Annotated in this window: 38 protein-coding genes and 1 pseudogene (2 of these 39 running past the window's edge); 19 read left to right on the top strand and 20 right to left on the bottom strand. The window is 67.0% G+C overall.

What is annotated here, in order from left to right:
• The 5 genes from FA89_RS05605 to FA89_RS05585 form a co-directional block, all read right to left on the bottom strand.
• Positions 1-698: the 5' portion of a histidine-type phosphatase gene (locus tag FA89_RS05605; protein WP_051938564.1), read on the bottom strand. Its footprint begins 538 nt before the window's first position; 698 of the gene's 1,236 nt are visible here — the first part of the coding sequence; it begins with the start codon at positions 696-698; its stop codon lies off the left edge, out of view.
• Positions 699-709: 11 nt separating this feature from the next.
• The gene (locus FA89_RS05600) at positions 710-3,196 is read right to left on the bottom strand and encodes a TonB-dependent receptor domain-containing protein (RefSeq protein WP_036139030.1); all 2,487 of its coding nucleotides are present in this window, start codon (positions 3,194-3,196) and stop codon (positions 710-712) included.
• A 100-nt stretch (positions 3,197-3,296) separates the two neighbouring features.
• Positions 3,297-4,406: a FecR family protein gene (locus FA89_RS05595; RefSeq protein WP_051938563.1), complete on the bottom strand. Its 1,110-nt coding sequence runs from the start codon at positions 4,404-4,406 to the stop codon at positions 3,297-3,299.
• Positions 4,399-4,905 (bottom strand): RNA polymerase sigma factor, encoded by a 507-nt coding sequence (locus FA89_RS05590; protein ID WP_036139028.1) that lies wholly within the window; start codon positions 4,903-4,905, stop codon positions 4,399-4,401. Before FA89_RS05590 ends, FA89_RS05595 begins: the two co-directional genes overlap by 8 nt.
• Before the next feature lie 107 nt (positions 4,906-5,012).
• Entirely contained in the window at positions 5,013-5,507 is a 495-nt protein-coding gene (locus FA89_RS05585) for a hypothetical protein (protein WP_185754247.1), read from the bottom strand.
• A 248-nt stretch (positions 5,508-5,755) separates the two neighbouring features.
• Between FA89_RS05585 and radC the strand changes: the two genes are divergently transcribed.
• From radC to FA89_RS05570, 3 genes are all read left to right on the top strand, one after another.
• On the top strand, positions 5,756-6,427 hold the full coding sequence (radC, locus tag FA89_RS05580; protein WP_036143748.1) for a RadC family protein: 672 nt from the start codon (positions 5,756-5,758) through the stop codon (positions 6,425-6,427).
• Positions 6,428-6,895: 468 nt separating this feature from the next.
• Positions 6,896-8,584 (top strand): arginine--tRNA ligase, encoded by a 1,689-nt coding sequence (argS, locus tag FA89_RS05575; RefSeq protein WP_036139023.1) that lies wholly within the window; start codon positions 6,896-6,898, stop codon positions 8,582-8,584.
• Positions 8,584-9,333 carry an SPOR domain-containing protein gene (locus FA89_RS05570; RefSeq protein WP_036139021.1) on the top strand — a complete coding sequence of 250 codons (750 nt, stop codon included), beginning with the start codon at positions 8,584-8,586 and terminating at the stop codon, positions 9,331-9,333. Before argS ends, FA89_RS05570 begins: the two co-directional genes overlap by 1 nt.
• Positions 9,334-9,362: 29 nt before the next feature.
• Here the strand turns inward: FA89_RS05570 and speA are convergent, their stop codons facing one another.
• On the bottom strand, positions 9,363-11,264 hold the full coding sequence (gene speA, locus FA89_RS05565; protein ID WP_036143746.1) for an arginine decarboxylase: 1,902 nt from the start codon (positions 11,262-11,264) through the stop codon (positions 9,363-9,365).
• A gap of 296 nt (positions 11,265-11,560) precedes the next feature.
• Between speA and speE the strand changes: the two genes are divergently transcribed.
• Complete coding sequence (gene speE, locus FA89_RS05560) at positions 11,561-12,418, top strand: polyamine aminopropyltransferase (RefSeq protein WP_036139019.1); 858 nt, start codon at positions 11,561-11,563, stop codon at positions 12,416-12,418.
• Between the two features lie 234 nt (positions 12,419-12,652).
• On the opposite strand, the gene FA89_RS05555 is transcribed toward speE, so the two are convergent.
• A complete protein-coding gene (locus tag FA89_RS05555; protein ID WP_185754246.1) occupies positions 12,653-13,696 on the bottom strand; it encodes a hypothetical protein in 1,044 nt (347 codons plus the stop codon).
• A 175-nt stretch (positions 13,697-13,871) separates the two neighbouring features.
• Between FA89_RS05555 and FA89_RS05550 the strand changes: the two genes are divergently transcribed.
• From FA89_RS05550 to FA89_RS05530, 5 genes are all read left to right on the top strand, one after another.
• Complete coding sequence (locus FA89_RS05550) at positions 13,872-14,069, top strand: hypothetical protein (RefSeq protein WP_036139016.1); 198 nt, start codon at positions 13,872-13,874, stop codon at positions 14,067-14,069.
• Positions 14,070-14,132: 63 nt separating this feature from the next.
• A complete protein-coding gene (locus FA89_RS05545; RefSeq protein WP_036139014.1) occupies positions 14,133-14,765 on the top strand; it encodes a ParA family protein in 633 nt (210 codons plus the stop codon).
• Between the two features lie 57 nt (positions 14,766-14,822).
• Positions 14,823-15,290, top strand: a complete 468-nt coding sequence (locus FA89_RS05540) for a SixA phosphatase family protein (RefSeq protein ID WP_036139012.1) — start codon at positions 14,823-14,825, stop codon at positions 15,288-15,290.
• A gap of 9 nt (positions 15,291-15,299) precedes the next feature.
• Positions 15,300-15,854, top strand: a complete 555-nt coding sequence (locus tag FA89_RS05535) for a YceI family protein (protein WP_036139009.1) — start codon at positions 15,300-15,302, stop codon at positions 15,852-15,854.
• Between the two features lie 45 nt (positions 15,855-15,899).
• Positions 15,900-17,843, top strand: a complete 1,944-nt coding sequence (locus FA89_RS05530) for a phospholipase D family protein (protein WP_081916831.1) — start codon at positions 15,900-15,902, stop codon at positions 17,841-17,843.
• Positions 17,844-17,860: 17 nt separating this feature from the next.
• On the opposite strand, the gene FA89_RS19110 is transcribed toward FA89_RS05530, so the two are convergent.
• Positions 17,861-18,424 (bottom strand): energy transducer TonB, encoded by a 564-nt coding sequence (locus FA89_RS19110; RefSeq protein ID WP_051938562.1) that lies wholly within the window; start codon positions 18,422-18,424, stop codon positions 17,861-17,863.
• 22 nt (positions 18,425-18,446) lie between these two features.
• Positions 18,447-19,733 (bottom strand): acetyl-CoA C-acetyltransferase, encoded by a 1,287-nt coding sequence (locus tag FA89_RS05520; RefSeq protein ID WP_036139004.1) that lies wholly within the window; start codon positions 19,731-19,733, stop codon positions 18,447-18,449.
• A gap of 157 nt (positions 19,734-19,890) precedes the next feature.
• On the opposite strand from FA89_RS05520, the gene FA89_RS05515 reads away from it, so the two are divergent.
• Both FA89_RS05515 and FA89_RS05510 read left to right on the top strand, forming a co-directional pair.
• Complete coding sequence (locus FA89_RS05515) at positions 19,891-21,018, top strand: hypothetical protein (RefSeq protein ID WP_036139002.1); 1,128 nt, start codon at positions 19,891-19,893, stop codon at positions 21,016-21,018.
• A 75-nt stretch (positions 21,019-21,093) separates the two neighbouring features.
• Positions 21,094-23,559, top strand: coding sequence for a sensor domain-containing protein (locus tag FA89_RS05510; RefSeq protein WP_051938561.1), 2,466 nt, complete (start codon positions 21,094-21,096; stop codon positions 23,557-23,559).
• On the opposite strand, the gene FA89_RS05505 is transcribed toward FA89_RS05510, so the two are convergent.
• From FA89_RS05505 to FA89_RS05490, 4 genes are read right to left on the bottom strand one after another with little or no spacing between them, the layout of a single operon-like run.
• Positions 23,560-24,015, bottom strand: coding sequence for a GNAT family N-acetyltransferase (locus FA89_RS05505; protein ID WP_036139000.1), 456 nt, complete (start codon positions 24,013-24,015; stop codon positions 23,560-23,562).
• Positions 24,012-25,406, bottom strand: a complete 1,395-nt coding sequence (gene ntrC / locus FA89_RS05500; RefSeq protein WP_036138998.1) for a nitrogen regulation protein NR(I) — start codon at positions 25,404-25,406, stop codon at positions 24,012-24,014. The genes FA89_RS05505 and ntrC overlap by 4 nt, the downstream gene beginning before the upstream one ends.
• Complete coding sequence (locus FA89_RS05495) at positions 25,399-26,418, bottom strand: two-component system sensor histidine kinase NtrB (protein WP_051938560.1); 1,020 nt, start codon at positions 26,416-26,418, stop codon at positions 25,399-25,401. The genes ntrC and FA89_RS05495 overlap by 8 nt, the downstream gene beginning before the upstream one ends.
• Before the next feature lie 50 nt (positions 26,419-26,468).
• The gene (locus FA89_RS05490) at positions 26,469-27,323 is read right to left on the bottom strand and encodes a PA4780 family RIO1-like protein kinase (protein ID WP_036138997.1); all 855 of its coding nucleotides are present in this window, start codon (positions 27,321-27,323) and stop codon (positions 26,469-26,471) included.
• A 577-nt stretch (positions 27,324-27,900) separates the two neighbouring features.
• Here FA89_RS05490 and copC point away from each other — a divergent pair.
• The 6 genes from copC (at position 27,901) to FA89_RS05460 (ending at position 32,822) form a co-directional block, all read left to right on the top strand.
• Positions 27,901-28,284: a copper homeostasis periplasmic binding protein CopC gene (copC, locus tag FA89_RS05485; protein ID WP_036138996.1), complete on the top strand. Its 384-nt coding sequence runs from the start codon at positions 27,901-27,903 to the stop codon at positions 28,282-28,284.
• 4 nt (positions 28,285-28,288) lie between these two features.
• On the top strand, positions 28,289-29,215 hold the full coding sequence (gene copD / locus FA89_RS05480) for a copper homeostasis membrane protein CopD (RefSeq protein ID WP_051938559.1): 927 nt from the start codon (positions 28,289-28,291) through the stop codon (positions 29,213-29,215).
• Between the two features lie 227 nt (positions 29,216-29,442).
• Complete coding sequence (locus FA89_RS05475) at positions 29,443-30,471, top strand: zinc-binding alcohol dehydrogenase family protein (RefSeq protein WP_036138995.1); 1,029 nt, start codon at positions 29,443-29,445, stop codon at positions 30,469-30,471.
• Positions 30,472-30,599: 128 nt separating this feature from the next.
• Positions 30,600-31,208, top strand: a complete 609-nt coding sequence (locus tag FA89_RS05470) for a TetR/AcrR family transcriptional regulator (RefSeq protein WP_036138991.1) — start codon at positions 30,600-30,602, stop codon at positions 31,206-31,208.
• A 100-nt stretch (positions 31,209-31,308) separates the two neighbouring features.
• Entirely contained in the window at positions 31,309-31,989 is a 681-nt protein-coding gene (locus FA89_RS05465; protein ID WP_036138988.1) for a type 1 glutamine amidotransferase domain-containing protein, read from the top strand.
• 65 nt (positions 31,990-32,054) lie between these two features.
• The gene (locus FA89_RS05460) at positions 32,055-32,822 is read left to right on the top strand and encodes an alpha/beta fold hydrolase (RefSeq protein WP_036138985.1); all 768 of its coding nucleotides are present in this window, start codon (positions 32,055-32,057) and stop codon (positions 32,820-32,822) included.
• A gap of 58 nt (positions 32,823-32,880) precedes the next feature.
• Here FA89_RS05460 and FA89_RS05455 read toward each other — a convergent pair.
• A pseudogene (locus FA89_RS05455) lies at positions 32,881-33,756 on the bottom strand (SDR family oxidoreductase).
• Positions 33,757-33,878: 122 nt separating this feature from the next.
• On the opposite strand from FA89_RS05455, the gene FA89_RS05450 reads away from it, so the two are divergent.
• Together FA89_RS05450 and FA89_RS05445 are read left to right on the top strand one after the other, a co-directional pair.
• The gene (locus FA89_RS05450) at positions 33,879-34,760 is read left to right on the top strand and encodes a LysR family transcriptional regulator (protein ID WP_036138982.1); all 882 of its coding nucleotides are present in this window, start codon (positions 33,879-33,881) and stop codon (positions 34,758-34,760) included.
• Between the two features lie 228 nt (positions 34,761-34,988).
• On the top strand, positions 34,989-37,334 hold the full coding sequence (locus FA89_RS05445) for a hypothetical protein (protein ID WP_185754245.1): 2,346 nt from the start codon (positions 34,989-34,991) through the stop codon (positions 37,332-37,334).
• Between the two features lie 56 nt (positions 37,335-37,390).
• Here FA89_RS05445 and FA89_RS05440 read toward each other — a convergent pair whose 3' ends face one another.
• From FA89_RS05440 to FA89_RS05425, 6 genes are all read right to left on the bottom strand, one after another.
• Complete coding sequence (locus FA89_RS05440; protein ID WP_036138976.1) at positions 37,391-38,038, bottom strand: TetR/AcrR family transcriptional regulator; 648 nt, start codon at positions 38,036-38,038, stop codon at positions 37,391-37,393.
• 76 nt (positions 38,039-38,114) lie between these two features.
• Positions 38,115-38,270 carry a hypothetical protein gene (locus tag FA89_RS20085; protein ID WP_185754244.1) on the bottom strand — a complete coding sequence of 52 codons (156 nt, stop codon included), beginning with the start codon at positions 38,268-38,270 and terminating at the stop codon, positions 38,115-38,117.
• A 16-nt stretch (positions 38,271-38,286) separates the two neighbouring features.
• A complete protein-coding gene (locus tag FA89_RS20780; RefSeq protein WP_255349632.1) occupies positions 38,287-38,421 on the bottom strand; it encodes a hypothetical protein in 135 nt (44 codons plus the stop codon).
• A 93-nt stretch (positions 38,422-38,514) separates the two neighbouring features.
• A complete protein-coding gene (locus tag FA89_RS05435) occupies positions 38,515-40,884 on the bottom strand; it encodes a DNA polymerase II (protein WP_036138973.1) in 2,370 nt (789 codons plus the stop codon).
• Positions 40,885-40,913: 29 nt separating this feature from the next.
• Entirely contained in the window at positions 40,914-42,524 is a 1,611-nt protein-coding gene (locus FA89_RS05430) for a ShlB/FhaC/HecB family hemolysin secretion/activation protein (RefSeq protein ID WP_185754243.1), read from the bottom strand.
• 20 nt (positions 42,525-42,544) lie between these two features.
• A protein-coding gene (locus FA89_RS05425) for a leukotoxin LktA family filamentous adhesin (protein WP_036138968.1) crosses the window boundary here: on the bottom strand, positions 42,545-57,671 show its 3' portion. It continues 3,572 nt past the right edge of the window; the window shows 15,127 of its 18,699 coding nt (coding positions 3,573-18,699); its start codon lies beyond the right edge, outside the window; the stop codon is at positions 42,545-42,547.

Genomic DNA, 57,671 nt, shown 5'->3' with positions numbered 1-57,671 from the left:
AGTCGACCCCAGCCGTACTGCGCCGCGGGCATGCCTTCCGCGTAGCCGAGCATGATGTTCTCGGACAGCGAGCCCGCCGTCTTCAGGGCCTTCGCCGCGTCACCCCCCAGCAGCACCTGCTTGCCCCCGGCCTTCGCCCGGGCGATGCAGGCGTCGTCGTGGCAATCCAGCAGCACCTGCTGCAAGACGGCCAGGGTCTGAAGGATCTGCGTGTCGATGGCCGCGGCCTGGATGCCACCGCCATCGTCGTCATCGCCGGCGGCCGCGCCGCGGAACAGCGGATCGTCCTGACCCACGGGAAACGCCTGGTAGACGGGCGCGCAACCGGGGGAGAGGCCCGCCAGCAGCGCCACGGCACTGGCCTGGTTACGTGCGGTGCTGTCCGCGATTACCCGCACTTCGCCCTTGCAGCTGTCGTGAGGCAGCCCCGCGTCACGGAGGTCCTGGCTCAGGCGTCCACCGAGCGAGCGCAAGGTGTCGCGGCCATGGTCCGTAAGTTGCCCAGGCGGCACCGGCCACGAGGGCCAGGGATCGCTGGCATACCGAGCCAGGTCCGCCGGTGCCTTGGTCGGCGAGCGGATGCCATGGCGCATCAGGATCACCCGCTCCAGCACGCGCGGCGACGTGCCGGCGTCCACGGCCCCGGCCGTCGGTGCGGCAAGGCCCAGCATCGCGACCGCGGCCAGCAGGCGCCACACGGTCGGCGCCCTCACAGCTTCAACGACAGGTCGAGGAAGACGCCGCGCCCGGGCAGGCCCCAGTAGAGGGCGTCGCCGCTGACGCTCTGCGTACCCGCGTAGCCGATGAACTTGTGGACGTTGAACAGGTTGTTGACGTCCATGCTGACGGACCAGCCCTTGCCGGTGGGACCACCGTCGGCACTGCGATAGCCCAGGGCGGCGTCGGTGGAAACGTACGCGGCCAGGCGGTGGTCGTCGACGAACACCGTATTGCCGCTACCGTCCGTCGCGTTGTCGCTGCCGTACTGGGCACCGATGAACTTGGCCATCACCGAACCGTAGTAGCCGAGCGGACTGCTGTACAGCAGACCCAGCGCGGCGGTGAGCTTGGGCGTACCGGCCACGCGCGTGTCGGTGTGCTTGTAGGTCGCCTCGTTGTAGGTCGCATTGCCGTAGAGGCTGAGCGTCGGCGTCAACGCGAAGGTGCCCTCCACTTCGGCGCCCTTGTAGATCGCGCCGCCCGCATTCAGGTAGGTCGGCTGCTGACCCACATCCGTGTTGACGAGCGTGGAAGCCAGATAGTTACGGAAGTCGATGTAATAGACATCGGCCCCGAACGTCACCCCGCGATCGGCGTACGCCGTGCCGATCTGGTAGTTCGTGGTGGTTTCCGGATCCAGCTTGCGCGAGCCCGACAGTTCGATCACGTCGATGGGCGGCGCGAGGAACCCCTTCGCCACCTGTGCATAGCCGGCCCACCGGTCGCTGAAGCTGTCGTGCAGGCTGAGCGACGGCAACAGGGCGTTGTAGTTGGCGGAGTCGTACTGCGATACCCGTGCATTCTGCTTGCTGACGGGCGCGCTCATCTGCCGCGTGACGGTGCTGTAGCGCGCACCCGGGCTCAGGGTGAGGGCATCGGTGATCGACCAGTCGTACTGCACATAGGGTTGGAACGTGTCGGTGCGGTCGCGCAAGAGATAGTTATACGTCGAGCCGTACTTGGTGCCCGTCGCCACGCCGGTGGTCAGGTCGAGCGGGTACTGGTAGCGGGCGTCCTGGCTGCGTTCCAGCCACGCGCCGGTCTGCAGCTGCCCGGGACCGAGTTCCCGTTCGAACCGGAGCACGTCGCCAAATGAGTGAAAGCCGGAGTCGGACAGCTTGCCGGGCACGTCGTGCTTCAGCGTGGAAACCTTCTTGCCCGCCGCGTTGTACACGGTCACCCCGTTATCCGCCGGATTGTCGTCGGTCGCGTCGGTGGTCTTGCGGGCCCAGTGATCGAACGTATTGAGATAGGCCTTGTTGTCCATGGTCCACGCACCAAGCTGCGTCACGAGACCCACGTAGGTGAAGCTGGAGTAGTACGCGGCGTTGTTGTAGCCCTTGTAGCTTTGCAGCGACGGATCGTCGGTCAGGCCGCGCCGCCAGCCGAACTGGTCGATCTGCTGCTTCGTCGCGCCCTGCACCGTGTTCTGGTGTTCGCGGTTGTAGCTGCTGACGAAGGTAAGCGTGGTGCCCGGCGACAGCGTGGTGAGGGTTTTGATGAACGCATGCTCGCGCTCGTCTTCCACCCCCTTCAGGTAGGTATCGCTCTTTTCCTTCGAGATGTCGGCAAAGATGCGCGTGTTGCCGATCGTCTCGTCGGCGCTCACGCCGCCGGCCAGCGTGTTCCAGCTGCCCGCGGTGGTGTAGAGCGTCACCCCGTCGACCTTGGCGGGATCGCGCGAGCGCAGGCCCACCGTGCCGCCGAAGGTGGCGTTGCCGAGGGTGGCGCCACCGCCCGGACCGCGATCGATCTCTGCCTGGCCCAGCACGTGATTGTTGAAGTAGGCCGAGGTGGTGTGATGCAGGTCGCTCGCGTCACCGAAGGGAATGCCGTCGAAGGTGATGTTGAACTGGCCGTCCTGGAAGCCGCGGATGCTGATGCCTTCGTTCTTGCCCATCCCCGGGCCTTCCGGCGAGGTAACGGTGACACTGGGCGAATACTTGATGATGTCGTCGAAGTTGGCGTTGAAGCGCAGGCCGTCGCGAATGAAGCGTTCGTCGATCACCGACGTGGGCTGCGTGGCTTCCAGCGGCGGCGCGCTGGGCGCGAGCGTATCGACGGTGTTGGCCTGCACGCTTACCGGAGCGAGATCGCGCGGTGTGCCTTCGGCCCCATCGATCGGGGGGAGCGTGTCGGCGCGGCGAGCGGCCGCGACGCTTTTGTCGGGATGGCCTGCCGGCACCAGCGTGACCGTGGAGGCGGTGACGAAGCGATAGTCCAGCCCCGTTCCCTCCAGCAGCGCATGCAGTTGCCCCCGTGGTTCCAGGCCGGCGGAAACCGCCGAGCTGCGCAGGGCGTGCACGGCATCCGGCGTGTACACCACCTGCAGGCCGGTCTGGCGCGCGAACGTGTCCAAAGCCTGATCGAGCGGCAGCGCGGCGATCGGCGCCTCGTTGGCGACCTGCGCCGCAAGGACCGACAGCGGCAGCGTACCGAGCAGCACGGCAAGGGAGAAGGCGAGTGTGTTTCGCATGCGGGAGAACTCGTGAAGGGAGACAGGGCGCAACGTGGCGCATGTCACATACGAGTCAGGGGGAACCAGGTCGGGTACCGTTTTCTTCGTGAATCTTTTCTTACAGCCGCGCCGCGGCGCCGCCATGCCCGCGGCGGGCAATGTGGATACCCTCGCCGTCACGGTGCACCTCCACCCCCGGAAGCGTCTGCAGATAGGCGATGAAACCGGACGGGTCACGCGCGTGGAAGCGCCCGCTGATCCGCGTGCCGGCCACCTGCGCATCGTCGATCAGCAGGGGCGGCTGGCCGTAGTGGTTGAAGCGCCGGGCGACGTCCGCCACGGGCGCATCGTGGAAATCGATCTCCGCGGGCAACCAGGCGAGGTCGGTCGACAGGTCAGCGTGCGGCTCCAGATGGGTGAGGCTGCCGTCGCTGGCCAGGGTGGCGTGTTCGCCGGCTTTCAGATGGGCGACGACCTGGGGTGCGCTGTTCGCCGTCCACGACCATGGTCGGTCTTCGTGCGGCGCCATCACGTCGACCTGCCCGCTCAGCACGATGACCTCGCCCGCACGGGGTGTGGCCGAGACCTGGAAAACGGTGCCGATGTCGCGTAGCGTGGTACGCCCCAAGGTCACCGTGAGCGGCGCGTCGGAACGGTGGCCCACGTCGAGCAGCATTGTTCCGTCGAGGACGGCGATGTCGCGGCGGGTGGCGTCCAGGTTCACGCGGATACGGCTGCCGCGATCGAGCTGGACACGGCTGCCGTCGGCCAGGTCGATGCTGCGCACGGCATCGATCGGCGCGGTGTAGACGATGCCGGGCGGCGCGTCCTGCCGGGGCCATGCGGTAACCACGACCCACGCGACAGCGGCGGTCGCGGCTACCGCGCCAGCGATCCACGGCCAGCGCCGGGCGCGCTTCGCGTCGCGGCGTGGCGGCGCGCGGCGGACAGGCTCCACGGCACCCGGACGCAGCGCGACCACCGCGGGTTCGCAGGCCGCCTGCGCGACGAGGACCGACGCGGCGACCGGATCGCGGGCGGCGGCCTCCTTCATGTCCTGGTCGAGCTGCACCGCGGCCATGTATTCGGCGACATGCGCCGGCGAGTGGCGCAGCCAGTTCACGAAGGCGACGCGCGAGGCTTCGTCCAGCCCCTCGCGACTGGCAAGCAGCCAGTGGCCGGCTTCCTCGGCGATACGCCGTGCCGCGAGCGTGGTCGGATCATGCATAACGCGCCATCCCTTGCCGGCACGCGGCCAGTCCCTTGACGATGTACTTCTTCACCATGTGCACCGACAGATCGAGCTGGTCGGCGATGTCGCGGTAACTCAGGTCGTCGCGGTAATGCAGCAGCATCACCGCCCGGCACTTCGGGGACAGCCTTTCCATCAGCGCCAGCAGTCGCTTGCTGCGCACATCGCGGTCCACGTCGGCTTCGGCATGGCACGGCGTCGCCAGGCGCTCCAGCAGGTCGTCGCGGCCGCCCTCCTCCCGCGCGCCCGGCTGCCGACCGCCCGCCCGCTGGCGGAGCAGATTGGTGGCCACGGTGAACAGGTAGGCCTCCGGGTTGCGGATGCTCTCCGGGTCGGCGGATAGCAGGCGCAGGTAGGTCTCCTGGACCAGGTCCTGCGCATCCCAGGCATGGCCGGTACGGCTGCGGACGTAGCGATGCAGCGGCCCGTCCTGTTCGAGCAGGACGTGGGCCAGGCCGTTGGGGGAATCGGACATCGGACTCACAGGGACGGAGCGGCACGTGAGGCGGTTACGCCTCGGCAGAGCCTGGGAGGCTGAGCGTAGGTAGGGTTGGTTACCGGGGTATGACGTTGGAGCGGACGCTACGGCACCTGCGGAAATGAGGTCTTCGCGTAGATGCCCGGCAGCATGGAAGCGAGGTCGTCACCATCGACACAAAGCTTCAGGCCGGACGATTCCCCGTAGACCAAGTTGAAATAGGGCTGGTGCGAAGACTGCTGCGCGCACACAGCCAGAAACGACTCGTCGTGAACGGCAGCGTCTGCCAGGCGGAATGCATCGGCCAGCTCGCTGGCTGCGCCAGCCTCTTCAACAGGGGCGTCCGACAGGCCACAGACGTGAACCGCCTCGGCAAGAAGCGCAGGCAAGCTCGATGCGTCGCACCGAAATAGCGGGGATTCATCGGCACGCCCATGCACCACGACCGTATATCTGCGTGACGCATCGCGATAGCCGTCGATCTTTATAAGCACGGGGTTGCCCAACCGTGCCATGCCGCACAGTAACGGCACGAGCCGAGCGACCTCCTGCCATTCGGCGGCCGTCATGGTCCGCCGGTGTTCATAGGTAAGGCTCATGAAGCCATCCCTCATGCATGCCCGGGGCGAAGCCCACAGGGTACTCGTCGCACCCGCCTTGCATGCACCGCGATTGCCCCCTCTTTTTCAGAATCGTTCTATCGCCACCGGCACCCGGCACGCCTACCGTGGAGATCACGCCAGCCGTCGGCCGGCCTACGGAAACCAAGCCCATGAAGCAGGGCCATCACCCTCACTCGGCGGTGCGCGACGGTGCACCGGCTTTTGTTACGCGGGCGCCGCCCGCCCTGACCATCCGGCAGTGGCCGGTGGGCGATCGGCCGCGCGAGCGCCTGCATGCCCACGGCGCGGCGGCGCTGTCCGACGCAGAGCTGCTGGCGGTCGTGCTGGGCAACGGCGTGCCCGGGCGCGATGCCGTCGCCACCGGCCGGGCGTTGCTGGCGCAGGCGGGCAGCCTGGGGCGACTGCTGGCGGACCCGGATCACCTGCCCAGGCTGGCCGGTGTCGGGCCGGCCAAGCGCGCACGGCTGGTTGCCACGATCGAACTGGCACGCCGGTCGCTACGCGAGAAGCTGGCCGACCTCCCGGCCATCACCTCACCCGAGGACAGCGCGGACTACCTCACGGCGCGGCTGAGGCACCTTCCCTACGAGGTGTTCGCCTGCCTGTTCCTGGACAGTCGTCATCGAGTGCTCGGGTACGAGGAACTGTTCCGTGGGACGCTGGACGGCGCCAGCGTCTACCCGCGCGAGGTGGTGCGTGCCTGCCTGCGCCACCACGCCGGTGCCGTGATCCTTGCGCATAATCACCCCTCGGGCGCCGCCGAGCCCAGCCGGGCGGACTGCGAGATCACCCGCGTGCTGGTGGACGCCCTGGCGCTGATGGATATCCGGGTGCTGGATCACCTGGTCATCGGCCAGGGGGCACCGGTCTCGATGGCCGCAGTCGGGCTGTTGTAGGCCGGACGGCAGGCAAAAAAAACGGCGCGAGTGCCGCTCGCGCCGTTGGGGGTCACCACTTCGAGGGAGGGGCGCGGTGAGCCCGTGTGCCCTTGGGCCGGGGAGACGCCGGGGCACGGAAAGAAGTGTGGCCAATGGCGATGACAACGACATGACGACCGGCCATACGGTCCGTGACGACGCGCCGGGGCACTTGCGCGATTCGACTTATGCACATTCCGAAGAATTGCCACTTGGACGTCACACTTGCTGTCCTGGCACAGGAGATTGACTCAACCAATTGTTTTGGATGGTGTTTTCTTGTTACGCAAACGTGTCAGACGGCCGTCGTGGCCTTATGGCATGTCGGCAGCACTTATTGCCCACAGACTTATCCACAGGCTGGCGCAGGCCAATGGCGATCCCCGCGACCGGGTTTCGTGCCCCTTCTGATAGGATTGCCGGTTCCATATCCGCGTCGCCCATCCCGTGAAAGCACAGCTTAAACAACTCGTCCTACAGGCCATCGGGGCCATGCGGGAGTCCGGCAAGCTGCCGTCCGACTTCGTCGCGCCGACGTTCGTGATCGAACGCACGCGCAGCCGCGAGCACGGCGATTTTGCGACCAATGTCGCGATGATGATGGCGAAGGCCGCCGGCCGTAAGCCCCGCGACCTGGCAACCGACCTGGTCGAGTCGCTGCCGGCATCCCCGCTGGTCGGCAAGGTGGAGATCGCCGGTCCCGGGTTCGTCAACTTCTTCCTGGCCCCGGCGGCCTTCCATGCCGAGATCGACAGGGCGCTGGCCGAAGGCGACCGCTACGGCCACAACCGCGATGGTGGCGGCCGCACGGCCGGCGTGGAGTTCGTCTCGGCCAATCCGACCGGCCCCCTGCATGTCGGCCACGGCCGCGCGGCGGCCATCGGCGACAGCCTCAGCCGTTTGCTGGCCGCCAGCGGCTGGAAGGTGTTCCGCGAGTTCTATTACAACGACGCGGGCGTGCAGATCGCCAACCTGGCGCTGTCCACGCAGGCGCGCGCCAGGGGCATCGCACCGGATGAGGCCGGCTGGCCGGAGTCCGGCTACCGCGGCGACTACATCGCCGAAGTGGCGCGGGCCTTCCTGGCCCGGGAGTCGGTCGACGCCGATGGCGAGACCGTCACCGCCAGTGGCGATGCGGACAGCCTGGACGATATCCGCCGTTTCGCCGTGGCCTACCTGCGCCATGAGCAGGACCTGGACCTGAAGGCGTTCGGCGTCGGCTTCGACGTCTATTTCCTGGAGTCGTCGCTCTACAGCGAGGGCAAGGTCGACGAGACCGTGAAGGAACTGGTCGCCCACGGCCATACCTACGAGGAAGGCGGCGCGCTCTGGCTGCGCTCGACGGATTTCGGTGACGACAAGGACCGCGTCATGCGCAAGTCCGATGGCACGTTCACTTACTTCCTCCCGGACGTGGCTTATCACCGCACCAAGTGGCAGCGCGGCTACGAGCGCGCCATCACCGAGCTGGGCTCCGATCACCATGGTTCGCTGGCCCGCGTGAAGGCCGGCCTGCAGGCGCTGGACACGGGCATCCCCAAGCACTGGCCCGAGTACGTGCTGCACCAGATGGTGACGGTGATGCGCGGCGGCGAGGAGGTGAAGATCTCCAAGCGCGCCGGCTCCTACGTCACCCTGCGCGACCTCATCGACGAGGCCGGGCGCGACGCCACGCGTTACTTCCTGATCGCCCGCAAGGCCGACTCGCAGCTGGTTTTCGATATCGACCTGGCGCGCTCGCAGAGCAACGACAACCCGGTCTATTACATCCAGTACGCGCATGCCCGCGCCTGCCGCGTCTTCCGCGAACTGGCCGATCGTGGCCTGTCGACGGATCGGGGCAACGGGCTGGCGAAGCTCGACCTGCTCGCTACCGAGCACGAGTCCGCACTGATGGTCGAACTGTCGCGGTACCCGGAGATGGTCGAGTCCGCGGCGGCCAACCTGGAACCGCACCTGATCGCGCAATACCTGCGCGAGCTTGCCGGCGCGCTGCACAGCTACTATCACGAGCACAAGTGGATCGTGGACGACGCCGACCTGCGCGACGCCCGCCTCGCCCTGGTGGCGGCAACGCAGCAGGTGCTGCGTAACGGCCTGGATCTGCTGGGCATTTCCGCCCCGGAGAGCATGTAATGGCGACACGCAAGAAGGCGACGAAGGGCCGTCAGGCCGTACGCAACGGTTCCAGCGGCATGCCCGGCTGGGGCTGGGCGCTGATCGGCATCCTGGCCGGCGCACTGCTGATGGCCTTCGCGATGCGCGGCACGTTGATCCCCATGATGCAGAAGCAGCAGGGGCCGGCGCCGAATCCCGAGGCCACCGCCCAAAAGGGCAGCGATCCGGGCGTGGTCGAGCAGACCGCGCCGGAGAAGCCCAAGAAGCCGTCGTACGACTTCTACTCGGTGCTGTCGGAGAAGGAAGTCCGCATTCCGGATGCCGAGATCCGCGCCCAGGCCAGCGCCGAGGCGCAGCAGCAGAAACAACAGCAGCAGCTGCAGGCCACGCAGCAGGCGCAGGCCCAGCAGGCGGCCGCCGCGCAACAGCAGCAGGCACAGGCCCAGCAGGCCGCGGCCAACCTGCCGAAGGCCGCGACGCAGACCGTCACCGCCGTGCCGGCCCAGCCGGCCGCTCCCGCCGCGACGGGCGGTTCAGGCTACCTGTTGCAGGTGGGTGCGTTCCCGAGCGCGGCCGACGCCGAAGCCCTGAAGGCCAAGCTGGCCCTGCAGGGCTTTGTCGCCAACGTGCAGTCGGTGAAGGTGGGTGCGCAGACCTACAACCGCGTACGCCTGGGGCCGTTCAAGTCGGCGACCGACCTGGAAGGCACCAAGCAGCGGTTGCAGTCGGCGGGGATCAGCGCCATCGCCTTGAAGGAAGGCAGCTGACCCCCGCAACCCGTAACCGGTAACGCCCCTTACTTCGGGGCGTCCTTACCGACGGTCTCCGCCAGATAGGTGTAGCCGGTCAGGCCCTTGTCCAGCGATGCCGACAACACCTCCGCTTCCTCGCCGGTAATGCCGGCGGCGGCAAGGCGATCGGCGTAGGACTGGCGCAGCTGTTTCACGTCGTAGCCGACGTAATCGAGCATGAGATCAGTGGTATCGCCATGGCGGATGTGGGCGAACTCGTACCCGCTGGCCGTGGCACGGACATTCACCGCGTCGGTGTCGCCGAACAGGTTGTGGATGTCGCCCAGGGTCTCCTGGTATGCGCCCACCATGAAGATACCTAGGCGATAGGACTGGTCGTCCCGCAGCGCATGCAGCGGCAGGCTGACGTCCACGCCTTCGGCATCCACGTAGTGGTCGATGCGACCATCCGAATCGCACGTCAGGTCGGCGATCACGCCGCGCCGCGTGGGCTCCTCGTCCAGCCGCGAGATCGGCACGATCGGGAAGATCTGGTCGATCGCCCAGATATCCGGCACCGACTCGAACACCGAGAAATTGACGAAGTACTTGTCGACCAGCTTCTCGTCCAGGTCGTCCAGCGCCTGGCGATGGGCACGCTCCGCCGGCAGCAGGCGCGGGCGCACGGCATTGGCGATGGCGTAGAACAGGTCGTCCAGCTTTGCGCGGTCACGCAGGTCCAGCTGGCCCAGTGCATACAGCGCCTGGCCTTCGGCGAAATGGTGCTGCGCCTCGTGGAACAGCTCCAGCGGCGGGCGGGTATCCAGTTCGGCATGGGTCTCGCGCAGGTGGCGCAGCACCGTGGGCTCGTCCGCGCGCGGTGCGGGTATGGCGCCCTCGGGCACGGGCTCCACTTCCGACACGTTGACCACCATCACGGCGTGATGGGCGGTCATGGCGCGACCGGACTCGGTGAAGATGGTAGGCGCCGGCATGCCGTGCTCGGCCACGGCCTCGGCCAGCGGCTGGACGATACTGGCGGCGTACTGGCCCAGGCTGTAGTTGATCGAGTTGTAGCTGCGCGAGCGCGTGCCCTCGTAGTCCACGCCCAGGCCACCGCCGACATCGACCACGTCGATGGGCACGCCCAGTCGGTGCAGTTCGACGAAGTAACGCACCGCTTCGCGCATGCCGGCCGCGATATCGCGAACGTTGGAGATCTGCGAGCCCATGTGGAAATGCTGCAGCTTCAGCGTGTGCTTGAGGCCCGCGGCCTCCAGGCGCTCGATCAGCTCCAGCACCTGGCCGGGGCTGAGGCCGAACTTGCCCTTGTCGCCACCGGTGTTCTGCCACTTGCCGGCGCCGATCGAGGCCAGGCGCACGCGCACGCCGAGCAGCGGCTCGACATCCAGTGCCTTCGCCTCGGCGAACACGTGGTCGAGCTCCGACAGCTTCTCGATCACGATGTGCACGCGCAGGCCCAGCTTGCGGCCGATCAGGGCGAGGCGGACGTATTCGCGGTCCTTGTAGCCATTGCAGACCACCATGCTGCCGGGGCGGGCGTAGGCCAGCACCGCCATCAGCTCGGGCTTGGAACCGGCCTCGAGGCCGAAACCCTCTTCGCCCGCCGCGACCAGCTCGCTGACCACGCCACGCTGCTGGTTCACCTTGATCGGGTAGATCGCCGTGTAGGAACCCGCGTAATCCACGTCGTCGATCGCCTTGGCGAAGGCTTCCTGCAAGCGGGCGAGGCGGTCGGCGAGGATGTCCGGGAAACGGACGAGCAGCGGCAGCCGCAGGCCTTCAGCCGTGGCCTGTTCGACGATGGCGGGCAGGTCGAGGGTCGGGCCCTCGTCGCCGCGCGGGCGCATCTGCAGGTGTCCGTTGGCCGCGACATCGACATAGCCATTGCTCCAGTGCGGGATGGCGTAGGTCAGCTTCGCGCGTTCGGTGGTCCAGTTCGTCATGGTGGCGACGATCTCCAAGTGATTGTGTCGTGTCCCCGTGGGGGGCGCGGAACAGTCGCAGCGGCGAACCTTGACCTGAAGCGGGTCTGGCGACCGGGAGCCTCGCACGCCGCGGGGCCGACCAGACTGGGCCCGCCCCGCCGGTTAGGGCGGGACAGACCTCCTAGTGTAACGGCGCCGGATGACATCCGTGTATCGCGCCTACCGGCCAGGCAGGGCGGCGACTTGGCCGATTTCGGGCCGGGAGCCGGTACAATCCCTGGTTTGGCCCCCTACCTCCTTTCAGGATTCGAGTCATGTCGCAACAGCAGCTCACCTGGTTCACCGAAGCCCATCAGGCATCGGGCTCTTCCATCGGTTTCCGCGTCGAGCGCCTGCTGCACGCCGAAAAGACCGAATTCCAGACCATCGAGATCTACCAGACGACCGACTGGGGCAACCTGATGGTGATCGACGGCTGCGTCATGCTGACCAGCCGCGACAACTTCCTGTACCACGAGATGATGACCCACCCGGCGCTGTTCACGCATGCGCGGGCCAAGCGCGTGGTGATCATCGGCGGCGGTGACTGCGGCACGCTGCGCGAGGTGCTCAAGCACGAGGAAGTGGAGAAGGCCACGCAGGTGGAGATCGACGAGCGCGTCACCCGCCTCGCCGAGGAATACTTTCCCGAACTGTGCGAGTCCAACGGCGATCCGCGCGCCGAGCTGCTCTTCATCGACGGCATCAAGTACATGGCCGAGGCGGACCCGGAATCCATCGACCTGATCATCGTCGACTCCACCGATCCGGTCGGCCCCGCCGAAGGCCTGTTCAACGCCGCCTTCTACACCAGCTGCTACAAGGCACTGCGTCACGGCGGCATTCTGGTGCAGCAGTCGGAGTCGCCGCTGGCGCACATCGAACTGATCAAGGCCATGCGTTCGGCCATGCGTACGTCGGGCTTCAAGGCCGTGCGCACCCTGCCCTTCCCGCAGCCGTGCTACCCCACCGGCTGGTGGAGCTGCACCATGGCGCGCAAGGACGGCGACCTGTCCGGTTTCCGCGAGCGCGGCGCCATCAGCAAGGGCTTCCCGACGAAGTACTACAACGCCGACATCCACAAGGGCGCCCTGGCCCAGCCCGAGTTCATGCGCGAGCAGCTGGGCGACTGAACGTCGCCGTACGATTAACGGACTAGATGTCGATGTAGGAGCGCACGATGTGCGCGACATGTTTTCGCGAAACCTTGGAGCTGGCGCGCCAGCTCCGGGGTTTGGCCTTAAAACATGTCGCGCACATCGTGCGCTCCTACAGCGTTTCGGGCGTTCGGACGTTTCGGACGTATCGAACGTTGCCGTTGTTGCCATCGTTGCGAACGTTTCTGGACGTTGCCGTCCGATACAGGATTACTGCTCGACCTTGGCCGGCTCCCAGCCGGCCGGTGCTTCCGCCGGCATGCCGTACGTGCGCAGCGCGGCCAGCACCACGCTCATTTCCGTGCCGCCGCTGCGGGCCAGCGAGAGCAGCTTCTGTGCCGTGGCCTTGTCGCCCTGGGCCTGGATATTGAGCTGGGCGAAACGCTGCATCTGCCAGATCAGGTTCATACGCGCGGTTTTCGCGGACTGCTGGTCGGCGGTATCCGTCGACAGGGTCTCGCGCAGGTGCAGGCCCAGCGAGCGGCCCAGCGGGCTGCTACCCCATTCCAGCACCTTGGCCAGTTTCAGGCAGTCGCCCACGACGCCGGCGTCGGCTTTGTTGTCTTCGCAATACTTGGCCGTGACCTGGAAACCGGGTAACGGCTGCGAGCTGGCCAGCCCGTAGACGATGACCATCTGCACGCCGGCCGCACCGGCGCCCTGCAACGGGTTGAACGTATCCGCGGGAGGCGGCAGCTGGCTGACCGAGTTGGCCAGCGCCTTGAGGCTGGAGCCGAGGTAGTCGTCGTAGAGCTTGGCATTGGCGGCGCGGGTGAGGTCCCCGCGCACGTCCTTGCTCGCGCCGTTGTGCTCGTCCACGCCGAGCTTGAGCAACCACACGGCGGCGTTGTCCGGCGCCTGCTTCTGCAGGGTGGCCAGGGCTTCCGTGTTCGGGCAGGCGCCGGCCTTCGCATCGCAGTCGGCCAGCAGGGCCCAGGTGACGGCCGGGCCGGCGTCCGCGTTACGCGACGCGCGCTCCAGCAGAGCGTGATAGCTGAGCACGGCAGGCGGGTTGGTCAGCGGACGCGCCAGCAGGGCCGCGCCCAGCAGGGGCTCGGCTTCGGTACGCAGCGCCAGCACGCTGGCCAGGTCTTTCTGGAACTGCAGCAAGGCCTTGGTCTGGTCTTTCTGCACCGCGGCCCCCTTGACGGGACCTTGCGCGGGGCCCTGGGCACCCGCCCATGGCGTTGCCGCGAAAGCCGGCAGCGAGAGCAGGCCCGCAAGGGCCAGGGTCAGCACGCGACATCCGCGCATCAGCCATCTCCATGAAATAAAACGACAAGAATACGGTTCGACCATGAACGCAGCCTGCGCCGTTTCGGCCCGGTGGACGACGGACATTGCTACCATCGGCCTCCGATGCGGGGGGACCGCCGATCTCATGCCAGCATGACCGCTGCACAATCCTGCGATAGAACAGGAGTTTACGATGGACCAATTCGCACTCTTCGCCAGCGAACGCGCTGGCTTCTTTGTCGGCTGGGGCACACTTTCCCTTATCAACGCCGGCCTGGCCCAGGGCAAGAACCGCGGTGGCCTGGCCTGGTGGCTGCTGTCGCTGTTCCTCGGACCGATCGCCACGCTGATCCTCGTGGTCATGCCCAAGGTCCGCAATAAACTGTTCTGATCGCCCTTGCCTGTGGCCCACGGGTGTGTAGGCTAGGGGCCAGCCCAAAGCAGGTGCGCGCAAATGCTTACGACGCTCGTGGCAAGCAGCAAGGGGGGTTGCGGCAAGACGACACTGGTCACCCAGCTCGCCACCCATTGGGCCCAGTCCGGCAAGCAGACCGCCATCATCGATGCGGACCGGCAACATTCCAGCCTGCGCTGGGCCGCCCGGCGGCCGGAAAACGCACCGGCCGTCACCGCCCTGGAAGGCAGCCGCAAGGCCTTCGATCGCCTGCCCGAGACCATCCAGCGGGTGATCGTCGACACCCCCGCCGGGGTGGACGAGAAGGACCTCGAACCCTACCTGGACAAGGCCGACGTCATCCTGGTGCCGGTGCTGCCCTCGCATTTCGACCTCGATGCCACCCTGGACTTCCTGGCCGTGCTTCGCGCCATCCCGCGGGTGAAGCGCGGCAAGCTGCCGGTGGGCCTGGTGGGCAATCGCCTCAAGCCGTGGACCAACGCCAGCCAGGCCGCCATCGTCGAACTGGGCGAACGCGCGCCGTTTCCCGTCGTGGCGGAACTTCGCGACTCGCAGGCGTACGTCTTGCTCACGGCGCTCGGTAAGGGCATCTTCGATTACCACTCGGAAAACGTACGCGGACACCAGGACGACTGGGGAAAACTGCTTCGCTGGATCAAGCGGAACACCTGAGCCGGCTGGGACGCGTCATGACCTGCCACACACGTGGCCTAGCGGAGGACGGTACCCATGCACGAACTCATCCTGTTGCGCCATGCCGAGGCGGAGCCCGGCACCGACGGCAAGGACGATCGCGAGCGAAAACTGACCGAGCACGGCCGTAACGAAGCGCGCGCCGCAGGCGAATGGCTGGCCAGCCACGGCGTGAAGTACGACCGCATCCTCTGCTCCCCCGCGGAGCGCACCAGGGAAACCGCCGCCCTGGCGCTCGGCCAGGTCGAGCCCTCCTACGAGTCAGGCATCTACGACGCGACACCGGGCGACCTCTACGACCTGCTGGACCAGCAAGCCGACGTGGAGCGCGTGGTCCTGGTCGGGCACAACCCCGGCATTGAACAACTGGTCGCCTTTCTTGTCGAAGGCAGGTCAGAGGATTATCGCGGCATGCCGCCGGGTGGCATGGCCCGACTGGTATTCAGTGGTGGACTGGAACCGGGCAAGGCCAAACTCGAGACCTTCTGGTCCCCTCCCAACTGAGTCCCATGAATGCGCCACCTGCTCTGGGCGATCGCCTTGCTGCTGTCGACGATGCCGGTGTCGGCCGCCGACCTGCGGATCGACCCGACCCGTTCGCGGGCCGAGTTCAGCGTTCGCCTGCTGTGGGTAAGCACGGTCGCCGGCAGCTTCGAAAACATCCGGGGTGAGCTGGCCATCGACCATGAGGCGCGCACGGCCATCGTGCGCGCCGACCTGGCCACCGAAAGCATCACCATGGAATCGGCCCGCCTGCGGCGCTGGGTGCTGGCGCCGGAATTCTTCGACGCGGTGCATTACCCACAGATCCAGTTCGTGTCCGAGCCGCTTCCGCTGGACCTCATCAGCCAGGGTGGCGACGTGAAGGGCCAGCTGACCATGCGCGGCATCACCCGCCCCGTAACCTTCCACCTCCAGGCCAACCGCTGCCCGTCGGACGCGCTGGCCGGTTGCGTGCTCCAGCTGCAAGGCATGATCGACCGCACCGACTTCGAGATGCGTGGGCGCCGGGGTGCGCTGTCCGACCGGGTGAACCTCGGCATGGCGATCGTCCTCAGCCCGCCCTGACAGACACTCACGTCGCGTTGTGACGGGTCACCTATGATCCCCGCCATGCGACGCCACCACTTCCTCTTTCTCATCATCGCCGTCCTGGCGGTTTCGGGCTGTTCGCTGTCCGCACAGCGCATCCGGAAGGCCGACGCCGTGGTCGCGCTGACGGTGGACCGGCAGAGCAGTTGCGCCCAGGAGGCTGAGCACTGCGCCGCGCCGTCTACCCTGGTGGACGCGGCCCGGGAAGCGGACGCGGCGTCCACCGACACGCGGCCGGTGCACGTGGCCACGCTGCTGGAAGACGGCGAGACCGCCATGGCCGCGCGCATCAACCTGATCCGCGCGGCGACGCAGACCATCGACGTGCAGACCTACATCTGGGAACAGGACGACGCGGGCAAGCTGGTCCTCGACGAACTGGTGCGGGCGGCCCGCCGTGGCGTCCGCGTGCGCATCCTGGCCGACCAGCTGTTCTCCTTCCGCGATGCCGGCCTGCTGGCCGGGCTGGCGCGCGCCAGCGACCACCTCGAGATCCGCCTCTACAACCCCACCTTCCACAGCGCTCACACCACACCGATGGCCTTCGCGGCGGGCATCGTGTGCTGCTTCTTCAAGTTCAACCAGCGCATGCACAACAAGCTGATCGTGGTGGACGACGTCATCGGCATCACCGGCGGCCGCAACTACGAGGATCGCTATTTCGACTGGGACGGCACGTTCGACTACGTGGACCGCGACGTCATGATCGGCGGCCCGGCCGCCCGGGCCATGGGTGCCAGCTTCGCCCAGTTCTGGAACCACAAGCGCGCCGTGCAGCTCACGCACCTGCGCGACGTCAACAAGGAACTGGTGCGCGACACCGACGACCCACGCCATTGGGTCACGCCCACCTACGAGCATCCCGAGCGCGTGGTCGACATCGTCGCCGATGCGGAAGACCCCGAGTGGATCGCCGACCGTATCCAACGCGACACGTTGCGCATGAACCGCGTCGAATACCTGTCCGACCTGCCCGGCAAGACCGACGAGCCGAAACGGCGCGAGGCGCGTGCGCTCACCCGCCACATCATGGGCCTGGTGCGTAACGCGCACAGCGAGGTGATCCTGCAGACGCCGTACCTGGTGATGAGCAAGCCGGCGAAGAAGATCTTCAGCACGCTGCAACGCAAGCCGTCACCGCCGCGCGTGGTGGTCTCGACCAATTCCCTGGCCTCCACCGATGCGTTCGCGGTGTATGCCATGTCATACAAGCATCGCAAGCGTTACCTGATCGACTACGGCTTCGAGATCTACGAGATGAAGCCGCACCCGGCCAATGGCGACCCCGACGCACGGGAATGGCAGACCGGCGAGGAACCGTCGCCCCCCCTGCTGACCGCCAGCGGGAGCGGCAGCGGCGCCAGCAAGTCGGGACGGCGCAGTGGCCGCCGTGCGTTGCCCGCGGCGGCGCCCTCGGAATCCGCCGGCTTCATGGCCTTCGGCGGTCGCCGTCCGCACCAGGGGCCGCGATCCCGCCCGGCACCGCTGCTGACCGAGGGAGTGCGCTTCGGGCTGCACGCCAAGTCGATCGTGGTGGACGACACCTTCGCCATGGTCGGCACGCACAACTTCGACCCGCGCTCGGACCACTACAACACCGAATCGGGCGTGATCATCTACGACAAGCGTTTTTCCGACCGCCTGCGCGATTCGATCATGCAGGACATCCGCCCGGAGAACGCGTGGTCGATCGGGCCGCGACAGAAAACCATTCCCGTGCTGTCGTCGGTCAACGAATTCATCGGCGACGTCTCCGAGCGCCTGCCGTTCTTCGATCTGTGGCCGTTCCGCTATGCCACCAGCTACCAGCTCAAGCCCGGCTGCATCCCGATGCGCTGGAAAGACCCGCGCTTCTTCGACTGCTACGAGGCCGTGGGCGACTTTCCCGAAGTGGACGTGTCGCTGAAGCTGATCTACACGCGCATGATCACGGCCTTCGGCTCATCGGCCGCGGGCATCCTTTGATGGACTGCCGCTGAGGATCAGTCGGGGCGGGTGAGCTCGAAGCGCACCGGCAGGTCGGCGGTATAGCGCGGCCCGCGGTCTTCCGCGCTGGCGAAGCGCCAGTTGCGCACGGCCTCTTCGGCGGCGCGATCCAGGTCCGTGTCGCCACTGGAACGTCCCACGGCGACATCCGCCACGCCACCCTCCGGCGTCACCGTGACACTGAGGACCACCTGGCCCTCGCGGTGTGCACGCAAGGCCGACATCGGATAGCGCGGCGACGGGGTGTAGACGGGTACCAGGTCGTTCGGTGCCTGCCGGGGCGTCGCCGCGACGCGCGGGGCGGACGGCCGGACAACCGGCGCAGCACGGGGCCGCTCCCGCAACGAACGGTTCTCCGTGACGGCATCCGCCACATCGGTGCGTGCCGACCGGGCCGTCGGTCGCGGCAGGCCATGGCCCGTGCCGGGCATCACGACTTCGGCGAACGGCCGCGTGGCCGGCGCCCGTTCGTAGGTCAGGGCGGTGAGCCAGCTGGTGCCGGCAATGCCGATGACGAGCCCGAGGGCGCTGAGGGACGTGCTGGTACGAAGTGCGAGCATGCGGTCTCGGGAACGGACAGGATCAGGGACGTTCGAGGATCGCCGTGACGCCCATGCCGCCTGCGGTACAGATGGAGATCAGGCCACGGCCCGAACCCTTCTTTTCCAGCATCTTCGCCAGGGTGGCGACGATGCGTGCCCCCGTGGCCGCGAACGGGTGACCGGACGCGAGACTGGAGCCGTTGACGTTGAGCTTGGCCGGATCGATCGAACCCAGCGGACCGTCAAGGCCCAGCCGGGTACGGCAATAGTCGTCGTTCTCCCATGCACGCAATGTGCACAGCACCTGCGCGGCGAAGGCTTCGTGGATCTCGTAGAAGTCGAAATCCTGCAACGTCAGCCCCGCCCGCTTGAGCATGCGCGGCACCGCCACGGTCGGGGCCATCAGCAGGCCCTCGCCGTGGACGAAATCCACCGCCGATACTTCCGCATGCGTGAAATAGGCCTGGATGGACAGGCCGCGGGCCGCAGCCCACTCGTCGCTGGCCAGCAGCACCGCGGCGGCGCCGTCGGACAGGCCCGTGGAATTGCCGGCCGTGAGCGTGCCCTGCCCCGAGGTCTTGTCGAACGCGGGCTTGAGCGAGCCGAGTTTTTCCAGGGTGGATTCCGCACGCAGGAAGCCGTCGCGCTTGAGGCCACGGAACGGCACCACGAGGTCATCCAGCAGGCCGGAGTCATAGGCGGCGGCCAGGTTGCGGTGACTGGCCAGGGCCAGTTCGTCCTGCTCCACGCGACCGATCTTCCAGGTTTTCGCCATCTGCTCGCAGTGGTCGCCCATGGACTTGCCGGTACGCGGCTCGGCCACGCCGGGGAACGAGGGCTTGAGTTCCTTGAGCGAAAAGCCGCGGGTGGCGACCTGCAGTTTTTCCTTCAACGAGCGGGCGCGGTTGAGCGCCAGCAGCCGCTTGCGCAGCTTCTGCCCGTAGACGATGGGGACGTCGCTGGTGGTATCCGAGCCCCCGGCGATGCCGGCCTCGATCTGGCCCGTGGCGATCTTGTTGGCGATCGCGATGGCGTTGTCCAGCGAGGTGCCGCAGGCGCGCGCCGAGGTGATGCCCGGGGTGGTCGGCGCCAGGCCGGACGAAAGCAGCGCTTCACGCGCCAGGTTCCAGTCCGACGAGTGGCGGATGACCGCACCCATGGCCACTTCGCCCAGTTCGACGCCATGCAGGCCGAACTTCTCGACCAGGGCACCCAGCACCTTCACCGACATTCCGAAATTGCCGACGTCGGCGTAGGCGGTGTTGTTGCGGCAGAAAGGAATGCGGACGCCGCCGACCACACCCACACGCTTTTGCGTCTTTTCCATGCTTTATAAAGGACCGGATCGAAGGCGAAGGGATCGCGGACGCCGACGATCGCCGACGAACGCGTATCGGCAAGGCTAACCCGCATCCCGTCCCGGGGAAACCCCGATAAACCCCGATGGTAGAATCGCATTCCTTTGCCGTTCGGAAATCCCCGCCGTGAACGAGTCGCTGATCGCCTGCCCCGCCGTCCTCGCCCTGGAGCTGGCCGACGGCGAGATGCCCGACCGGCTCGAGCTGACCCGCGACGAGGCGCAGGCCCTGGCCGACCTGGTGGCCGACGACCTGCGCACCCTGCTGCCCGGCGTCGAGGCCTCGCGTTTCGCGCTGGCTGGTGCGCTGTTCGACGGGGTGGAGCTGCTCCGTCCGGGTTTCCCCGTGTTCGCCACGCTGGAGGAACTGGCCCGCCGCGTGCCGCGCGTGGTCACCGCCGGTGGCGTGGTGGCGTTCGGCTCGCACGAGGGGCACATGCCCGCCCAGCCGCTGGTGCCCGACCCGCATTACGCCGGCGGCCCGATGCGCCTGGTGCCATGGATGCTGCTGGCACCCGCCGACCAGGCCGAGGACCTGTCGCAGGCGATGGAGCGCGAGCTGGCCGCCAAGGGCGAGGCCGGCACGGCCACGGCCGACTTCCTGATGCGCACGCTGGGCATGCGACTGGAGCACGCGCGCTACCTCAGCCGCGACGACCTGCTGGCACTCACCTGCGTGCAATACGAGCACGTCAACCTGGCCCCCCTGTGGACGATGCTGGAAGCCGCGCTGCTCACGCCGTACAAGCAGGAAACCGCGCTGGGCTCACGGGGCCTGCCGCTGCGCTACGCCGAGGGGCGGGTAGGCATCCCCGCCCTCGCCGGCTGGTTCGCCCGGGATGCGAACAAGGGCGGCAACGCCGCGCACGAGTTTGCCGGCACCCTGTTCGAGCTGCGCCAGTACGCGGCGCTGCTCGCGGCCCATCACCTGCACCTCGATATGGACGGCATGCCGCCCGGCCCCGCCGGTTACCTGGTCGAGGCGCTGGCCGAGGCCGATCCCGCGGCCGAGGCGCCGCGACTCTATGCCCACGAGGCGCCCGGCCTGGGCATGGCCGCGATCACCGTGGCGCAGCCGGTACCCGGCAAGGCGCGCATCCTGGCCCATGGTTACCCGCTGGCACCCGATGCCCTGGTGCCGCTACTGGAAACGCTGGCCGAGCGTTACGGTGCCGCCAGCGAAGTGCAGACCCTGGGCCGGGTGATGCTGGACGGCGACGGCACGCTGACGGCCCCGGCACCCGCGCTGCACTGACCCTGCCGGTACGGCCCCACGATTAGGACGTCTTCGCATAGTTAAGCGTAGACGGACGGACTAGAGTGGGACGACGTGAACAGCGATCATCCCACCGACTGGCCCGCCTACCTCCTGGATCGCTCATTGGCGATGCTGGCCTACATCGATGCCGATACGCGCTTTCGCTATGCGAGCCCGGCGTTCCTCGCGTGGATGGGATCGGATGGCGCCTCGCTGGTCGGCCGCCGCGCGGACGATGCCCTGCCCGCGCCGATCGGTGCGCTGATGGCCGACGGGATACGCGAGGTGCTGGCCTCCCGGCCGTTTTTCGACCAGGGCATGTCCAATGCCGCGGGGCGGTACGCCCAGGCCACCTTCACCCTCGACAAAGACGACACCGGGCAGCCGATCGGTGTGTCCATCGTGCTCGCCGACATCTCCAGCCGGCGGCTGCTCGAAGGGCGGCTGCGCGAAAGCGAGCGTCGCTTTTCACTCGCGTTCCGCCACGCCTCCATCGGCATGGCGCTGGTCTGGCCGGACGGCCGCTGGCTGCAGGTGAACGACGCCCTATGCGGCATGCTGGGCTATACCGAGAACGAACTACTCAGCACCGCCTTCCAGGACGTGACCCACCCGGACGACCTGGCCGGCGACCTGGCGCTGGTCGACACCTTGCTGACCGGCGACCGCCCATCGTACCTGCTGGAAAAACGCTACGTGCATCGCGACGGGCACACGGTGCACGGCCTGCTCAGCGCATCGCTGGTGCGCGATGAACATGGCGAGCCGCTGTATTTCATTTCGCAGGTGCAGGACATCACCGAGCGCAAGGCCTTCGAGGATGCGCTGTTCCGCGAGCGAGAGCTGGCGCAGGTGACGCTGAAGTCCATCGGCGATGCCGTGATCACCACCGATACGAACCTGGTCGTCACCTCGCTCAATCCCATCGCCGAAGCCATGACCGGCTGGTCCAGCCAGGAAGCGGTCGGCCGGCCGATGGACGAGGTATTCCATCTGCGCGAGCCCGTGTCGGGGCTGCCGCTGGCCAATCCGCTGCGGGCCGCGGTGGAGAGGCACACCATCGTCGGCCTCACCACCGGCGCCATCCTCATCCACCGCAATGGCTTCGAAAGCCCCATCGAGGATTCGGCCGCGCCCATCCACGACCATGCCGGCAACGTCGTCGGCGGGGTGGTGGTGTTCCACGACGTGAGCGAGACGCGCGCGCTGGCGCTGAAGATGGCGCATCTGGCCCACCACGACACCCTGACCGGCCTGCCCAACCGGGCCCTGCTGCAATCGCGCATGGAGTACGCCACCACGGCGGCCACGCGACGCAACCAGCGTGCCGCCCTGCTCTTCGTCGACATCGACCATTTCAAGCAGATCAACGACAGCCTGGGCCACGCCGCCGGCGACGCCCTGCTGCAGGAGGTGGCGCGACGTATCCGCGCGGCGGTGCGCGCGGACGACACGGTAAGCCGACTGGGTGGCGACGAGTTCGTGGTGTTGCTGCCGGTGATCGATGGCCCGGCGGATGCCAGCGTCGTGGCGGAGAAGGTGCTGGCCGCCTGCAGCCGGGCGGTCAGCGTCGACGCCGCCGCACTGGCCATCAGTTTCAGTATCGGCATCAGCGTGTATCCCGAGGACGCGGCGGATGCGGAGTCGTTGTTGCGCCACGCCGACGCCGCCATGTACGAAGCGAAGATGCAGGGCCGCAACGGCTACCGCTTCTTCAATCCCAGCATGAACGAGCGCAATGCCGCCCGTGTGCGGATCGAGGTGGAACTGCGCAAGGCGCTGGCGCGCGGCGAGCTTTGCCTGCATTACCAGCCCAAGGTGGACGTGGACCTGGGCGCCATCGTCGGTGCCGAGGCGCTGCTGCGCTGGCAGGTGGACGGCGTGGACGTCTATACGCCCGAGCAGTTCATCCCGGTGGCGGAAGACTGCGGACTGATCGTGCCGATCGGCGAGTGGGCACTGCGCGAAGCCTGCCGCCAGGCGGAGCTGTGGACGCGGCGCTACCGACCGCTCTCCGTATCGGTCAACGTATCCGCCCTGCAGTTCCAGCACACGCGCTTCTTCGAAGCGCTCAGCGGCATCATCACCGACAGCGGCATCCATCCCACCCTGCTGGAGCTGGAGCTGACCGAGCGCACGGTGATGGAGGGCGGCGACCACATTGCCCGGCTGTTGCACCGCGTGAAGTCGCTGGGTGTGTCGCTGAGCCTGGACGATTTCGGTACCGGCTATTGCAGCCTGTCGTACCTCAAGCACTTCCCCATCGATACGTTGAAGATCGACCGCGCCTTCATCCGCGACGTGGCCTGGGACAACGACAGCGCAGCCATCGTCAGCGCGATCATCGCGATGGGCCGGGGCATGAACAAGCAGGTGCTGGCCGAAGGCGTGGAAAGCGGCGAGCAGGCCCGTTTCCTGCGCGATGCGGGCTGCCCGCAGATGCAGGGCTTCCTGTTCGGCAAGGCCATATCGGCGCGCCAGTTCGAGGCACGCATCGCGGCCGTGGATACGGGCGAGTTGCGCCTCCTGGTCGGCTGATCAATCCCCCAGCGGGGCCTCGTACATGTGGTAATGGCAGCGCTGCATGCCCAGCCCGCTGTAGGTGCGCTGGGCGCGTTCGTTTTCGTACTCCACGTACAGCCGCAGCCCCACCGCCCCCGCGCCTTCGGCCAGCGCCTTCACCTGCCGGTAGAGGGCGCCGAACACGCCGGTGCCGCGCGCTTCGGCTTCCACATACACGCTCTGCACCCACCAGAAATCACCGCAGCGCCAGTCGCTCCATTCGTAGGTGACCATCAGGCAACCCACGGCTACGCCATCCCGTTCGGCCACGAGGTAGAAACCACGGCGTGGCTCGTCGAGCACGACGCGCACGCCGCGCGCCACCGTGGCGGGATCGAGCCGTTTTTGCTCGGTCTCCCAGGCCATGGCGGTGTTCCAGCGGGCCAGGTTATCCGCGTCGGCAGGACCGGCGCGACGAATGTCGAGGCTCATGTGGGTTGTCCGTTGGACGGCCGCCGCTTGCGCGACGCACCGAGTTTGCGTGTGAGGGTGTTGCGGCCGACACCGAGCGCCGCCGCAGCGTGCTGCCGGTGGCCGTCGTTGGCCAGCAGGGCGGCCTGCAGCAGGGTCTTGTCCAGCGCCTCGCGGGCACGCGCGTGGATATCGGGCTCGCCCTGCGCCAGCGCGTCCTGGGCCCAGATGCGCAGGGCATCCGTCCATTCCACGCCGCGCGTCTCCCGCGCCGGCAGGCTGCCCAGGTCGCTGGCCAGTATCTCCAGGCCCGGCGCCACCACGGCAAGGCGACGGCAGAGGTTTTCAAGTTCTCGCACGTTGCCCGGGTAATCGCGCTGCTCCACCGCCTTCATCGCGCCACGCGAGAAACGCTTGGGCGGCACACCCAGTTCGGCCGCCGCACGGGCGAGGAAGTGCCGGGCCAGCAGGGGGATGTCGCCGCTGCGCTGGCGCAGCGACGGTAGCTGGATGCGCACCACGTCCAGACGATGCTTGAGGTCCGCGCGGAACAGGCCCTGCTCCACCCGCGCCTCCAGGTCCTGGTGCGTGGCGGCGACGATGCGCACGTTGCTGCGGATCGCCTCGCGCCCACCCACACGATAGAACTCGCCACCGGCCAGCACGCGCAGCAGGCGGGTCTGCAGGCCGATCGGCATGTCGCCGATTTCATCGAGGAACAGCGTGCCGCCTTCGGCCTGCTCGAACCGCCCGGCTTGCCGCCGCGTGGCGCCGGTGAACGCGCCGGCCTCGTGGCCGAACAACTCGCTTTCCAGCAGCTCCGACGGAATGGCGGCAGTGTTCAGCGCGACATAGGGCTTACCGTGCCGTGCGCTTTCCTCGTGCAGCGCGCGCGCCACCAATTCCTTGCCCGTGCCGGTCTCGCCGGTGATCAGCACGTTGAGGTCGCTGGCCGCGACACGGCCGATGAGGCGGAATACTTCGCGCATGGCGGTGCTCTCACCGAGCAGCGCGTGTTCGTCCTCGCGCGGCGCGGGTGCGATGACTTCCTCATGGGCGGCGGCCAGCGCGCGACCCACCGCCTCCACCGCCCGGTCGAGGTCGAACGGCTTGGCCAGGTAATCGGCAGCGCCAGCACGATACGCCGCCGCCGTGGTGGCGACATCGGTGAACGCACTCATGACGATTACCGGGCCGATGTTGCGCCGGGTGAGGTCTTCGAGCAGGCGCAGGCCGTTCTCGCCCGGCATGCGCACATCGGTGACGAGCAGCGCTGGACGACTCTCGTGCAGCGCCGCGCGCACCGCATCGCCCGCGCTGAATTCGCGCACGCTGTGACCGGCATCGCGCAGGGCCTCGGCCAGCACGAAACGCACCCCGCGATCGTCGTCGGCGATCCATATCTCAGTCATGCGGACGCTCCATCGGGAGGTAGAGGGAAAAGACGGTCTCGCCTTGACGACTGGTGTAACGAAGGTCGCCGCCGTGTTCGAGCGCGATCTCGCGTGACAGCGCCAGCCCCAGCCCGGTGCCGTCGGGGCGACCGGATACCAGCGGCTGGAACAAGGTGTCGCGCAGTTCGTCAGGCACACCCGGGCCGTCGTCGATCACGTCTACGCGCAACGCGGCGCGCACGGTACGTTCGCCCACGCGCGCGCCGTGCTCGACGCGGGTGCGCAGGGTGAGCGTGTCAGCACCCGCTTCAGAGGCATTGCGGGTGAGGTTGAGCAGCACCTGGAGCAGGCGGTCGGCGTCGCCCAGCGTATCCGGCAGGCTGGGGTCGAAGTCGTGGCGCACACGCGGGGCGTTCGCTTCGGCGACGACCAGGCCTTCAAGGCGCTCCAGCAGTTCGTGGAGGTTGACCGGACCCAGACGCGGCGCACCGCCGTGGCGGAGCAGACCATCGGCGAGCGCGGCAAGCCGGTCGGCCTCGGCGATCACCATGGCGGCGAGCTGGCGCAGGTCCTTGTCGACGACGCGGCGTTCCAGCAGTTGGGCGGCGCCGCGCAGGCCGGCGAGGGGGTTCTTCACCTCGTGGGCGAAGCCGCGCAGGGTGGCGGAGAGCGGGGTGCCGGCGCTGGCTGCCGCGAGTTCGGGCGCAAGCGGATGGACTTCGACGAGGATGCTGCCGTCGTCCAGCGGCTGCAGGATCAGGTCGGCAGTGAGTTCACGGCCACGGGCGACGCCGAAGGTGACGGCGCGGAGGTTGTAGGCGCGGCGCTCTAGGGCGACGCGATCGAGTTGCGCCGCCAGGGCTGGGTTGCGCATCAGGGCGGTGAGCTCCTGCCCGGGGGCGGTGCGGGGGCCGACGTCGAGGAGTTCGCCGAGGGCTGGGTTGATCCAGCTGACGCGGCCGTCCGTGGAGACGACGGCTAGGCCGGTGCCCAGGAGCGTCAGGAGGTCGGCTTGGGTTGGTGCTTGCATTGCACCAATTTAGGGAAGGGGTTGGGTGGATGCAATGGCGTCCTTGACCCCTAGTCTTCTTCCGCCGCCTCACGTCCCTGCTGCCGTATAAGCATTTCTTCTCTTGCGTCATTGATGGACTGCCGGATGCTGTCCAGATCGACCTCGGACTCATCCGGCTCGAAATGACCGGTCAGTTCCGTATCGGCGCGGAGATCGCCGGCCTGCAGCAAGGCCCACATCTCCTCGCCGTACCACGTCTCCAGCAACTCGGGCGCCGAGCGTCCAAGGTAGGCGGTGAGATTGTTGACGTCACGCAGCAGCATGTTGCGCGCCGCATTATTTCCCGTAGCACTGACGACTTGCGGAAAATCGATCACGACAGGGCCATCCGGACCGACAAGGACGTTGTACGGGGAAAGATCGCCGTGGATCAATCCCGCACACAGCATCAGCACGACCTGCCGCACGAGGATCCGATGGTATTCCCGAGCCTCATCGGCGCTGAGATCGACCTCGCCCAGGCGGGGGGCGGACAGGCCATCGGCGTCCGTGACCAGTTCCATCACCAGCACGCCGTGGAAATAGCCGAACGGCTCGGGCACGCGAACACCGGCATCGCGCAACTGGTAAAGCGCATCGACCTCAGCGTTCTTCCAGGCAACTTCCTGCTGCTTGCGCCCGTACTTGCTTCCCTTGCCGATGGCGCGCGCCTCGCGGCTGCTGCTTACCTTGCGGCCTTCCTGATACTGCACGCGCTGCTGAAAGCTTCGATGCGCCATGTCCTTGTAGACCTTGGCGCAGCGGACGTCGTTGCCGCTACGGACAACGTACACCGCCGCCTCCTTGCCGCTCTTGAGTGGCCGGAGCACGTCGTCAATGATGCCGTCATCGATCAACGGCTGCAGGCCTTGGGGGGTCTTCAATTTATTTCGGGGACCGGTGGCATAAAGGAGGCGTTCAACCCTTGATTTTTACATTTTACTGAGCGTAGCGCCAACCCGCCAAGCGGTCGTTCAGAACCTGGCCAAGATCACGTAATGTCACCATCCAGACGGCAATACCCACATCGCCAGGGATATCGCGTCGTGAAAAGATCGACCCGAGCGCTATTGATCTGCATCTTTCCTCTCTCCGTCGCCATGCACGGATGTAATGCCGTGAGTGGAAACGATCCAAACGACACCTTCCAGCCACAGCAGTCAGCGCGCGAAGCGAAGGCTCAGATTGAGCAATGGATTCCGAATGGCATTGCGCTTGCAAACGCAGTAAACGCAGTAAACGCATTAGAGCGACATGGCTTTTCTTGTCGGAGGCTGAAGCGGTCTTGTGACGCGGTGAATTCACCTATGGAATGTGGCGACCAGCCGCATGCATACCGAGCTTGACTCTCGCGTCGGTCCATGTCCCATGCTTGGCGCCGGAAGCGGTGGATTCACCCACACCGCGCTCCACACTCACCTTTCCGTGTGAACCTCCAAGCCGATGACCACCAGGACTGACATGCCTACATTCCGACGCCTTGCTGTCACGTGGCTCGGCCTTGCCGCCTTCCTCCTCAGCGGCAGCGCCCTCGCCCACCCCAAGCTCATCTCCTCGACGCCCGCCGACAAAGCCGTCGGTGCAGCTCCTCGTAGCATCCAGCTGACCTTTTCCGAGGCGTTGATGCCGCAATTTTCCGCTGCCGACGTCATGATCACAGCCATGCCCGGCATGGCCATGGCGCCGGCGAAGGTCGCTACCGCGGTCGCGACGGGGACGGACGGCCAGACACTTGTAGTTACGCCAACCCGTCCGCTGACGCGAGGCAGTTACCGCGTTGACTGGCACGTGGTTTCGGTAGATACGCACGCGGTCAAAGGTTCGTTTACGTTCGAAGTGAAGTAAATCGGTGGGTGACGCGCTGCCGATGATCGTCTTGCGCTGGGCACTCTACGGCGACTTGATGATGCTGTTTGGCGTGCCGCTCTTTGCACTCCACACCTTGCCTGAGGCGCACCGCGCAGGCAGGGTGGGCAGGTCGTATAGCCGGCTGATCGCCTTCGGATCGATATCAGGGCTTGTGCTCTCGGTCGCTGCTCTGGCGTGGTCGGCCAAGGGCATGGCTGGCGCCGCGGCGTGGTCCGACATCCCTATGTCGACGTACGCCGTGCTGGTAGTCGACACCACGATGGGTTGGGCTTGGCAGGTCCGTATGGTGGCGCTGCTGGCGTTGCTGTTTATGGGGCACGCGCTGCGTCGGCCGGCCAGGCCGATGTGGACTATCGCGTCCGTCGCCGGTGCGGCTTCGTTAGCCAGCCTTGCCTGGACCGGGCATGGCGCGATGGATGCGGCGGCGCGCGGCATGGCTCATCTGGCAGCCGATATCGTTCACCTTTGGGCCGCTGGTGCCTGGTGGGGAGCACTCGTGGCGTTCGTCCTGCTTGCCCGAGACGCACGGCGCGGGCATCCACAATCCATCGACCTCCTAAGCGAGGCCGCACATGGCTTTACGCGTGTCGGTGTATGGATCGTCGCGCTGCTCATGCTGACGGGTGTCATCAACTACGTGATGATCGCCGGAGTCTCGTGGGAGACGCTGGCGAGCACCCGCTATGGCCATCTTCTCGTCATCAAGCTGTGGCTGTTCGGGATGATGCTCGTGGTGGCGAGCATGAACCGCTACCGGCTGGCTCCCGCGCTTACCATCGCAAGGCAGCAGGGAGAACCCAGCCGGGCCTTGCGTCTCCTTCAGCGCAGCGTGTTGGTGGAGACGGGTTTGGCCGGGATGATCCTTGGGCTCGTGGCGTGGCTGGGAACACTCTCTCCTGTAACGTGAGACCAGCAACACCGTCTTTCAGCGGGACGCGATGTGCTCAGCGAACGACAAGCCTACTTCGCTCATCGCTATGCCCTTGTTGCTAAACGGATGGACGGATCACGACAACGGGCACCTGGAAGACAACCTCGTGTTGCTCAAGCAACTGGGCGTATACAAGTAAGCGACCTCATCCCAGGCAAGAATAGCGTCATCGCTTCCGCACCCGTTACGGAGAAACACACCCCATGAAAGCCGTCGGCTTCTTCAAGAACCTTCCCATCGACCAGCCCCAGGCGTTGCAGGACGTCGACGTGCCCGAGCCGGCGCTGCGTGAGCACGACCTGTTGGTCGATGTGCGCGCCGTGTCGGTCAACCCGGTGGATACCAAGGTCCGTGCCCATGGCGATGTGCCGGCCGGACAGCCGCGCATCCTGGGCTGGGACGCCGCCGGTATCGTCAAGGCGGTCGGCCCGGGCGTGACGCGCTTCAAGGCCGGTGACCGCGTGTGGTATGCCGGCGATATCACGCGCCCGGGCAGCAACGCGGAACGGCAGGCCGTGGACGAGCGTATCGTCGGTCCCATGCCTGCTTCGCTGGACTTTGCCGAGGCCGCATCGCTGCCCTTGACGGCGATCACCGCCTGGGAACTCCTGTTCGACCGGCTGCGCGTGCACGAAGCGGACCCCACGGAGCACCGCGTCCTGCTGGTGGTGGGCGCCGCGGGAGGTGTCGGCTCGATCCTGACCCAGCTTGCGCGTGCGCTCACGGGCCTGACGATCGTTGGTACAGCGTCGCGCCCGGAAACGCGCGACTGGGTGCTCAATCACGGCGCCCATCACACGATCGACCACCACCAGCCCTGGAAGCCGCAATTGCAGGCCTTGGGTATCGACGGGCTCGCCTATGTGATCGGCCTCAACCACAGCGCGACGTACGTACCGCAAGTGGCCGAGACGCTGGTGCCGGAAGGCCAGTTCGCCTTGATCGACGATCCGGCCAGCGTCGACATCACGCCTTTCAAGGGCAAATCGATCTCGATCCACTGGGAGCTCATGTTTACCCGTGCCATGTTCGGCACAGCCACCATGGCGCGCCAGCATGCGTTGCTGCGGCGGGTGGCGGAGTTGGTCGACCGGGGCGACATCACGCATACGCTGACGCAGCGTATCGACGGTATCGATGCCGCACGCCTGATCGAGGCGCACCGGCAGCTTGAAGCCGGCAGCATGCTCGGGAAGCTGGTGCTCGTCAGGCCGGATACCCAGGAAAGCTGAACCGACAAGGCCGTCATCGCCGGACTAACACGGATCCACGACGAACTGCTCCAGCTTCGCGTCTGCCGCGAAGCCGCTTCGAAAATAGCTGTAGACGACTGGTCTAATTGAGGGTATGGTCTCTACCCATGACCACCGCCACCGCCACCATCGAAACCTTCGACGTCCGCGAGAAGATCCTCGCTACGGGCCAGCGCATCATGGGCGGCAAGGGCTTCTCGGCGGTCGGCCTCAACGAGGTGCTTGCCTCCGCCGGCGTTCCGAAGGGCTCGTTCTATCACTACTTCGCTTCCAAGGAGGCCTTCGGCGAGGCCATGCTTGAGGCCTACTTCCAGGATTACCTTGCGGATATGGATCGCACGCTCCGGCAGGCCGGCGGTACCGCGGCGGAGCGGCTGGAGCACTATTTCCAGGCGTGGGAGCACAACCAGTCGTTCGAGGATTGCCAGGGCAAGTGCCTGGCGGTGAAGCTGGGTGCCGAGGTGTCCGACCTGTCCGAAGCGATGCGCGCGTCGATGAAGCGCGGCACTGCAGGCATCGTGACGCACCTGTCCCAGGCGATCGAGGCGGGCATGGCCGATGGATCGCTGTCCGTCGACGATCCAGCGTCGGACGTGGCACAGAGCCTCTACCAACTCTGGCTCGGCGCCAGCGTCATGGTCAAGATCGTCCGCAACGTCGAACCGTTCCATAAGGCCATGGTCACTACTCGCCAGATCCTGCACCTTCCCGCTTGATCCGGGGGAAGGGCCCTACCGGGCGCTTCACAGCGAAGCGCCTTTTTAAACAACCGTCTTGTAGACGACCGGTCTACTTAAACTCACTCAGGAGTTCATCATGAAAGTCCTCATCGTCCTCACCTCCCACGACCAGCTTGGCAACACCGGCCGCAAGACCGGTTTCTGGCTCGAAGAGCTCGCCGCGCCTTACTACACCTTCAAGGATGCCGGCGCCGAGATCGTGCTGGCCTCGCCCTTGGGCGGGCAGCCGCCGCTGGATCCCAAGAGCAACGAGCCGTCCTTCCAGACCGACGTGACCCGCCGCTTCGAAGCGGATGCTGCCGCCAATGCCCAGCTTGCGAACACCGTCCGCCTCGACACCGTGTCACAGGCCGACTTCGACACCGTCTTCTACCCGGGTGGCCACGGCCCGCTGTGGGACCTGGCGGAGGACACCCACTCCATCGCGCTGATCGAGTCGTTCATCGAGGCGGGCAAGCCGGTCGCCCTGGTCTGTCATGCGCCGGGCGTGCTGCGCCATGTGAAGGCCCCCGACGGCAAGCCGCTGGTGGAAGGTAAGCAGGTCACCGGTTTCACCAACACCGAGGAAGACGGCGTCGGCCTCACCCAGGTGGTGCCGTTCCTAGTCGAGGACGAGCTCAAGGCCAAGGGCGGCGTCTACTCGAAGGGTCCGGACTGGGGCTCGTACGTTGTGACCGATGGCCTGCTGATTACCGGACAGAACCCGGCTTCCTCGTCCGAAGCGGCCGCCGTGCTGATGAAGCAGCTCGCCGGCTGAGAGTACGCCAGCCGACACATACACATCCCTTCCTGCTCACGCACATCCCTTTTCTGGAGAATCCCATGAAGCTGTCGTTTCGTCGTACGCGTATCGCCGCTGTGCTCGCCCTGGCCCTGGGTGCTTTCGGTGCGCATGCCGCCCCGGCGCGTCCGGTGAAGAACATCGTCCTCGTCCATGGTTTCTTCGCCGATGGCTCGGGCTGGAAGCCGGTGGCGGAGATCCTCACCCGCGACGGCTACAACGTCTCCGTCGTGCAACAGCCGGAGACCTCGCTTGCTGACGACGTCAAGGCCACGCTGGCTGTCCTGCACATGCAGCAGGGCCCCAGCCTGCTGGTGGGCCACAGCTACGGTGGCGCCGTTATCACGGAGGCCGGGAACGATGCGCAGGTCGCCGGCCTGGTGTACATCGCGGCCTATCAGCCGGAGACCGGTGAAAGCCTGGCCACGCTGACCGAGAAGATGCCGGGCGCCACCAAGGCGATCAAGAAAACGGCGGACGATTTCCTCTACATCGTGCCGGCACAGTTGCGAGCCGACTTCGCCGCCGACGTACCCGCGACGGAGACGCGCTTCATGGCGGCCTCGCAGGTGATGCCTTCCGTGCATGCCTTTACCGATACGGTTTCGACGGCGGCATGGAAGACCAAGCCGAGCTGGGCACTTGTCGCCACCGCGGATCGCACCGTCAATCCGGATCTGGAGCGCTTCATGGCGAAGCGTGCGGGCAGCACCGTTGTCGAGGTGAACTCGAGCCACGTCGCCTACCTCTCGCATCCGGACGACGTGGCCCGGCTGATCGAAAAGGCAGCGATCGCCTCGGGCAAGTGAAGGCACAGCGTGGCGGCTCGCGGGAGCGTGACCGCCACGGCTGGTTCCGTAGGAACGATCACGTCGCCGAATGGCGCGCCACATCGGTGGCAAACTCGCGATACGAGCGCAGCGGCCGGCCGAGCATGGCCGTCAGGCGTGCCACGTCACCCTGCTCCGGCTGCATGCCCTCGGTGACGAAACGCTCGGTCATCATGCGCATGTCGTACGCCATCCACGACGGCATGAATTGGCGAAGGTTGCCCTCGAAACCCGCGAAGTCCTCGCCCGGATAAGCGATGGGGCGGCCCAGCACGTCGGTCCAGATCTGCGCGATGGCGGCGCCGGTGAGGGTGTCCGGCCCCACCACGTTGATCCGCTCCAGCGGCAATGGCTGCGCGGCGTTCTCGCGACGCAGCAGTTCGAGTGCGGCAACCTCGGCGAGGTCGCGCGTATCGATCATGGCCAGGCCCTTGCTACCCACCGGCATGGGATACACGCCGTAGCCAGTGATTACATCCTTGATGCTCAGGTCGTTACCGATGAAGTACGCCGGACGCAGGATGGTGGCTTACATGCCCATCGCTTCGAGCATGCGCTCGACACCGAACTTGCCGGCGAAGTGCGGCACGTTGACGTAGCGGTCGCTGTGGATCACCGAGAGGTACACGATGCGCTCGATGCCGGCTTCGCGAGCGACGTTGAGCGTCACGATGGCCTGGGTGTATTCGTCAGGGGTGACGGCGTTGAGCAGGAACAGGGTCGTTACGCCCTGGAAGGCACTGCGCAGGGCGTCCACATCGAGCAGGTCGCCCTTGGCGACATCCACGCCGGCGGGAAGCTCGGCCTTCGACGGATCGCGGACGAAGGCACGCACGTCGGCACCGCGCTGGACGAGCTGGTTGACGACTTCGCGGCCTACCTGGCCGGTGGCACCGGTAACGAGAATGGTCATGACATGACTCCTTGAATGGCCGGGACGGCCGTGGGTTGGTTGGGTGGAAAGAACGATAGGTGGTAGCGGATAAGAAACACAGCCACTAAGATCGAGACTATCCGTATCATTATTGAGACACCATGGACCTGAGCGCGCTCGAGGACTTCCAGTTGGTGGCGAGGCACGGCGGCTTCGGCAAGGCCAGCCGGGCCAGCGGTCGATCGAAAGCCACGCTATCGCGACGCGTGGCGGACCTGGAGGAAGCACTGGGGACCCGGCTCATCGAACGGGGCGGCCAGAGCCTGGCCCTGACCGTCGCGGGGCGCAGCCTGCTGACCCGGACGGAAGGCCCGATGCACGAAGTGGCCGAGGCCCTGGCGGCGGCGCGTGATGGGATGGATAGGCCGCGTGGGCTGCTGCGCGTGGCCGCACCGCAGTTGTTCGCGCAAGTGGCGCTGGCGAGGTTGGCGGCGGAGTTCATCGCACTTTACCCCGACGTGCAGATCGAGGCCGTTGCCGAAGATCGCATCGTCGATCTCGTCGACGAACGCTTCGACATTGCCATCCGGATCAACCCACGGAAGGACTCCGACCTCGTCGGTCGTTGCTTCGCGCACGACCGGTTGCTGCTTGTCGCGCCACCGTCGATCGCGAGACCCAGTGACGGCGACAGCGATCCCTTTCCGATCCGCGCCGTGGTGACCTCGAGCTATCGCGATGGCGACGTATGGACCGTGCGAGACATCAAGCGCGCCATCGCACCGCAACCGGTATTGCGCCTTTCGTCGCTATCGATGGTGCGCGACGCCGTCGCGGCCGGCGCAGGTGCCGCGTTGCTGCCGCAGTCGATCGTCGGCGACATGCTGGAGAGGGGACAACTGGTGACGTGGGGCGTGGCCGGTGATGACGTCGACCTCTGGGTGCTGCATACGTCTCGGCGACTCGAGAGTCCCAAGGTCCGCGCCTTCGTGGAATTCATGGCGAGCCGGTATCCCGACGGATCGTTCGTAGCACAGGCCTGACGCGCGTCTCCGCCATGACGTAAAACGGCGCATTCGTCGTCTTCGGCGGCGCCACACGCGACATCGCAATAATTAACGGTGCTGCATAGGGCCTTCTATCTGGGACAGACGTCACAGCATTACCTTTCGATGAGCGCTTGAACGCCGCCGTGCTGGCACTCGAAGCAGCGCACGAGTAGAACCGCTGACGTTGACATTTTACTGACACGGATAGCGGAGATAGGACGTATGAGCGTTTCGCGTAAAAGGATAGTCGCCCAAGGGATCGCGCTGGCGATCGCAGCCTGCATCATGGCGCCGAGCCACGCCGGCGATACGGGATTACCCACCGCGTTATGGGCATCGCAGCCCGTGGTCGCCGGCGACACGATCGTCGTCAGTGCCGCGCACACCTCACCGAATACCGTGGTCAGGTACCAACGACTGGCCGACGACGATGCAGGCAGTCCCCTGGCCCATGCTTCGATATCGGAGGCCCAGACCAGCGATATCGTGCCGCTGCAAGCCAGTACGCACTCAGTCAAGTTTCTGCCCCACGACCCGGTATCCGGCGTCTACGCCTTCCGGCTGGTCGAACCGGGCTCGGGGGCCGTGGGGCCGATGAGCCTGGTGAACGTCCCGGATATCTGGTTCGTGCAGGGTGACCGGGGCTCGACGGCATCACCTGGCGGGTATCTTCGTTTGTATGGCACCGCGATGGGCGGCGTATCGGCCTCGGCACGGTCGCCTCTCCTTGCGCTGGTACAAAACGGGGCGGTTGTGAGGACGTTGACCGCGGATCGACCCGGTTCGGCCATCGACAGCAACTACAGCGCGAGCTTCGCGCTACCTGCCGACCTCCCTGCCGGCTCGTACGACCTTTATTTCCATAACGGATCGGGAGGCCCGGCCGCGTGGAAGAAGTTCGACCACTTCGGCCTGGGCGCGGACCGCTCCATCGGACCCACCGCCGACAGTACATTTACGATCGCAGCGCCCGTCGCCTGGCCGGCACGGACATGCACCGTGGCCGGCCCCCACGGCGGAGGACTGCCCGACGACGACAGTTTCGACATCGCCTTCAACTGCGCGAGGGGCCTGGACGCCAAAGGGAACGGCACGCGCGCCACCTGGGAGAACGAGGGGGCGACCATCACGCTCGGCTATGGCGCGTACGTTCTTTCGGGGAAATACGCCCAGGGCTTTGAGCACGCCATACCCAACCACTCGATCATCGACGGCGGGAAGAGTTCGAATACCGAACTGCGCTTCCCCGACGCCAATGGCGGCGAACTGTTCAGTGGCGAGGCTAACTTCGTTAGCCAGAACAACGTCGACAACAACTACGCCCAAGGTGTCTTCGGCATCAGGAACGTCAAGATAACCGCGCCCAACATGACGAACGGCAAGGGTATCGTGTTCGACTACATGGCGATAAACGATGTGCATTCCGTACCGTTCGTGGATAACGTCGTCATGAACCTCGGATCGTCCGGCACGACCATGGCGACAGGCGTGCAGGCCGGCAACGTGTCCAACCTGCGCATTCGCGACAGCGAAGTGACGGCGAGCCAGCCGATCTTCATGAATGGTCATGTGTATGGCGCGTCGGTGACCGGGTCGACGCTTACATGGCGTCACATCGCCCTGTCGTTCCGCTATTACTCGGAAAACGGCGTATTCACCGGCAACACGCTCATGCAGGCGGCGTCGCCGGAAGGGGGGCTCGATGTCGAAAGGGGATTTGCCATGCCCACGCGCGATGTCTACTACGCGGACAATTTCAGCCGCCGGGCTTCCAGCAGCAATCCGTCCGTATGGGGACTAACCTTCGACGAGAACAAGAACATCTATTCCGGCAGCGTGGCGGGGGTGAACGGGACCGCACTTACGCTCACCGGCAACATCACCGATGAAGCCGAGTTCCCTGCCACCGGCTTTTCGGCCATGGTGGTAGCCGGCACCGGTTCCGGCCAGATGCGCTTCGTCACCGCCAGCGACCAGCGTCGCCAGGTGACGGTCGATCGGCCCTGGGACGTCGATCCGGACGCCACGTCCGTCCTGACCTTGACGGGTACCCTCGGACGCATGTTGTTCGTCAACAACGACTACGGCGTGCCCGGTATCCAGAACGTCTTCTATCCATCCTCGGATGTGATCCAGGCGGGCAACCGGTTCACGGCCGCTGGCGGCATCGTGCAGCAGGCCGGCGAGTACGTGACCGGAACCGGCTACACGCCGGGCTGGCACTTCCAGTTGCTCGGCAACACCGTCTCGCAGACTGCCGACGCCCAGACAGGACTGTCCGGGCAAGGGCCCACGCGGCGAGACGGCCAGCAGGCACCTGGCACGGGTTACGACGGCACCGTGACCCAGACGAATATCATTCGGCACAACGTCTTCGCTGGGGATGGCGAGGTGGGCCTCTGGGATTCGGTGGGCAACTCGCTTATCGAAAACAACTACGTCCGCAGGGTGAGACTGCAGAACGCCTTGTCGATGAAGGACGTGCTGATCCGGCAGAACCAGACGCAGAATGGGCCATCCCAACCGGAGGACAACCAGCCGTTGCCGCAGGATGTGTTACGCCAGTAGGTACCTCGTACGCAGTGCCCATCGAGGAGCAGTGGACCCATGGCAGTTACGATAATTCAGGCGTAGGGCGTGCCGACCAGCGCGGCCTGGATGCCAAGGGTGCCCTGGTCGACCAGGCGGAGGAAGGTGGCTGCGGCTTCGCCGGCGTCGGGATGCTGGCGATAACGCCGGTGGGCCTGCCACATCGCCACCGTATAAGTGGCCAGCAGCATGTCGGCAGCCAGGTGGGCCTCGGCATCGGCCGGATCGCGGCCGACCCGCTCGGCCAGCCCGACGGCGATCAGCTGGGCGATCTCGTCCCGAATGGCACGAATGCGCGACTTCAGGGTCTCGCTGGCCTCGATGGTCTGGACATAGTTCTGCCGCGCCGAGGTAAAGCGGATATACGGACTTCCCTGCCCGACCAGTTCATGGGCGAACAGGCGCATCGTTTCCAGCGGCCCGATGGCCGGATCGTATCGGCGGATGGTCTCGCGGATCAGCTCCCTGCCCGGCTCGTCGTGTTCGAAGAACATATCCTCCTTGCGGGGGAAATGATTGAACACCGTCATCCGCCCCACCTCTGCGGCCGCCGCGATTTCTTCGATCGTCACCTGATCGAATCCCCGCTCGAGGAACAGCCGCCTCGCTTCACGGGCGATAGTGTCACGCGTGACGAGACGGCGCCGGGCGCGAAAATCGAGGGTCTGGGAGGAAACGGTCACTGTGTCGGGTAGCAAGGTGTGAGATTCAATGGCGCATTAGAGCGTGAAGTACGTGGGGCGGCAACACTACCGACGGCTAGCGCACGCCTTCGTCCCGCTTGGATATCTCGTCCATCTTTCGCTCCCCTTCCTCGATCGCCTTGTCGCGCTTGACCTGCTGGGGCTTGTCGTTGCGGGCGACATAGTCGTTGTTGCGATCGCCGGACTGCGGTTTGTGTTCCTGATCGGCCATAAGGGCTACTCCCGGTTCAACCGTGGTCTTCGTTGTCGTGCTGCTGCTGGGGGGACTCCGGCGTCTTGGGGTTCTTCTCAACCCGGTCGCTCGTGCCGGCGTCGTACTCGCGCGGGCTCTTCGGTTTCGTGGATTCGTTCGACTCGGCCATGGGGGGCTCCGGTGCGGGGGATGCCCAGCTTCCCCCTTGCCCTGTAAGGCGGGGTCGAGTGCACGTGAAGATCGCGCCACGAAACGCGTTCGTTCAGAACAGCTGGGTCTGCTGCGACACCAGGGTATCGAACCGGCCGCCGACCAGGGGCAGGATCGCATCGGCGATCGGGCGCAGCTGGTGTTCGACGTAGTGGTCGTAGTCGATGGCGGCGCGCCGCGCTTCCATGGGTTCCGGCCCGTTGAGGGTCATGACGTAGCGAATCCAGCCGCCGCCCTGGTACTGCAAGGGGCGGCCAAGCCGTGCGTTGTGCTCGTCGGCCAGCCTGGCGGCCCGGACCTGGGGTGGCGTCATGCGGTCGTACGAGTCCAGCTTGCCGCGCAGGCGCTTGCGATAGACCAGACGCTCGTCGAGGCGGCCCTCCCGCAGGTCGCGCACATAGGCCTGGATGTACGCTTCGTAAGGCTGCCGCCGGAAGATAATGCCGAACAGCTCTTCCTGGAATTGCCTGGCCAGCGGTGTCCAATCACTGCGAACGGCTTCCAGCCCGCGGAACACGAGCTGCTCGTCGTCGCCGTCACGCACCAGCCCTGCATAGCGCTTCTTGCTACCCGTCTCGCTGCCGCGAACGGTCGGCATGAAGAAGCGACGGTAGTGCGTGTCGAACTCGATCTCCAGGTAGGAGTCGATCGCCATCTCCTGGCGTAGCTTGGCGGCCCATGACGTGTTGATGCGCGCCACCAGCGTGTCGGCCACCGCCTGCGCCTCGGCTTCGTCGTGCGGACGCCCCAGGCCGATGAAGATCGAATCCGTATCGCCGTAGATCGTCTCGTAGCCGTCGGCTTCGATCCACGCACGCGTCTGCTGCATGATCTCGTGGCCACGCAGGGTAATGGCGGAGATCAGCCGGGGATCGAAGAAGCGCGCATCCGGGGCGCCCAGCACCCCGGTAAACGCGTTCATCAGCAGCTTGAATGCCTGTGCGAGCGGGGTGTTGCCCTGCGCCTTCGCGGCATCGCGACCCGTCCACAACTGCGCGATGAGCGCAGGCAGGCAATGGGTCGTCCGCGAGAAGCGCGTATCCAGCGGGCCGGGTATCCAGGCACCGCGATCCACCGCCCGCATGCCTTCCACCAGGCCGATCGGATCGACCAGGAAGGTGCGGATGATCGACGGGTAAAGGCTTTTGTAGTCCAGTACCAGGATCGAATCGTAGATACCGGGACGGCTCTCCATCACGAAGCCCCCGGGGTAGGATTCGCCCGTGGCGCGGCCGGTGCGTGGTGCGACGTAGCCCTCCCGGTGCATGCGCGGCAGGTAGAGGTAGGTGAACGCGGCAATCGAGCCGCCGGAGCGATCGGCCTGCAGGCCGGTCACGTCGGCGCGCTCCAGCAGGAACTCGAGCAGGCGCGTCTTCTGGAATATCCGCGTCACCAGTTCGCAGTCGTGCAGGTTGTAACGCGCCAGCGCCGGCTTGTCGTGATGGAAACGCCGCTCGATCTCGGCCATGCGGCTGTACGGGTCGTCGATGTCCTTGCCTTCACCGAGCAGCTCGCGGGCGACGGCCTCCAGGCTGAAGGACGCGAAGCTCAGCGAGGCCGAACGCAACGCCTCGATGCCGTCGATCGGCAGGCGGCCGGGGATGGACGCGAACACGTAATGGTCGCGATGCCGGTGTTCGCGCCAGTCGATGGGCGTGCCGCCCCGCCCGAGGGTGAGCACGCGGCCGCAGCGATCCGCGCACGCCTGCAACAGGCGCAGGTCGAACTGGATCAGGTTCCATCCGATGATGACGTCCGGATCATGGTGGCGGAACCAGTTGTTCAGCGCGACGATGAGCGCCGCGTGGTCGTCGACATAGGCCAGGTCGAAATCGTGCGGCGTCTCGTCGCCCGCAACGGGCACCCCCAACATGTACACCTGACGCTGGCCGCAGCCTTCCAGTGCCACGGAATACAATTGGCCCTCCGCGCTGGTTTCGATATCCAGCGACACGGTGCGCAGCGTCGGCCGGTAGCGCTCGCCGGGGCGCAGGCGCGGATTGACCAGGGTGGCGGCATCGGCCTCCGCCGCCTCGATCGTCACCGACGCCGTGATGAAGCGCTCCATGAGGTAGCGATCGTCGGGGCGGATGTCCGCCTCGTGCAGCACGACACCCCGCTCCGAGAGTTGCTTCTCCAGCGCCTGCATGACCCGATGCCCGCGCGTGTAGACGCCGAGCACCGGCTCCTGCGCGAAGGTCTTCAGCGGCAGGGGTGCCAGCTCGACGGCGGCATCGCGCCGGATCGCGGATTCCACGGTTTCACGGGCGGAGGCGGCCACGAAGGCCACGCTGCGCTGCCCGGTGAGAACGACACGGCGGGCGCCGCCTTCCATGGCCACCCACAGTTCGACCTCGCTACCTTCCCGCGTGTCCCGCCATTGGCGCGTCAGGATGTAGCCGTTCTGGGTGGGGGTGGTCACCCCCTTAGTTTAACCGACCGGTGGGCGGCCTACTCCCAGTGCACCGCCGCCCGGAAGTCCACCCGCCAGCTGTCCTGTCCCGGGATCACCTTGGTGAACGCGTGCGCCACGTCGCCGTTGAAGCTGAGCCAGTGACGGAAGTTCCACAGCACGCCTAGGCCACCGCCGGTGATCTGGCGGTCGCGCGGGAAGGCCGCGAAGACCGCACCGTGGTCGGCGAAGGCGTAAAGATCCGCCGCACCCACCTGGCGGTGCAGCTCCAGGTCCAGGAAATACCCTCGGGTGCCGGCCACGATGCCGCGGTCGTAGCCACGCACGCTGCCCACGCCACCCAGCTGGAACAGCGACGACGACGGCAGGGCGTCCTTGGAGGTGTACTGCCACCCGGCGCCAAGCCGCAGTGCCCAGGCGCCGCCCAGGCGCTGCACGCCGTCGAAGCTGCCGGTGGCGGTGAGGAACGAACCGGCATCGGCGATGGGCTGGTCGCTGTTGAGGTGCGTAACGGACTGGGTCAGCGTCCATTCGCGCCCCTCGACACGATGGTTGAGCAGGATGCCCACGCCGAGGCCGTTGGTGGTGATATCGGCCACCGACGTGCCGGCGATGTCCGTGGACGATTTGGCGTGCGAATAGGATGCCGTGCCCTCGAACAGCCAGCGCTGGTTGGCAATGAACGGCTGGGTGAAGTTCAGCGCCGCCACCGACGAATGGCCGACGATGTCGAGGTCGCGGTAGGCGCCATTGACGATATCGATCTGGCTACGTGAGTAGCTGGCGCCCAGCATGCCGTTGGACGGAGTGACGACGGCCGCGTACGACAGCGATCCGTCGGTACCGCCGCGCGCCTTGGCGATGCTCAGGTCCAAGCGGTCGTTCACGCCCAGCAGGCCTTCCGCATGGCCTTGCACGCCCACGCGCGTCGTGCCGCTGGTGTCGACACCGGCGTTATCGACGAAGGCGTCGAAGCTGCGCGGTGCCGGCTCGGTAACGTCGACCAGCAGGTCGGTCATGCCCCGCGAGGCGCCCGGCTGGAGCAACGCGGCACCGTGCAGCGACGTGGTGCGGTTGAGGTAGACCAGGTCGTCGCGCAGCGCGTTGGCGTCGAACAGCTCGCCCTCCTGCGCATGGATACGACGCCGCACGAAGGCTTCCCTGGTGCGGTGGTTGCCCTGGATACGCACCGCACCCAGGTGGCCTTCGACTAGATCGACGTGGACCACGCCATCGACGACACCCTGCTTGCCCAGGACGGCACGTGCCGTGCTGATGCCCTTGGCCGCATACAACGCGTTGACACCGTCGACGATGGCATTGAGTTCCGCCGCGCCCACTTCCCTGCCGGTGTACGGCTGGGCCACGGCACGCACGGCAGCGTCATCGAGGAAAGCCGAGTGGTCGAAGGTGACCGACGTGAGCACGAAACGCACGTCGCTTTGCACCGTGGCCCTGGCCGGCGCGGTGGAGGCCGGAAGCGGATCGGCCGTACGTCCGGGCGCCGGTGGTGCCTGGCGCTGGTCGTAATAGCGGTCCGTGCGTTGCGCGGGCTGTTGCTGGGCCTGCGCGGGAAGGGTCTGTGCATCCACGTCCGCCTGCGTGCCCAACAGGAGCAGGCAGGCGCTTACCAGGGTACGGCGTTTCATCGTGCGATAGGTCCGAAGCATCAGTTGACCGACCCCAGGTTGACGGCGCCCGCGGCATCCGGCGCGATCAGGTCGTCGTCATCGCGCTTGCGCTGGTCGTCCTGGCGGACGGGCATAGGCACGTCGTCATGGGCCGGTTCGTCGTTGGTATGGAGCGTGAGGGTGCTGCCCAGGTAGCGCAGCACGCTGCCGCCGTAGTAGTCGAGATCACCCGACTGGTGGTTTTCGATGTAGTTCGGCATGGTGACGTCGTAGCCCACCGTGTAGCGCGAGACATAGGCATCCGACATCGCCGCCTTCGCATCCAGCGCGAACGTGAAGCGGGTATCCGGCTCGAAGTACTGGATGTCGGCCATGACCAGTTTCGGCGTCACGTTGTTCATGTAGACGCGTGCCTGCGGGGTCACCAGCAGCATGTCGCCCTGCACGACGCCATCGGCGATCGTTACCTTGGTGGCCGATGTATCGAGCACGGCCTGCACCGTGGCCAGCCGCTGGATCATCCAGCTGTCGGCGTTGCGCAGGTCGATGACGATCTTCTTCGCGACATTGCCGTGATAGCCGGTGAGGGTCATCGTCATCGGCTTGCCGGCCGCCGTCTGCAGCGTATGCACGTCGATGTCGCTGGCGGCCAGGTTGAGGCGGCTGCCGATGTGCGAGCTGTCAAGGACGATGGCCTCATGGGCACCGAGCGTGGCCGTGTCGGTAACCAGGTCCGCACCATGGATGGTGCCCGTGGACGAATCGATGGCGATCGGTCCACGCGACGACAGGCTGGCGAAGTCGAGGTTGCGTCCCAGGCCCAGCGTGAGATTGCCGCCGTTGCGACCGTTGCCAAGGCGCATGTCGCGACCGGCCACGAGCGATACGTCGCCGGAGACGTCGTAGGCCGACAGGGCCAGGTCGCGACCGGCCGTGCCTTGCAGGTTGCCCTGGAGGACGTTCAGCGTACCCAGTGCCATATCGTTACCGGCGGCCAGGCGGGTACCGGTCTGCGCGGTGGCGTTGCCCAGCGCGATGTCGTGTGCGGCGTCGATGCCGACGACGGTACCGGCGGCCATCGTACCGACCTTTACGTCATTGCCGGACGCGAGCGTGACATCCTGGCCTGCCGTGAGCGCATCCGCGACGAGTGAACCCGCCGCCGTGCCCTGCAGGCGTCCCGCAGCATGCGCCGTGCCGCCGAGCACCTGGCCGTGCAGCGAGCGCAGCATGATGTCCCGACCGGCATCGATGCCGGCGAACGAGAGATCGTTGTTGCTCGTGGCGACGGTGTCCCGGCCCGTCGACAGCATGCCGAGGGCGAGCTGATCGGCAGCCTCGAACAGGCCGTCCCGGCCCACCGTGGTCGTGCCGAACGTCGCGTTGCCGGTAAGCATGGCGCTCAGGTCGTGGCCGACATCGAGGCGCGTGCTCGACGTGGTGCCACCGACCGACGCCGTCAGGTCGTGATTCACACTCATCTGAGCGCTGGTCAGGTCACTGCCGACGGTGAGGGTCGCGTCATTCGCTACCGAGGTGGTGCCGAGCACAGCCGCACCCGTCACGGCCGCTGCCAGGTCGTGACCGACGGACAGGCTGCCGCTGTTCAGCACATCGGCCAGCGTGAGCGAAGCATCGCCACCCACCGTGGTCGTCGCCAGTGTCGTCTTGCCGCCAACCTTTGCCGCCAGGTTGCCTGTGACGTCGAGATGGCCGGAGTTGAGCGTACCGGCGATATCCGCCGTTGCATCGTTGTGGATCGCCGAGGTATCGAACGACGCGTTGCCCTTGACCACCGCACCAAGGTCGTTGCCCACATCGAGCTGCTTGCTGGCCACATTACCGCTGACAGCAGCCGTGAGGTCGTGACCGACGCCCAGCTGCATGCTGGTGAAGTCGCCGCCGAGCGTCAGCGTCGCGTCGTTGGCGACAGCCGTCGTGCCAAGCGTGACCGCACCGGTCACGGCTGCGATCAGATCGTGGCCTACGGTGAGGCTACCGCTGTCCAGTGCATCGGCCAGCGTGAGTGAAGCATCACCACCCACCGTGGTCGTCGCCAGTGTCATTTTGCCGCCAACCTTCGCCGTGAGGTTGTCGGTGACGTCGAGCTTGCCCGAGTCCAGCGTGCCGGCCACATCCACCGATGCAGCATGGTGAATCGTCGAGGTATCGAACGACGCATGACCCTTGACGGTCGCACCGAGGTCGTTGCCGATGTCGAGTTGCGTGCTCTGCACGTCACCCGTGATGCTGGCCATGAGGTCGTGGCCCACGCCCAGCTGCGTGCTGGCGAAGTCACCACCCAGCACCAGCGTCGCGTCGTTGGCGACGGAGGTCGTATCGAGCGCCACCGCACCCGTCACCGCGGCCATCAGATCGTGACCGACAGTGAGGCCGCCGCTGTTCAGTGCATCGGAAAGGGTCAGCGAGGCATCGTTGCCGACCGTCGTCGTCGCCAGCGTCGTCTTGCCACCGACCTTCGCCGTGAGATCGTCGGTGACGTCGAGCTTGCCCGAGTCCAGCGTGCCGGCCACATCCACCGATGCAGCATGGTGAATCGTCGAGGTATCGAACGACGCATGACCCTTGACGGTCGCACCGAGGTCGTTGCCGACATCGAGCTGCTTGCTGGCTACGTTGCCCGTGATGGTCGCTGCAAGGTCATGCCCCACGCTCAGCTGCGTGCTGGCGAAGTCACTACCGAGCGTCAGCGTCGCGTCGTTGGCGACTGCGGTCGTACCGAGTGCGACCGCACCCGTCGCCGCCGCCATCAGATCGTGACCGACAGAAAAGCTGCCGCTATCGAGTGCATCGGAAAGCGAGAGCGACGCATCGCCACCGACCGTCGTTGCGGCCAGCGTCGTCTTGCCGCCGACCTTCGCCGTGAGGTTGCGGGTAACGTCGAGCTTGCCCGAGTCCAGCGTGCCCGCCACGTCCACCGACGCATCGTGGTGGATTGCCGAGGTATCGAACGAGGCGTTGCCCTTGATCGTCGCACCGAGGTCGTTGCCGACATCGAGCTGCTTGCTGGCTACGTTGCCCGTGATGGTCGCTGCGAGGTCATGCCCCACGCTCAGCTGCGTGCTGGCGAAGTCACTACCGAGCGTCAGCGTCGCGTCGTTGGAGACTGCGGTCGTACCGAGTGCGACCGCACCCGTCGCCGCCGCCATCAGATCGTGACCGACAGAAAAGCTGCCGCTATCGAGTGCATCGGAAAGCGAGAGCGACGCATCGCCACCGACCGTCGTTGCGGCCAGCGTCGTCTTGCCGCCGACCTTCGCCGTGAGATTGCGGGTAACGTCGAGCTTGCCCGAGTCCAGCGTGCCCGCCACGTCCACCGACGCATCGTGGTGGATTGCCGAGCTATCGAACGAGGCGTTGCCCCCGATCGTTGCCGCGATATCGTTGCCGACATCGAGCTGCTTACTCAGCACGTTACCCGTAACGGTAGCCGTGAGGTCATGCCCCACGCCCAGCTGCGTGCTGGCGAAATCACTCCCAAGCGTCAGCGTCGCGTCGTTGGCGACCGAGGTCGTATCGAGCGTCACCGCCCCGGTTACCGCGGCAGTAAGGTCGTGACCGACCGTGAGCGTGCCGCTGTCCAGCGCGTCGGACAGCGTGAGCGTGGCATCGTTGCCCACCCCCGTCGTACCGAGTGTCGTCTTGCCGCCGGCGCCGACCGTCAGGTCGTGCCCGACCGTGAGGCTGGTGACGCCGAGCGTCGTGCCGCCGGTCAGCGATGCGTCGCCGGTCGCGGTCAGCGTGCCCACCGACGCATCCGCGCCGGCCTGCAATCGCGCCGCACCGTTGGCAGCCAGCGTGGTGACGCCCAGCGAAGTGCCGGCCTGCATCGACGTGTTCGCACCGCTAACGCTGCCGAACACCACGTCGCCCGTGGCCGCCACGGTGATATCGCCGCCGGCCTGGATGCTGCTGCCGTGCAACGAGTTGCCCGACAGGGTGAAGGCACCGCCGGCGTTGAACGTGCCGTCCTGCAGCCCGGAGACCATGTCGAGCATCAGGGCACCCTGGTCGGCGCGCGCCTGGACGGCGACCGCGGAGACCCGCAGCGGCGAGCCGATGCTGCCGCCCGCGTGAAGCTGCAAGGTGGCGCCGGTCAGCACGGTGGCGTTGGCGACGCCACTACCCAGGTCGGTCGCGGTGATGTTGCGCCCGGCCTGTACCGCGAGCGTGGCGCCCTTCACCGTGCCCAGGGTGAGGTCGCGCACGGCGGTCAGTGCCACGTCGCCCGTACCGGTGACGGTGCCGAGCGTCGCATCGTTGCCGCTGGACAGGTTCACGGCGCTGCCGCCGATGGAGGTAACCGTCAGGTCGCCGGTGGAGACCAGGTCGACCGTGCCGCCGGCCGTCAGGTGGCCGATGTTGAGTGCACCCGCGCCCGGGCTGGCGATGCGCACCTTGCCGCCCACGGTGCCATCGAGGGTGCCCGTGCCGGTCGCCACCTGCAGGTAGCCGGTGCCGTCGTAGTAGCCGACGTCACCGCCTGCGTTCAGCGTGATGGCGCGGCCGCTCAGCGCCAGGCCGGCCAGCTGCTGCACGATCGAGCCGCTGCCTGCGTCCAGCGACACCAGGCCGTTGGTGCGGATGCGGTCGAAACGCAGGTCGTGATCCTTCGAGCGCAGCACGATGTCCTGCGATGCCGTGGCGTCCACCAGCAGGCCACCGATCGAGTAGACCAGCGCACGCTGCGGGATCTGGTTGGCCACGTCCAGCGCCTGGCCGATGCTGCTGCCGGAGCCGGTCAACATGGTCAGGTCGCCGTTGGCGAGCACCTGCGCCTGGCCGTTGTCCGCACCGGCGGCGCGGATGTTCCCCACCGCCGCAAGGCGCACATCGCGGTCGGCGTTGATCGTACCGATAGTCAGGTCGCCATTGGCCTGCAGGTAAACCGAACCGCCCTGCCCGGCCTGCGTGGTGGCCGACACCGTGCCGCCCGCCGTCAGGAACAACGGCTGCGTCTGCTTCACGTCCAGGCGAACGATGTTGCCGTTGGCGTCCTTGACCACGGAGATGTCGCCCGCCGCATTGGCGGTGGCCAGTGCGGCGGCCTGCGCATCGGTCACCGTACCGTCGATGAGCGACTGCCCGGTGATGCTCACGGCATCGCCCGGCGAGCCGATGTTGCCGCGCGCGGAGAGCGTCACGTCACGGCCCTGGATATTGGGCGCGGCGCTGCCGACAAACGAGAGCGGCGGCGGCGTGGTGCTACCGGCATCGACCAGCGCCGCGCTGTTCACCGAGCTGGTCAGCCAGCCGAGCTTCCAGTAGGCATCCTGGGTGATCGCCGCGAGCTGCGCGTCCGTCGCGTGATAGGCGAGGTCGGCCACCGGGGTGACGAAGGCGGACGAGCTGGCGTAACCGTTACCCAGCAGGCCGGTGAAGTAACCGTCCAGCGTGGCGTAGCGCGCGGCGGCATACGTCAGCGTTTCGGCATCCGACGCGGCATGGCCGAGCTCGGCGCTGGCCAGGCCTCGGTAAAGCGCGATCTTGCCCATGTCGAGCACGAAGTTGCCGCCCACCACCGAGCCGTTGGCCATCAGGCCCTGGTACTGCGTGTAGTTGCCGTCGGCCGTCTGCTCGATGCGCTTGCGGTTGGCGGCTGCGATGGCGCCGTTGGCATCGTCGTCCGTGGTGAGGTGCAGCGTGTCACGCACCTGGACCAGCTGGGCCTGCGACAGCGCCTGGCCCGAGGTGACACCGGCGGCATCGACGATCGCACCGTCCGGCACGTCGATGTTCACCGAGCCGCCGTCGGACTGGATCAGGCCGACCCGCAGGTCGCCGCCCTGCTGGCGCAGGTTGATGTCGTTGAGCGCATGCACGTCGACCACGCCGTGGTCGATACCGTGCGAGGCATTGGTCACGCCATGCGCGGCGATGTTCAGCGACTGCCCGGTGTTACCGACCGCACCGCCCGCGTTGACGGTGATATCCCGGCCGCTGATCGTCGTGCCTGTGCCGCCGGTCACGCTGCCGACGGCGTTGAGGGTCACGTCGCCCCAGCCGCTCGCATTACCCGCGTTGACATGATCGAGCTGCAGTGCGGTGGACGCCTTGATGTTGACGCCCTGCGCACCGGCATCGGCGGCCAGCGTGCCACCGGTCATCACCAGTTGCAGCGGATTGACCGCGTCACCGATGCCGCCGGTGGCCTTGAGCGTCACCCCGTTGCTGGTGATCGCGCCATGCACGCCGGCAACGATGGCGCCGCCCGCCCCCTGGGTAGCGTCGATCGTAGTGTTGCCGCTCGGGTTGTAGATGTTGCCCGAGAGCAGCACGTTGGCATTGGAATTGACCAGCACCTGGCCCGACGCATTGCCCTGGAAGTTGATGCGGATGCGGTTGTCGGCCTTGACCGAACTGGTCAGCAGCAGCTGCGCATCGGTGGGCAGCACGTACTGCCACACGCCCGCGCCGTGGCTATCGTTGTGGATGTCGCCCGCCGCATCCGTCGTACGACTGAAGCCATAGTGGCAACCCGAGCCGTTGCTGCCGCCGCAGCCGTGGTAGTACACGTCCACGACGCTGGCCGTGTTGGAGTTGCCGACCGCGCCGTAAGTAGCGGTGGCGGCGATGGACTCGGTGAAGTTGGCGGAGATGCTGCTGTGCTCGATCACGCCCGAGGACACCAGCAGGTATTGCGGCGTGGCCACGGCCACGCCGCTGGCGTCCACATAGCCCCAGTTGGACACGCTCTGCAGCGTCGGGATGCTGCGCTTGAGGTTGACCTGCTGCTGCCACTGGTAGCGAAGGCCCGCTTCGGGGTCGTAGTACAGGCCGCTGGCGTCGCTGGACGGCGCCACGGCCACGGCACCGGCGAGGTCGGTGGCCCGGTTGCTGTTGGTGTACACCTTGGTGCCGGCACCGCGCGTGTCGACGTACCACTGCGTCTGGCTCCAGCTGCCGTTGGCATCGGTGTACTGCTTGAACGTATCCGTGATCTTCAGCTCACCGACGGCGTTGTTGCCGGTATTGATGTCGGCCAGCTGCACGGGCAGGCCCAGCGCATTGTTCAGCGTGACATGGCCGTAGCCGTCGTTGATGGTGATGTTGCCCAGCGCCTTGGTGCTGATGATGCCGCCATCGAGCGAGACGAAGCCGCCACCGGACGCGTTGACGTTGGCGATGACGATCGTCTTCGTGCCCAGGTCGTACTTGACCAGGCCCGGCGTGCAGGTGGCGCCGCCGGAGGCGCACCACAGGTTGGTCGGCAGGTCGACCTGGCCACTGCTGCCGCTCTGGCCGTCGATGAAGGTCTTGGCCGCCGCGCTCAGCGTGATGGTGTAGTCGGTCGGGCGGCCGGCGGTCATCGCACTGTCGATGTCGATGAACTTGGCCTTCACCGCGATGGTCTGGGCGATCAGCCCGGATGCGCTGGCATTGGTCGGCGTCGGATCGGCGGCGATCGTCTTGGTCGTCGGCAGCACCCACAGCTTCGGCAACGCCTGGCCGTGGAAGTCGTAGGTACCGGCGGTACCGGGGTTGGTACCACAGGTGCTGTTGGCGTACGGCAGGCAGGTGCCGAGGAAAATCATCGATACGCCGCCCTCCTTGCCGTTGTTGAAGGCGAGGTTGCCGGTGCCCAGGGTGTTGTAGAGGCGGTTGGAGAGGTCGTCGTTGCTGGTGTACTGGCCGTTGGCGTTGTAGATCGCGTTCACCGCGTACATCACGGCGTTGGTCGCGTTGCCCAGGTCGATCTGGTACGGAAGGTACGACGCCACCGGATCGGAGCCGGAGTGGTACGCGCCGTTGGGCAGGTACACGGCCACAGCGCCGTTGGGCACGTATTCCTTGATCTGCTGCGCGGAGATCGGTGCGAACTGGCCGACCGAGCCGGTGGCGTTGCTGATGTCGACCAAACCGCCCAGGTTGGTGATGGTGCCGCCCAGCAGCATGGCCGGGCCCTGGGTCACCGAGGACGGCTGGTTCGGCATTGAGCCGGTGTAGCTGTTGTTCAACGTCACCGAGGGCGCGATGCCGCTGGTGTCGTTGTGCACGCCCATCGCCGCATCGCTGGCCGCGTTGGCCCCACCGGTGAAGGTGACCGCACCGCCCGCGTTGGCGGACACGTTGATGTCGTTGAGCACCAGGTACGCACTGCTGGCGTTGTTCACGGCGACGGACGGGCTGCCGTTGGCCGCAAGCACGCCGCTGCCGCTGATGTTGCCGGCGTGCACGGTGAGGTTACCGCCCGAGGCGAACATCGAGCCGAGCGTGAAGGCGGAGGTGGTACCGGGCGTGGTCGTGCCCTTGAGGATCTCGGCCACGGACAGATCGTCCGCGCTGGCCGAGCCCGGCGATACACCGGTGGTGCCGGAACTGGCTGCGGGTGCCACGTCCGAGTCGCCGTTGTTGTTGACCGGGGTCAGGCCGGTCGGCGCCTGCAACTGGCCCGCACCGGTCACGACCGGTACGCCCTTGTTGCCGCTGCTGTCGGTATTGGCGCCCAGGCCGGCGGCATGCTGGTCGATGTACGACCAGGGGCTGAAGTTGTCGTCGCGGTTGTAGAGCAACGGCGCACCGTGGGCATGCGTGAGCTGCATGCCTGCGTCGATGTTCACCTCGTTGTCGGCGTAGATGCCCGCGGTGACGGACCCGCGCAGGGCCAGGTTCTCGCTACCGTCGGCCGACGCGTTGCTGTCGGTCGTGGTGACCGGGATGAAGCCCAGCTCGTAACCATGGCCTGCGCCTTCCGCCGTGACATTGGCCGTGCCGCGATAGCTGCCGAGGTTGATGTCCGCACCGCCGAGCACGCGCGCGCCGGTGCCAATGGTGGTGTTGGCCGTGCTGTGCACGGTGGTGGTCGCCGAGCCCGTGGCGATGGCGATGATGCCGCGCACATAGGCCTGGCCGACGCTGTCGGCGGAGAACACCGTGGGTGCGAAACCGGCGGGATCGATGCCCGCGGTCAGGTTGATCTGGCTGAAGGCGAGCAACATCGAGTTGTCGCCGACCGTGACGTTCTGCGTCGCGGTGATCGACGTGGAGGCCGAGGCGGCACCCAGCGCGCCACCGCCATAGGTATGCGTCAGCGCCGACTGCGAGGTCATCGACTGCACGTCGCTGCCCAGGCCGATGGCACCGTTGGTCAGCAGCTTGTCGTTGCTACCGGTGCCCACGTCGTTGGTGACCGTCGCGGTCAGGCTGTTGCGCACGCCCGAGCCCGCCACCGCGCCGCCGGAATCCAGCGACACCGTCGCGTTGTCCACGATCTGGGTATCGGCGCCGATCAGGATGCGACCGGGGTTGGCGAAGGGATCCGCACCGCTGGTGTACACGTAGCCGTCGTACTGGTTGGCGAGCGCGTTTGCCATGCCCGCGTCCAGACCGGAGACGATCGTGCTGCTGTCGCCGACCCGTGCCGAGGCCGTGCCGCCCAGGCTGGTGCTGTTGGTCGCCGCCGCGCCCGAGAGCACGCCACCGCCGCCGCCCTGCACCTGCGGTGCCGTGCCGACGTTCATGAAGTGGTTGCTCGAGCCGATGTCGATGAAGCCGGAGCCGTAGAGGGCGGCGCCGTTGCCGAGGCCCGCGCTCACGTTGGAGGTGACGTTGGTGGAAGCGAAGCCGCCGCTCATGTTGGCGATGCCGGCGCCCGCCGCGTTCACGGCCACGGCGTAATCGGCCTGGTGCGACGCGGTGATCGCCATCGCGCCGCCGTGGATGCTGCTGCCGTCGCCCACCGTGGCGGACGTGCTGCCCGTGTTGGACGTTCGCGCCACGGCCGCGTTGCCGGAGATCACGCCGCCGCTGCCGGCGGTGGCATCGGCGAGGTTGGTGTCGCTGCCTTCGGCGTCCAGGTGCAGGGTGCCCGTGCGGGTGCCCCCGCTCAAGGTATTGGTACCCAGCGACGCCGCGGTCACGGTGGTCGCGTCGGCTTCGGCCACCGCAGCGCCCACGCCGATGAATCCCGCCGCGCCGGCCGTGGCCGAGGCGGTCTGCATCGTGGTGTTGATCGCCTGCAGGGTCAGGTTGGCGTTGGGCAGGCGCACGCTGTCGCCGGTCAGGGCCTGCACGCTGGCGTTGGATGCCGCCGTGGCCGCGCTGGCATTGGCGCCCAGCAGCAAACCGCCGGCACCGCCGACAGCCGTGGCGCGTACGCCATTGCCGGCCGTCGTGCCGTTGGTGGCGAGGATACGGCTGTCGCCGGTGGCGGTGAGGTAGGCGGAATCGTCCACCTTCGCCAGCACCTGCTGGTCGCCTTCCGCCGTGGCGACGGAGGCGCCCAGGGACACGCCACCCGACACGGCGACACCGAATGCCTGCGCGTCCACCTGCGGCGTGGACACCGCCTGCACCGCAAGGGCGTAGGCCGTGACATGCGCTTCCTTGCCGACGATGGCCGTGATGCTTTCACGGTCGCGCGCATTCGCATCGGCACCGTTGGCCGCGACGAACAGGCCCGCCGCGACGGCGGTCGCCTTCGCGCTCACCGCGCCGGTGGAGCCGGCGTTGACACCGACCGCGCCGGCCCCGGAGACCGACGCGTTGTCGCCGATCGACGCCGTGGTATCGCCATGCTTGTCGGCCTGGCTGACCACCACGCCGCCTGCGAGACCGCCGGCTACCGCGCCGCCGCCACGCGCCGCGACAGCCGTCTGGTCCTGAGCCGTGATCGCCAGCGCACTGCCGTTGCCGAGCCGGATCGTGCCGGCACCGATGGCGCTGACGTGATTGGACAGCTCCGAGATGGCGATGGCACCGCCGAGGCCGACGAAGCCGGCCGCGCCCTGGTAGGCGCTGGTGGCGACCGAGTAAGTGCCGCTTTCCGCCTGCAGGTTGGCGCCGTAAGCGTGCGCCGTGCCGTTAAGCGACTGCGCGGTGACGTTCATCGCCCCGCCGCTGGTGACGGTCGACTGCGCGTCCACCGTGGCACCGACGTTCTGGTCGACGAGACTGAAAGCGATGGCGCCACCGGCGCCGAGGAACGCGCCGGCCGCCACGTTGCCGACCACGTTGGTCAGCGAGGTGGTGCCCGTGGCGGTGACATCGAGACTGCCGGTGACGAGCGTGCTGTTGCCGATCGTCGCCTGCGTACCGTCGCGCTGGCGCAGCAGCTGATGGTTGCCATCCAGCAGGCCGACCTTGGTCGCCGCGTTGACGGCATCCGCATCGGACTGTGAGAGATGGCCGCCCATCTGCGCGCCGCTGGCCAGCCCCTGGCCGCCCATGCCGTTCATCGCGCTGAGCGTGCCGTTGCCGCCCTTGTCCAGCTCGCCGAGCGGGTTGCTACCGGACGCGCTGTCGGTGAGCGAGCCGTTGCCGATGATCGCCAGGCCCAGCGCGCCGCTGAGGCCCACGCCGGCACCGAGGCCGCCGGACAACGTGGTGATGTCGAGGGTCTTGGTGCTGGTGGCCGCCACGTCGGTATGGCCGGCGACGCTGGCCGCGCTGTCCAGGATCGATGCGCCGACCGCGCCTTGCACGATCACCACGTTGGCGGCGGCGCCCACGCCGGCACTGCCGAAGGAGACGGCGGCACTGGCGGCATCCGGCGTGACGCCGATGGTCTCGGCCGCATGCACTTCGAGGCTGCTGGCCGCGGTGTCGGACGCATCGCGATCGAGCTGCGTGCGTTCCAGCGTGGCCGTGGTGGTGTTGCCGACCACGGTGACGGACGCCATGCCCGCCACCGCCGTGCCGCCGGCACCCGCGCCGCTGACCATGGCGCTGCCGAGCGTGACATCGGAGCGGGCGTCCACGTCGACATCCCCGCCGACGTGCAGGGTGGTATCACCGGCGGTATCGCCGATGCTGGCGGAAGTGGTGTTGTGGCTATCGGACAACAGGAACGCGCCGGCCACGGCCACGCCACCGAAGGCGCCCGCACCACCGATCATGTTGGCCTGGCTGAGCGAGTGCGCCGTGACGTCGAGCGAACCGGCGCTCAGCGTGCCGTGGGTGACGGCCGCCGACGTACCGGCGTCGAACACGTTGACCACGCCGGTGCCCGCACCGCCGGCCAGGCCGGCGGCGAGGCCGACGACGGCAGCGACGCTGCGCTGGCTGGACTCGGCATCCACGTTGGCGAGGCCGTTCGTGGTGACGGTGGCATCCTGGATGGATGCCTGCGTGCTGCGCTGGAACGCGTTGGCACCCAGTGCACCGCTGCCGGCCACGTTGGCACCGCCCGCGACGCCGGCCACGAAGGACGCATCGTAGGCATGGCTGCTGGCGCGCACGTCCACGGCCTGTGCCGCGCCGGCACCCGTATTCGCGTTGTCCTGGTTGACGCTGGCATCGGCGATATACGCGCTGGTGGTGCCACCCAGCACGTTGGCATTGCCCATGACCGCGATGGCGGCGGATCCGACCGGATCGAACGCCGCGGCGACGCTGGCGCCGAGTGTGGCCACCGCCTGCGTCGAGCTGGCATTCACGGCCAGGCCGCTGATGGCGACGTTGCCCTCGGACAGGTCCGGGCTGACGTAATCGCCGCTGCCATGGATCGTGCCGGTATCGAGTTTTTCCGGGTGCGCCAGCTGGCCGCTGGCCACGCTGACGGTGTCGCTCGCGTCCTTGCCGAGCGCGTTGACGTGCGTGCCCGTGCCGTCGATGTACGCCGTGGTGGTGTCGTGCAGGTAGTTGACCACCGCACCGAGGCCGACGCCGACCGCACCCACGCCGATACCGGCGCTGCCGGCGAACACGTCGATACCCTGGCGGTTCACGGCCGTCACGGCGATGTTGTTCTCGGCAGTGACCTGCGCGCCGCCGGTGATGGCGGCGCTGACCTTGGCGCTGGACAGGTTGGTGGCCGCGGAGGCCGCACCGCCCACCGAGCCGCCGCCCACGCCGGCCGCTACCGTGCGGATGTTGGCGCCGGTACCCGGATTGCTGCTGTCGGCGGCCACGGTCACGTTCTTCGCATGCCACGTGGCGCCGTCGAGTTCGGCGGCGGTCGTCGTACGGATATCGTTGACCGCGATCGCCGCGCCCAGGCCGCCACCGGCGGACACGCCCAGCGAGCCGGCCATGGACAGGATGGACGCGTCGTCGGACGCGGTGACGCGCGTTGTATTGCCCGCGCTGTCCTGGCTGCCGCCGGAGATCGTCGCGGCGATGTCGTTGCCGATCGTGTTGACGGTGAGTGCACCGGCCAGGCCCAGGCCTTCGCCGCCGGCGGCCGCCGCGGCCAGCGAACGGATCGCCGCCGTCGAGGCCGCTTCCACCGTCGTGCTGTCGCGTACATCCAGCACGCTGTTGGACAGCGTGGCATGGGTAAGGTTGGCAATGCCGTTGACCGACGAGGCGGCGCCCACGCCGCCGGCTTCGAGGCCGATCGCGAGCGCGCCGGCCAGGGAGTCGATCGATGCACTGTCGGTGGCGCTGACATCGAGGCTGGTCATGCTGGCGCGCGTGGCACCGCCGTAGCCGGACAGCCCGTCGACGGTGGCCGTGGTGTGGTTGCCGATCAGGTTGGCCGTGACCGAGCCACCCACCGCGACATCACCCGAGAGCGCACCGCCCACGGCGATGGCATCGATGCTGCCGGTGGAGGCGGCACCGACATTCACCGCGCCGCTTGCTTTGACCTGGCTGGCGGTGAAGCCGGCGCTCGTGTTGGCGCCGATGTTTTCCAGCGCAAAGCCCGCGCCGGCTGCCGCCTCGCTCGACCCGGCGATGGCACCGGCCAGCGTGTCGATGGTGGCGCTGTCGTTCGCGTGCACGCCGATGCTGGAGGTATCCAGCCGGCTGGCGTCGATGCTGGCGCGGGTGAAGGTCGGGCGCAGGGCGCTGGCGAGACTGCCGATGGCACCGGTGTCTTCCAGGCCGATGTCGTTGATCGCCAGCGACCCGGTCAGCGCCACCTTGTCCGCACCGGCCACGCCGACGGCTGCCGCGTTGATCGTCCCCGTGGCGCAGGCGGTGGCGGAGACAGCCGCCGCGGCACCGGCGCAACCGGCCGCCGTGGCCGAGCCGTTCGTGGTGATGCCCGCATCGACGATGCTGGCCGAGGTCTGGCTGCCGATCTCGTCGAAAGCCACCGCCAGTCCGGCCGATGCACCCTTGGTGGACACCGCGACCGCACCGGCCAGCGTGTCGATCAACGCGGCGTTGGTCGCCTGCACGGCCACCGTGGCGCCACTGACCGTGGTCCCGGTGAGCTTGCTGCTGTCGCCGAGCGTGGCCGTGACATTATCGTTGATGAAGTTGGCCGTCATCGAGCCCGCGCCGGCGAACTGGCCCTTCGAACCGCCGATGCCGGCGGCGAGGGCCACGATGCGCGTGGCGTCGGTGGCGGTGACTGCTACGTTGCCCGTGGTGGTCACCGAGCCGCCCGACAGCACGGCCGCGTAGCTGTCCGCGATGGTATTGACCGCCGCGGCCATGCCGGCCGACTCGCCGCCGACGGCAATGGCGCCGGACACCGCGAAGATCGCGGCGCCCGTGGGCGCGACGCCGCCGATCGCGGAGCCGCTGAAGTCGATGACGTTGGCCACCGAGCGACCGTGCGATGCCAGCAGGTCGTCATAGGCCTGCACCGGCGCGCTGCCGCTCGCCTGCACGGTGACATCGCCCTGGCCGCTGGCGATGGTGGCGTTGGTGACGCGCGCGGATACGCTGTTGCTCACCTGGTTGAAGGTGAACGACCCGCTCAGTTCCTGGCTGTCGGTGGTGTTGGAATACGCGGTGCCGATGGCCGCCGCCGCGATGCGCGAGGCAGTCAGCGCCTGCACGGACAACCCGCCGAAACCGCTGTAGGTGCCACAGGAAATCGAGGCGGCGTTGGTGTTGGTGATGTCGCTCCAGGTCACGGCGACACCGAAGCCCTTGCTGCCACCGATCGCGAACGCACCGCCACCCGCACCGATATCGGTGTGGTCATACGCGGTGACGCCCAGCGACGAGGTGGCATCCGCGGCGGTCAGGGTGGACGCGGCGATACCCGCCGAGGTGTCGTTGTTCGTGGTGCCGATGGAGAACGAGCCGGCCGCCGCGGAGGCTTCCTGGTCGCTGTTGGCGTTCTTCGCCAGGCCGAGGCCCAGGTCCAGGATCGACCCGCCGGAGAACGCGCGCACCGTCACATCGCCCGCATGCGGGGCGGTGACATTGCTCAGCGTCGCCGTAGTGTCGTTGTCCATGACGCTGTAGGCCACCGCACCGGCCAGGCCCGTGCTGGCCTTGCTTTCGGTCTTGGCCGAA

This window comes from Luteibacter sp. 9135 (genome assembly GCF_000745005.1).
GTDB lineage: Bacteria > Pseudomonadota > Gammaproteobacteria > Xanthomonadales > Rhodanobacteraceae > Luteibacter.
Note: the sequence above shows the minus strand (reverse complement) of the source record. Positions and strands in the feature narration are given on the sequence as shown.

Bases quoted from the DNA above. Each gene is read 5' to 3' on its own strand.
- FA89_RS05600 (WP_036139030.1), bottom strand. From the start codon at position 3,196: ATGCGAAACACACTCGCCTTCTCCCTTGCCGTGCTGCTCGGTACGCTG.
- FA89_RS05595 (WP_051938563.1), bottom strand. From the start codon at position 4,406: ATGCATGATCCGACCACGCTCGCGGCACGGCGTATCGCCGAGGAAGCC.
- FA89_RS05590 (WP_036139028.1), bottom strand. From the start codon at position 4,905: ATGTCCGATTCCCCCAACGGCCTGGCCCACGTCCTGCTCGAACAGGAC.
- FA89_RS05585 (WP_185754247.1), bottom strand. From the start codon at position 5,507: ATGAGCCTTACCTATGAACACCGGCGGACCATGACGGCCGCCGAATGG.
- FA89_RS05570 (WP_036139021.1), top strand. From the start codon at position 8,584: ATGGCGACACGCAAGAAGGCGACGAAGGGCCGTCAGGCCGTACGCAAC.
- speA (WP_036143746.1), bottom strand. From the start codon at position 11,264: ATGACGAACTGGACCACCGAACGCGCGAAGCTGACCTACGCCATCCCG.
- speE (WP_036139019.1), top strand. From the start codon at position 11,561: ATGTCGCAACAGCAGCTCACCTGGTTCACCGAAGCCCATCAGGCATCG.
- FA89_RS05555 (WP_185754246.1), bottom strand. From the start codon at position 13,696: ATGCGCGGATGTCGCGTGCTGACCCTGGCCCTTGCGGGCCTGCTCTCG.
- FA89_RS05550 (WP_036139016.1), top strand. From the start codon at position 13,872: ATGGACCAATTCGCACTCTTCGCCAGCGAACGCGCTGGCTTCTTTGTC.
- FA89_RS05545 (WP_036139014.1), top strand. From the start codon at position 14,133: ATGCTTACGACGCTCGTGGCAAGCAGCAAGGGGGGTTGCGGCAAGACG.
- FA89_RS05540 (WP_036139012.1), top strand. From the start codon at position 14,823: ATGCACGAACTCATCCTGTTGCGCCATGCCGAGGCGGAGCCCGGCACC.
- FA89_RS05535 (WP_036139009.1), top strand. From the start codon at position 15,300: ATGCGCCACCTGCTCTGGGCGATCGCCTTGCTGCTGTCGACGATGCCG.
- FA89_RS05530 (WP_081916831.1), top strand. From the start codon at position 15,900: ATGCGACGCCACCACTTCCTCTTTCTCATCATCGCCGTCCTGGCGGTT.
- FA89_RS19110 (WP_051938562.1), bottom strand. From the start codon at position 18,424: ATGCTCGCACTTCGTACCAGCACGTCCCTCAGCGCCCTCGGGCTCGTC.
- FA89_RS05520 (WP_036139004.1), bottom strand. From the start codon at position 19,733: ATGGAAAAGACGCAAAAGCGTGTGGGTGTGGTCGGCGGCGTCCGCATT.
- FA89_RS05505 (WP_036139000.1), bottom strand. From the start codon at position 24,015: ATGAGCCTCGACATTCGTCGCGCCGGTCCTGCCGACGCGGATAACCTG.
- ntrC (WP_036138998.1), bottom strand. From the start codon at position 25,406: ATGACTGAGATATGGATCGCCGACGACGATCGCGGGGTGCGTTTCGTG.
- FA89_RS05495 (WP_051938560.1), bottom strand. From the start codon at position 26,418: ATGCAAGCACCAACCCAAGCCGACCTCCTGACGCTCCTGGGCACCGGC.
- copC (WP_036138996.1), top strand. From the start codon at position 27,901: ATGCCTACATTCCGACGCCTTGCTGTCACGTGGCTCGGCCTTGCCGCC.
- FA89_RS05475 (WP_036138995.1), top strand. From the start codon at position 29,443: ATGAAAGCCGTCGGCTTCTTCAAGAACCTTCCCATCGACCAGCCCCAG.
- FA89_RS05470 (WP_036138991.1), top strand. From the start codon at position 30,600: ATGACCACCGCCACCGCCACCATCGAAACCTTCGACGTCCGCGAGAAG.
- FA89_RS05465 (WP_036138988.1), top strand. From the start codon at position 31,309: ATGAAAGTCCTCATCGTCCTCACCTCCCACGACCAGCTTGGCAACACC.
- FA89_RS05460 (WP_036138985.1), top strand. From the start codon at position 32,055: ATGAAGCTGTCGTTTCGTCGTACGCGTATCGCCGCTGTGCTCGCCCTG.
- FA89_RS05450 (WP_036138982.1), top strand. From the start codon at position 33,879: ATGGACCTGAGCGCGCTCGAGGACTTCCAGTTGGTGGCGAGGCACGGC.
- FA89_RS05445 (WP_185754245.1), top strand. From the start codon at position 34,989: ATGAGCGTTTCGCGTAAAAGGATAGTCGCCCAAGGGATCGCGCTGGCG.
- FA89_RS20085 (WP_185754244.1), bottom strand. From the start codon at position 38,270: ATGGCCGATCAGGAACACAAACCGCAGTCCGGCGATCGCAACAACGAC.
- FA89_RS20780 (WP_255349632.1), bottom strand. From the start codon at position 38,421: ATGGCCGAGTCGAACGAATCCACGAAACCGAAGAGCCCGCGCGAGTAC.
- FA89_RS05430 (WP_185754243.1), bottom strand. From the start codon at position 42,524: ATGAAACGCCGTACCCTGGTAAGCGCCTGCCTGCTCCTGTTGGGCACG.